This window comes from Streptomyces sp. NPDC037421 (assembly GCF_055602105.1).
Genome location: NZ_JBVJWV010000003.1, coordinates 262,269 through 319,939, shown reverse-complemented (window position 1 = coordinate 319,939; position 57,671 = coordinate 262,269). Strand labels below are relative to the sequence as shown.

The 57,671-nt window shown below is 74.1% G+C and carries 46 protein-coding genes (1 of these 46 only partly in view); 20 read left to right on the top strand and 26 right to left on the bottom strand.

Annotation, left to right across the window (positions count from 1 at the left end):
* Positions 1-122 carry the beginning of a monovalent cation/H+ antiporter complex subunit F gene (locus ACZ7IF_RS06890; RefSeq protein WP_470964231.1) on the bottom strand. The gene continues 163 nt to the left of window position 1, outside the view, so only the first 122 of its 285 coding nucleotides appear in the window; its start codon is at positions 120-122; the stop codon falls past the left edge of the window.
* Positions 119-598, bottom strand: a complete 480-nt coding sequence (locus tag ACZ7IF_RS06885) for a hypothetical protein (RefSeq protein ID WP_470964228.1) — start codon at positions 596-598, stop codon at positions 119-121. The genes ACZ7IF_RS06890 and ACZ7IF_RS06885 overlap by 4 nt, the downstream gene beginning before the upstream one ends.
* A gap of 170 nt (positions 599-768) precedes the next feature.
* Between ACZ7IF_RS06885 and ACZ7IF_RS06880 the strand changes: the two genes are divergently transcribed.
* Entirely contained in the window at positions 769-1,608 is an 840-nt protein-coding gene (locus ACZ7IF_RS06880; RefSeq protein WP_470964225.1) for a class II glutamine amidotransferase, read from the top strand.
* A gap of 40 nt (positions 1,609-1,648) precedes the next feature.
* On the opposite strand, the gene hypE is transcribed toward ACZ7IF_RS06880, so the two are convergent.
* From hypE to ACZ7IF_RS06795, 17 genes are all read right to left on the bottom strand, one after another.
* Positions 1,649-2,710 (bottom strand): hydrogenase expression/formation protein HypE, encoded by a 1,062-nt coding sequence (gene hypE / locus ACZ7IF_RS06875; RefSeq protein ID WP_470964222.1) that lies wholly within the window; start codon positions 2,708-2,710, stop codon positions 1,649-1,651.
* A complete protein-coding gene (gene hypD, locus ACZ7IF_RS06870; RefSeq protein WP_470964219.1) occupies positions 2,703-3,836 on the bottom strand; it encodes a hydrogenase formation protein HypD in 1,134 nt (377 codons plus the stop codon). Before hypD ends, hypE begins: the two co-directional genes overlap by 8 nt.
* The gene (locus tag ACZ7IF_RS06865; RefSeq protein WP_470964216.1) at positions 3,833-4,165 is read right to left on the bottom strand and encodes a HypC/HybG/HupF family hydrogenase formation chaperone; all 333 of its coding nucleotides are present in this window, start codon (positions 4,163-4,165) and stop codon (positions 3,833-3,835) included. Before ACZ7IF_RS06865 ends, hypD begins: the two co-directional genes overlap by 4 nt.
* Entirely contained in the window at positions 4,134-6,527 is a 2,394-nt protein-coding gene (gene hypF, locus ACZ7IF_RS06860; protein WP_470964213.1) for a carbamoyltransferase HypF, read from the bottom strand. The genes ACZ7IF_RS06865 and hypF overlap by 32 nt, the downstream gene beginning before the upstream one ends.
* Complete coding sequence (gene hypB / locus ACZ7IF_RS06855) at positions 6,527-7,468, bottom strand: hydrogenase nickel incorporation protein HypB (protein ID WP_470964209.1); 942 nt, start codon at positions 7,466-7,468, stop codon at positions 6,527-6,529. The genes hypF and hypB overlap by 1 nt, the downstream gene beginning before the upstream one ends.
* A 3-nt stretch (positions 7,469-7,471) precedes the next feature.
* The gene (locus tag ACZ7IF_RS06850; protein WP_470964206.1) at positions 7,472-7,849 is read right to left on the bottom strand and encodes a hydrogenase maturation nickel metallochaperone HypA/HybF; all 378 of its coding nucleotides are present in this window, start codon (positions 7,847-7,849) and stop codon (positions 7,472-7,474) included.
* A gap of 110 nt (positions 7,850-7,959) precedes the next feature.
* The gene (locus ACZ7IF_RS06845; protein WP_470964203.1) at positions 7,960-8,061 is read right to left on the bottom strand and encodes a DUF6893 family small protein; all 102 of its coding nucleotides are present in this window, start codon (positions 8,059-8,061) and stop codon (positions 7,960-7,962) included.
* Positions 8,058-8,546, bottom strand: coding sequence for a hydrogenase maturation protease (locus ACZ7IF_RS06840; protein WP_470964200.1), 489 nt, complete (start codon positions 8,544-8,546; stop codon positions 8,058-8,060). Before ACZ7IF_RS06840 ends, ACZ7IF_RS06845 begins: the two co-directional genes overlap by 4 nt.
* Positions 8,543-9,937, bottom strand: coding sequence for a hypothetical protein (locus tag ACZ7IF_RS06835; protein ID WP_470964197.1), 1,395 nt, complete (start codon positions 9,935-9,937; stop codon positions 8,543-8,545). Before ACZ7IF_RS06835 ends, ACZ7IF_RS06840 begins: the two co-directional genes overlap by 4 nt.
* Positions 9,934-10,644 carry a DUF6084 family protein gene (locus tag ACZ7IF_RS06830; protein WP_470964194.1) on the bottom strand — a complete coding sequence of 237 codons (711 nt, stop codon included), beginning with the start codon at positions 10,642-10,644 and terminating at the stop codon, positions 9,934-9,936. The genes ACZ7IF_RS06835 and ACZ7IF_RS06830 overlap by 4 nt, the downstream gene beginning before the upstream one ends.
* Complete coding sequence (locus tag ACZ7IF_RS06825) at positions 10,641-11,315, bottom strand: DUF5947 family protein (protein WP_470964191.1); 675 nt, start codon at positions 11,313-11,315, stop codon at positions 10,641-10,643. The genes ACZ7IF_RS06830 and ACZ7IF_RS06825 overlap by 4 nt, the downstream gene beginning before the upstream one ends.
* Positions 11,312-11,845 carry a hypothetical protein gene (locus ACZ7IF_RS06820; RefSeq protein ID WP_470964187.1) on the bottom strand — a complete coding sequence of 178 codons (534 nt, stop codon included), beginning with the start codon at positions 11,843-11,845 and terminating at the stop codon, positions 11,312-11,314. Before ACZ7IF_RS06820 ends, ACZ7IF_RS06825 begins: the two co-directional genes overlap by 4 nt.
* Positions 11,842-13,626, bottom strand: coding sequence for a nickel-dependent hydrogenase large subunit (locus ACZ7IF_RS06815; protein WP_470964184.1), 1,785 nt, complete (start codon positions 13,624-13,626; stop codon positions 11,842-11,844). Before ACZ7IF_RS06815 ends, ACZ7IF_RS06820 begins: the two co-directional genes overlap by 4 nt.
* 82 nt (positions 13,627-13,708) lie before the next feature.
* Entirely contained in the window at positions 13,709-14,764 is a 1,056-nt protein-coding gene (locus ACZ7IF_RS06810; RefSeq protein ID WP_470964181.1) for an NADH-quinone oxidoreductase subunit B family protein, read from the bottom strand.
* A gap of 70 nt (positions 14,765-14,834) precedes the next feature.
* Entirely contained in the window at positions 14,835-16,607 is a 1,773-nt protein-coding gene (locus ACZ7IF_RS06805) for an enoyl-CoA hydratase-related protein (RefSeq protein WP_470964178.1), read from the bottom strand.
* A gap of 160 nt (positions 16,608-16,767) precedes the next feature.
* Complete coding sequence (locus tag ACZ7IF_RS06800) at positions 16,768-16,992, bottom strand: hypothetical protein (RefSeq protein ID WP_470964175.1); 225 nt, start codon at positions 16,990-16,992, stop codon at positions 16,768-16,770.
* The gene (locus tag ACZ7IF_RS06795) at positions 16,989-17,507 is read right to left on the bottom strand and encodes a DUF6328 family protein (RefSeq protein ID WP_470964172.1); all 519 of its coding nucleotides are present in this window, start codon (positions 17,505-17,507) and stop codon (positions 16,989-16,991) included. Before ACZ7IF_RS06795 ends, ACZ7IF_RS06800 begins: the two co-directional genes overlap by 4 nt.
* Positions 17,508-17,926: 419 nt before the next feature.
* Between ACZ7IF_RS06795 and ACZ7IF_RS06790 the strand changes: the two genes are divergently transcribed.
* The 15 genes from ACZ7IF_RS06790 (at position 17,927) to ACZ7IF_RS06720 (ending at position 40,421) form a co-directional block, all read left to right on the top strand.
* On the top strand, positions 17,927-19,147 hold the full coding sequence (locus ACZ7IF_RS06790) for an MFS transporter (protein WP_470964169.1): 1,221 nt from the start codon (positions 17,927-17,929) through the stop codon (positions 19,145-19,147).
* A 244-nt stretch (positions 19,148-19,391) separates the two neighbouring features.
* Complete coding sequence (locus ACZ7IF_RS06785) at positions 19,392-23,183, top strand: amino acid adenylation domain-containing protein (RefSeq protein ID WP_470964166.1); 3,792 nt, start codon at positions 19,392-19,394, stop codon at positions 23,181-23,183.
* Positions 23,180-24,475, top strand: a complete 1,296-nt coding sequence (locus ACZ7IF_RS06780) for an ATP-grasp domain-containing protein (RefSeq protein ID WP_470964163.1) — start codon at positions 23,180-23,182, stop codon at positions 24,473-24,475. Before ACZ7IF_RS06785 ends, ACZ7IF_RS06780 begins: the two co-directional genes overlap by 4 nt.
* Positions 24,472-25,446 carry a peptidase gene (locus tag ACZ7IF_RS06775; protein WP_470964160.1) on the top strand — a complete coding sequence of 325 codons (975 nt, stop codon included), beginning with the start codon at positions 24,472-24,474 and terminating at the stop codon, positions 25,444-25,446. Before ACZ7IF_RS06780 ends, ACZ7IF_RS06775 begins: the two co-directional genes overlap by 4 nt.
* A gap of 3 nt (positions 25,447-25,449) precedes the next feature.
* Positions 25,450-27,264 carry an asparagine synthase (glutamine-hydrolyzing) gene (gene asnB / locus ACZ7IF_RS06770; RefSeq protein WP_470964157.1) on the top strand — a complete coding sequence of 605 codons (1,815 nt, stop codon included), beginning with the start codon at positions 25,450-25,452 and terminating at the stop codon, positions 27,262-27,264.
* Between the two features lie 30 nt (positions 27,265-27,294).
* Entirely contained in the window at positions 27,295-28,125 is an 831-nt protein-coding gene (locus ACZ7IF_RS06765) for a hypothetical protein (RefSeq protein ID WP_470964154.1), read from the top strand.
* Positions 28,126-28,138: 13 nt separating this feature from the next.
* Positions 28,139-29,053, top strand: a complete 915-nt coding sequence (locus ACZ7IF_RS06760) for an aminotransferase class IV (protein WP_470964150.1) — start codon at positions 28,139-28,141, stop codon at positions 29,051-29,053.
* A gap of 62 nt (positions 29,054-29,115) precedes the next feature.
* Positions 29,116-30,066, top strand: coding sequence for an AEC family transporter (locus ACZ7IF_RS06755; RefSeq protein WP_470964146.1), 951 nt, complete (start codon positions 29,116-29,118; stop codon positions 30,064-30,066).
* 111 nt (positions 30,067-30,177) lie between these two features.
* Complete coding sequence (locus ACZ7IF_RS06750) at positions 30,178-31,149, top strand: TauD/TfdA dioxygenase family protein (protein ID WP_470964143.1); 972 nt, start codon at positions 30,178-30,180, stop codon at positions 31,147-31,149.
* Positions 31,150-31,209: 60 nt separating this feature from the next.
* Positions 31,210-32,178 (top strand): cyclase family protein, encoded by a 969-nt coding sequence (locus tag ACZ7IF_RS06745; RefSeq protein ID WP_470964141.1) that lies wholly within the window; start codon positions 31,210-31,212, stop codon positions 32,176-32,178.
* A gap of 101 nt (positions 32,179-32,279) precedes the next feature.
* Positions 32,280-35,039 carry an ATP-binding SpoIIE family protein phosphatase gene (locus ACZ7IF_RS06740; RefSeq protein ID WP_470964138.1) on the top strand — a complete coding sequence of 920 codons (2,760 nt, stop codon included), beginning with the start codon at positions 32,280-32,282 and terminating at the stop codon, positions 35,037-35,039.
* 36 nt (positions 35,040-35,075) lie between these two features.
* The gene (locus tag ACZ7IF_RS06735) at positions 35,076-36,608 is read left to right on the top strand and encodes a sugar ABC transporter ATP-binding protein (protein ID WP_470964135.1); all 1,533 of its coding nucleotides are present in this window, start codon (positions 35,076-35,078) and stop codon (positions 36,606-36,608) included.
* The gene (locus tag ACZ7IF_RS06730; protein WP_470964131.1) at positions 36,605-37,666 is read left to right on the top strand and encodes an ABC transporter permease; all 1,062 of its coding nucleotides are present in this window, start codon (positions 36,605-36,607) and stop codon (positions 37,664-37,666) included. The genes ACZ7IF_RS06735 and ACZ7IF_RS06730 overlap by 4 nt, the downstream gene beginning before the upstream one ends.
* Positions 37,667-37,698: 32 nt before the next feature.
* On the top strand, positions 37,699-38,859 hold the full coding sequence (locus ACZ7IF_RS06725; RefSeq protein ID WP_470964128.1) for a substrate-binding domain-containing protein: 1,161 nt from the start codon (positions 37,699-37,701) through the stop codon (positions 38,857-38,859).
* 134 nt (positions 38,860-38,993) lie between these two features.
* On the top strand, positions 38,994-40,421 hold the full coding sequence (locus ACZ7IF_RS06720) for a hypothetical protein (protein WP_470964125.1): 1,428 nt from the start codon (positions 38,994-38,996) through the stop codon (positions 40,419-40,421).
* Positions 40,422-40,454: 33 nt separating this feature from the next.
* Here ACZ7IF_RS06720 and ACZ7IF_RS06715 read toward each other — a convergent pair whose 3' ends face one another.
* From ACZ7IF_RS06715 to ACZ7IF_RS06695, 5 genes are all read right to left on the bottom strand, one after another.
* Positions 40,455-41,798 (bottom strand): M1 family metallopeptidase, encoded by a 1,344-nt coding sequence (locus ACZ7IF_RS06715; RefSeq protein WP_470964122.1) that lies wholly within the window; start codon positions 41,796-41,798, stop codon positions 40,455-40,457.
* A gap of 18 nt (positions 41,799-41,816) precedes the next feature.
* Positions 41,817-45,761 (bottom strand): Pls/PosA family non-ribosomal peptide synthetase, encoded by a 3,945-nt coding sequence (locus tag ACZ7IF_RS06710; protein WP_470964119.1) that lies wholly within the window; start codon positions 45,759-45,761, stop codon positions 41,817-41,819.
* Between the two features lie 321 nt (positions 45,762-46,082).
* Positions 46,083-46,442 carry a PIN domain-containing protein gene (locus tag ACZ7IF_RS06705; RefSeq protein WP_470964116.1) on the bottom strand — a complete coding sequence of 120 codons (360 nt, stop codon included), beginning with the start codon at positions 46,440-46,442 and terminating at the stop codon, positions 46,083-46,085.
* A gap of 6 nt (positions 46,443-46,448) precedes the next feature.
* The gene (locus tag ACZ7IF_RS06700) at positions 46,449-47,876 is read right to left on the bottom strand and encodes an esterase/lipase family protein (RefSeq protein WP_470964113.1); all 1,428 of its coding nucleotides are present in this window, start codon (positions 47,874-47,876) and stop codon (positions 46,449-46,451) included.
* Between the two features lie 11 nt (positions 47,877-47,887).
* Complete coding sequence (locus ACZ7IF_RS06695; protein WP_470964110.1) at positions 47,888-50,077, bottom strand: CHAT domain-containing protein; 2,190 nt, start codon at positions 50,075-50,077, stop codon at positions 47,888-47,890.
* Between the two features lie 204 nt (positions 50,078-50,281).
* On the opposite strand from ACZ7IF_RS06695, the gene ACZ7IF_RS06690 reads away from it, so the two are divergent.
* Positions 50,282-52,069: a hypothetical protein gene (locus ACZ7IF_RS06690; RefSeq protein ID WP_470964107.1), complete on the top strand. Its 1,788-nt coding sequence runs from the start codon at positions 50,282-50,284 to the stop codon at positions 52,067-52,069.
* A gap of 5 nt (positions 52,070-52,074) precedes the next feature.
* Entirely contained in the window at positions 52,075-53,055 is a 981-nt protein-coding gene (locus ACZ7IF_RS06685; protein ID WP_470964104.1) for a hypothetical protein, read from the top strand.
* Positions 53,056-53,061: 6 nt separating this feature from the next.
* Here ACZ7IF_RS06685 and ACZ7IF_RS06680 read toward each other — a convergent pair whose 3' ends face one another.
* Both ACZ7IF_RS06680 and ACZ7IF_RS06675 read right to left on the bottom strand, forming a co-directional pair.
* Positions 53,062-53,691: a hypothetical protein gene (locus ACZ7IF_RS06680; RefSeq protein ID WP_470964101.1), complete on the bottom strand. Its 630-nt coding sequence runs from the start codon at positions 53,689-53,691 to the stop codon at positions 53,062-53,064.
* Between the two features lie 207 nt (positions 53,692-53,898).
* Positions 53,899-56,328, bottom strand: a complete 2,430-nt coding sequence (locus ACZ7IF_RS06675) for a SpoIIE family protein phosphatase (RefSeq protein ID WP_470964099.1) — start codon at positions 56,326-56,328, stop codon at positions 53,899-53,901.
* Between the two features lie 132 nt (positions 56,329-56,460).
* On the opposite strand from ACZ7IF_RS06675, the gene ACZ7IF_RS06670 reads away from it, so the two are divergent.
* Positions 56,461-57,003, top strand: coding sequence for a hypothetical protein (locus tag ACZ7IF_RS06670; RefSeq protein WP_470964096.1), 543 nt, complete (start codon positions 56,461-56,463; stop codon positions 57,001-57,003).
* 1 nt (position 57,004) lies between these two features.
* Entirely contained in the window at positions 57,005-57,529 is a 525-nt protein-coding gene (locus ACZ7IF_RS06665) for a hypothetical protein (RefSeq protein WP_470964093.1), read from the top strand.
* The last annotated feature ends 142 nt before the right edge of the window (positions 57,530-57,671 follow it).

The following is a 57,671-nucleotide window of genomic DNA, read 5'->3' as shown; positions in this document are numbered from 1 at the left end:
CACAGTCCGGCCAGGCGGCGTACCGCGCTGCCCCGGGCCGCCGCCCACAGGCAGACCGGCCAGACGGCGGCGAGCAGCACGAGGGCGGCCGCCGACCAGGTGGCGGCCGGTACGGGGCTCACCGCGCGTCCCCTCGGCGGCCGAGCGCGCGCTCCGGCCCGCCGGGGGCGGCCGCGAAGGTGTGCACGACGGCGCTCGGGCGCCCCTCGGGCGGGTCCCCCTCGGGCAGGCCGACGACGCAGGTGTCGGCGGACCAGCCCAGCAGCACCCCGGCCCATCCCGGGTCGGCGCCCTCGCGCAGCCGCACGGTGCGGATCCGGCCGCGGCGGGCCCCGGGGCCGGCGGCCGGGAGCCGGACGAGGGTGACCAGGCCCCTGAGGGCTCCGAGGGGCAGTGCCAGAACGGCGCGCGCGGCTCCGGCGGTGCCGCGCACCCGTACTCCGGCCGCTCGGCGCAGCAGGCCCGCCACCCAGGCGGCCCCGGCCGCGCCGGCCGCCGCCACGAGCACCTCCACGGGGTCCAGGGTGGTGATCGCGAGCAGTGTGACGCCCGTCAGCGCCGCCCACCACAGGAGGAACTCCAGCACCCTGTACCTCATCCGCCTCCCCCTTCCCTCGTTGGCAGGGACAGGTTCGCGGCATCCCGCGTCCGCGCGCGGCGGTGCGGCGGCCGACTCGGGGGATGCCACCCGCCCGGCGCAACGGCAGGCCGTGCGATCGCGTGGCGCGTTAGGCTCGGACGGAGTGGCGCACGAGAGGGATGGTGCACATGTGTCGATGGCTCGCCTACTCCGGCTCGCCCATGCTCCTCGACGCCGTCCTGTACCAGCCGGAACACTCGCTGATCGACCAGAGCCTGCACGCGCGGATGGGCGTCGAGTCCACCAACGGGGACGGCTTCGGCATCGGCTGGTACAGCGCCGACGGGGACGGCACCCCCGCGGTGTTCCGGGACATCGGTCCGGCCTGGAACAACCGGAACCTGCGGGAGCTGGCTTCGCACGTCCGCTCCCCGCTGTTCTTCGCGCACGTCCGCGCCTCCACGGGTTCGGCGATCCAGCAGACCAACTGCCATCCCTTCCGGCACGGCCGCTGGCTGTGGATGCACAACGGTTCGATCACCGACTTCCACCGGCTCCAGCGCGACCTGTGCATGGCCGTGGACCCGGCGCTGTTCCCCTGCATCGAGGGTTCGACGGACTCCGAGGTGATGTTCTACCTTGCCGTGACCTTCGGCCTCGACCAGGACCCGCCCGGCGCGGTCGCCCGGATGGCGGGCCTGGTGGAACGGCTCGGCAAGGAGCACGGGGTCGCGGACCCGCTCCAGATGACGGTGGCGGTCAGCGAGGGCGAGCGCGTGTGGGCCTTCCGCTACTCCAGCCAGGGCAGGTCCCGTTCGCTGTACTACAGCAGCCGGGCCGAGACGGTGCGCCAGCTGTACCCGGAGCTGCCGTACCTGCGCGCCGTGTCCGACGAGACGCGGCTGGTGGTCTCCGAGCCGCTCGGAGACCTCCCCGGCGTGTGGAACGAACTGCCCGAGGCGAGCTACGCGGTGGTGCCGTGGGACGGCCCGGAGGACTACCTGCCGTTCATCCCCGAGCTGCCCTGACCCCGCCGCACCCGCCCCGGGAGTCCCGGGCGGGCCGGCGTCAGCAGATCCTCGGCAGCTGCTCCCCGATCGGCAGGTCGACCACGCGCGTGCCGCCGAGGCCGGTGCGGGCCACTACGAGGCCGGGGTGGTCCTCGACCGCCTCGCCGATCACCGCCGCCCGCCGGCCCAGCGGGTGGGCCCGCATGGCGTCGAGGACGGCGTCGGCGTGCTCGCGGGGGACGAACGCCACGAGCTTGCCCTCGTTGGCCACGTAGAACGGGTCGAGGCCGAGGATCGCGCAGGCGTTGCCCACGGCCTCGGGGACCGGCACCCGGCCCTCCTGGACGACCACCCCGGTGCCGGAGGCGGCCGCGATCTCGTTGAGGGCGGCGGCCAGGCCGCCCCGGGTGGGGTCGCGCAGCACGTGCAGGTCGGGGGTGACGGCGAGCATCGACTGCACGAGGCCGCCCAGGGGCGCGCAGTCGCTGACGATGTCCGCCTCGAAGCCGAGGCCCTCGCGGACGCTCATGATGGCCACCCCGTGCAGCCCGATGTCCCCGCTGACGATGACCACGTCGCCCGGTACGACCCGCTGCGGGCGCAGGTCCACGCCGTCGGGGACGAGGCCGATGCCGGAGGTGTTGATGTACACGCCGTCGCCGTGGCCCACTTCGACGACCTTGGTGTCCCCGGTGGCCACCTCCACGCCCGCCGCGCGCGCGGCCGCGCCGAGGGCTTCGGCGATGCGGGCCACCGTGGCGGTCTCGACGCCCTCCTCCAGGATGAACCCGCAGGACAGGTAGGCGGCTTGGGCCCCGCTCATGGCGAGGTCGTTGACGGTGCCGTTGACGGCGAGGTCGCCGATGCTGCCGCCGGGGAAGAACAGCGGGCGCACCACGTACGAGTCGGTGGAGAAGGCCAGCCGGGCGCCGCCCAGGGTCAGGGTCGCGGAGTCGCCGAGCTGTGCGAGCACCTCGCCGCCGAAGGCGGGGGCGAAGACGTGCCGGACGAGTTCGGCGGAGAGCGCGCCGCCGCCGCCGTGGCCCATCACCACGCGGGGGTGGTCGCGCAGGGGGGCCGGACAGGTCCAGCCGGAGACGTCCAGTGCGGTGTCAGACAACGGGGGTCGCCTCCAGCGGTGCCGTCTTGGCGGTCGGGATCTCCAGGCGCCGGTAGAGGTAGTACGCGGCGCACGCGCCCTCGCTGGAGACCATGGTGGCGCCGAGCGGGGTGCGCGGGGTGCAGGCCGTGCCGAAGGCCTCGCACTCGTGCGGCTTGATCAGGCCCTGGAGGACCTCGCCGCTGCGGCAGGCGGCCGGCTCGCGGGTGTCGATTCCGGTCACCGAGAAGCGGTGTTCGGCGTCGAATTCCCGGTAGCGGGCCGAGAGCCGCCAGCCGCTGGCGGGGATGACGCCGATGCCCCGCCAGGCGCGGTCGGTGACCTCGAAGACGTCCTCCAGCATGGCGAGGGCGGCCGGGTTGCCCTCGGGGCGGACGGCGCGCGCGTAGGCGTTGTCGACGGTGTGCTCGCCGCGCTCCAGCTGCCGCACGGCCCGGCGTACGCCCTCCAGGATGTCGAGCGGCTCGAATCCGGTGACCACGATGGGGACGCGGTGGCGGGCGGCCAGTTCGGGGTACTCGGCGGTGCCCATGACGCTGCACACGTGCCCGGCGGCGAGGAAGGCCTGGACCCGGCAGCTCGACGAGTTCATGATCGCCTCGATGGCCGGGGGGACCCGGACGTGGGAGACGAGCAGGCTGAAGTTGGTGATGCCGTGCTTCTTGGCCTGGTACACCGTCATGGCGTTGGGCGGTGCGGTGGTCTCGAAGCCGATGCCGAAGAAGACCACCTGGCGGTCCGGGTTCTGCCGGGCGATGCGCAGGGCGTCGAGCGGGGAGTAGACGACGCGTACGTCGCCGCCCTCGCCGCGCACCTGGAAGAGGTCGCGGCCCGTCCCGGGCACGCGGAGCATGTCGCCGAAGGAGCAGAAGATCACGCCGGGGCGGGAGGCGATCTCCAAGGCCTTGTCGATGACTTCGAGCGGGGTCACGCACACGGGGCAGCCGGGCCCGTGGATCAGCTCCACCTGCTCGGGGAGGAGCTGGTCGATGCCGTGCCGGATGATGGTGTGGGTCTGGCCGCCGCAGACCTCCATCAGCGCCCAGGGGCGGGTGACGGTGGCGTGGATGTCGTCGAGCAGCCGGCGGGCGAGGCCGGGGTCCTGGAACTCCTCGATGTACTTCACTGCTGCGCCGCCTCCCGCGGGACGTCTTCGGGGTCGGGGGTGCCCGGCTCCAGGGCGCCGCCCGCTTGCGCGGCCTGCTCCCAGGGGTCGCCGAACTCCTCTTGGAGCATGCCGAGTTCGGCGAAGAGCTCCAGGGTCTTGAGCGCGGACTCCTCGTCCAGGCGCTGGAGGGCGAAGCCGACGTGGACGATGGCGTACTCGCCGACCCTCAGGTCCGGCAGGTATTCCAGGCACACGTCCTTGACCACGCCGCCGAAGTCGACGGTGGCCATGCGGGTGCCGTCCCGCTCCCCGATGTCAATCACTCTGCCGGGTACCGCCAGGCACATGGGCCCCTCCTTGCTGTGGTTGTTCCGTGGCGCCGGCGGCCGTGGCCGCCGCCACCATGAGCTGGCCGAGGGCCAGTCCCCCGTCGTTCGGGGGGACCCGGTGCTGGCGCAGTACGGTGAAGCCGTGCTCCCGCAGCAGCCGTGAACAGCTGCCGGAGAGCAGGGTGTTCGCCATGACCCCGCCGGTCAGGGCGACGGTGTCGAGGCCGTGCGTTTCGCGGGCGGCGAGGCAGGTGTCCGCGACGAGGGCGGCGACCGAGGCGTGGAAGCGGGCCGCGATCGGCCCCGGAGCGGTGCCCGCGCGTACGTCGGCGGCGACGGCGGCCAGGACGGGCGCCGGGTCGGCGGTGTACGGGCCCGGGGAGCCGGGCGGCGGGGGGCGCAGGGTGAACCGGTAGCCGGGATGCGGGTCTGCCGAGGGGGCGGCGAGGGCGGCCGCCTCCAGCTCGACGGCGGCCTGCGCCTCGTACCCGGCGAGGTGGCAGACGCCGGCCAGGGAGGAGACGGCGTCGAAGAGGCGCCCCATGCTGGAGGTGGGCACGCAGTTCAGGCCCCGCTCCAGCTGGCGTTCCAGTACGGGCAGTTCGCCGGGCGGGCAGGCCGCCACCGCGGGCAGGTCCGGGGTCCGGCCGAGGCCGGCGGCCCACAGGTGGGCCAGGGCCATCCGGTAGGGGCGCCGCACGGCGGCGTCGCCGCCGGGGAGGGGGACGTACGCGAGGTGCGCGAAGCGGGTGTGGCCGGTGTAGTCGGCGAGCAGCACCTCGCCGCCCCAGACCGCGCCGTCGTCGCCGTAGCCGGTGCCGTCGAAGGCGATCCCGATCACGCGCCGCCCGCCGTCCAGGCCGTGTTCGGCCATGGCGGAGGCGATGTGCGCGTGGTGGTGCTGGACCCGGACCAGGGGGCGGGCGCCCGCGTGCCGGACGGCCCAGGCCGTGGAGCGGTAGCCGGGGTGGCGGTCGGCTGCGAACAGGGCGGGCGCCACTCCCGTGATGGACTCCAGCTGCCGCTCGGCGCGTTCGAAGGCGGTCTGGGTGGCCAGGTCGTCCATGTCGCCGATGTGCGCGGACAGCCAGGCCTTGCGGCCCTCGCCGAGGCAGAAGGCGTTCTTCAGGTCGCCCCCGGCGGCGAGGGTCGCCGGCACGGGCAACGGCAGTGCGACCGGCAGCGGGGCGTGGCCCCGGGAGCGGCGTACGGTCAGCGGCTCGCCGTCGCAGACGCGCACCACGGAGTCGTCGCAGGGCACGTGGATGGGGCGGTCGTGGGTGAGCCAGGCGTCGGCGAGGTGGCCGAGGCGCTCCAGGGCCTCGGCGTCATCGGTGACGATGGGCTCCCCGGAGAGGTTGCCGCTGGTCATCACGAGCAGGCGCGGCCCGGGCGGGTCTCCGGGCAGGCCCAGCAGCAGGTGGTGCACGGGGGTGTACGGGAGCATCACGCCGAGGTCGGGGCTGCGCGGGGCGACTTCGGCGGCGAGGGCGGCCGCGGACGCGGGGCGGCGGCGCAGCAGCACGATGGGCCGCTCGGGTCCGGTGAGCAGGGCCCGCTCGGCCGGGCCGGCCTCCGCGAGGTCTTCGACGTCGGCGAGGGAGCGGGCCATCAGGGCGAAGGGCTTGTCCCCGCGGGCCTTGCGGCGGCGCAGTTCGCCGACGGCCGCGGGGCGGGTGGCGTCGCAGGCGAGGTGGTAGCCGCCGAGGCCCTTGACGGCGAGGACCATCCCTTCGGCGAGGAGCCGGCGGGCCTCGGCGACGGGGTCGGCGGCGGTGCTCTCGCGGGGCGGCGCCCCGGTGAGCAGACGCAGCCGGGGCCCGCAGGCCGGGCAGGCCACGGGCTGGGCGTGGAAGCGCCGGTCGGCGGGGTCGGCGTACTCGCGGGCGCAGTCGGGGCACATCGGGAAGCGGGCCATGGTGGTGTGGGCCCGGTCGTACGGGAGTCCGGTGACGATGGTGAAGCGGGGCCCGCAGTGGGTGCAGGTGATGAACGGGTGGCGGTGGCGGCGGTCGGCCGGGTCGGTGAGTTCGGCCAGGCAGTCGGCGCAGGTGGCGACGTCCGGGGACACGAGGGTGCGGGCGGGGCCGCCGGAGCGGGAGGGGATGATGGTGAATCCGGCGCCGCCGGCGGGGGGCAGGGTGTGGTGGTCGACGGTGTCGACGACGGCCAGTGGCGGGGCGTCGGCGGCGAGGCGTTCGCAGAACGCGGCGACCGCGGCGGGGGCGCCCTCGACCTCGGCGACGACGCCGTCGGCGGTGTTGGTGACGTGGCCGGCGAGGCCGAGTCCGGTGGCGCGGGTGTACACGTAGGGGCGGAAGCCGACGCCCTGCACCACGCCGCGGACGGTGACGCGGCGGCGTTCCGCGGCCGCGTCCATCAGCGGGGTTCCTCCGCCTCGGCGGCCCGGTCCGGGGTGTGGTCGTCGTGGACGTACCCGGCGCCGGGGCCGTGGACGTGCCCGGGGCCGTGGGTGTGCCCGGGGGCGTGGCCGGGGCCGGGGCGGGTGTGGCCCGGACCGTGCGTGTGCCCGGCGGCGGGGGCGTGGGAGTGCCCGGGGCCGTGGGTGCGGCCCGGACCGTGGTCGTGGTCGTGGTCGGAGCCCGGTCCGTGGGCATGGGCGTGGGGCGGGAGCTGGTGGGACATCACCGGGGTGTGGGGGCGGGTGCCTTCGGCGGTGCGGAGGGCGTGGGTCAGGAGGAGGCCCGTGCCTTCGCCCGAGCGGGCCGAGGTGCGGAGCACCTCCACGCCGGGGTTGACCCGTTGCACGTTCGCGCGGAAGGCGTCCTCGTCGAAGTCGACGGCCTCCGCGATGTCCGTCTTGGTGATCAGCACCAGCTGGGCCAGCCCGAACGCCGTCGGGTACTTCAGCGGCTTGTCCTCGCCCTCCGTCACCGAGGCGAGCACCACGCGGAGGGACTCCCCGAGGTCGTACGAGGCGGGGCAGACCAGGTTGCCGACGTTCTCGACGAAGAGCAGCCGGGTGTCCTCGGGGAGCCAGCCGTCGAGGTGGCGGCCCAGCATGTGGGCCTCCAGGTGGCAGAGGCCGTCGGTGAGGACCTGTTTGACCGGCGCGCCCGAACGGGCCAGCCGCAGCGCGTCGTTCTCGGTCGCCAGGTCGGCCGTCAGCGCGGCCACGGGGACGCCCCGCTCCCGGGCGAGGGTCAGTTCGCGTTCCAGCAGGGCCGTCTTCCCGCTGCCCGGGCTGGAGAGCAGGTTGACCACCGCCGTTCCGCGGGCGGTGAGTTCGTCACGCAGGGCCAGCGCGGCCCCGTCGTTCTTGGCGAGCACCGCCTGTCGCAGGTCGACCACTCGGCACACGGCTCAGGCCTCCTCGGGGATCGGTTCGAGGGCGTCTTCCCAGACCACGCGGAGGATCCGCAGTTCGCGCCCCGTCAGGAGCTCCACGGCGGTGGCCTTCCCGCAGCCGGGGCAGCGCAGGTCGGGGGGCATGCCGACGGCCCACTCCCCCGTGCAGGACGCACAGCGGGCACGGGCCGCCACGCGGTGCGTGACGAGCTCGGCGCCTTCCAGGGGCGTCGCGGTGCAGGCGAGTCCGAAGGAGAAGGCCAGTGCGTCGGGGACGACACCGGCCAGTTCCCCGATCTCAAGCTCCACGCGGCTCACGGAGCGTGCCGCTCCGGCCTGGGCCGCCTCCGCCACCTGGTCCACGACGGCCATGGCGATCGACATCTCGTGCATCGGACTCCGTCCTGCCGGGCCTCATTAGACCGGCGGGGCGGGTGCCCGGCGGACGGGCGCGCCGACGCACCGGGTACCCGTACGCCATTCGGGCGGCGGGGACCCGGCGGTCACATGCGGCTGATGCGCAGGTAGCGCTTGAGGTCGGGGAGCATGGTCACCAGCACGGCACCGAAGACGGCGGCCATGGTGAACGCGATGGCCTTCTTCATGGGGTTCTCCTCGGGAGCAGTTCCTGGACCATGCGTACGGCGTGGGGTACGGCCGCGGCCACGGGCGGGCTCAGGCCGATGCCCTCCTCGACGGTGGCGGGTTCGCAGCCGACGACGAGGGTGCGCCGGGGCGGGGTGGCGCCGGTGCCGGCGCAGAGGGTGTCGAGGAGGGCGAGGACCGTGTCGGGGGACATGTCGTGCCCGTCGAGCACCGCGCTCCCGGGGGCGATGGGTCCGGTTCCGTCGGCCTCGATGAGGTGGAGGGTGCCGGGTGCGGCGCCCCGGGCGGTCGCGTCGACGAGGACGAGGGTGTCGTAGCCGTCGAGGAGCTGGTAGGCGAGGTGGACGCCGCGCACGCCGAAGTCGACCGCCTCCACTCCGTCGGGCAGCGGCTGCGCGGCCAGGGCGCGGACCGTCTCGACGCCGAAGCCGTCGTCGCCGAGGAAGACGTTGCCGATGCCGGCGACCAGGGTCCGGCCGTTCACTCGTCCTCCAGCGGGGTGACCTCGTCGGGCTGGAAGTACAGGAAGCGGCCCTGTTCCCGGCGGATGTCGGCGCCGGGGTCGCCGTCGACGGTGACGGCGAGGTGCACTCCGCCGTCGACGTCGTGGAGGACCGCCTCGACGCGTGCGGCGCTGCCCCGCAGGAACAGGTCCTGGGCGTCGGTGCGGCGCAGGCCCGGTCGCAGCAGGACGCGGCTGCCGGGGCCGACGGAGCGTCCGTCGACGGTGATCCGCTCCGGGGCCGGTTCGGCGGCGGCCCCGTGGGCCGGGTCCCACCAGGGGGTGTCCGGGGTGAACACGTCCTCGGGTACCGCGGCCCGTCCCGGGCCGTTGATCTCGCGCAGGGCGCGGACGGCGCCGTGCAGGCGTTCCAGTACCTCGGGCGGCATGGACTCCGCGAGGTCGACGACGGCGGCGGCCCGGGGGTCGGTGCCGCGGGCCTCGCGTTTCTCCTGGTCGGTGAGGGCGGCGGTGCGCAGGGCGAGGATCTCGTCGATCTCCAGGGCGTCGTACATGGCGCCGGCGCTCTCGGGCGCGATCGCGGCGTGGTCCTCCAGGATGATCGGGGAGGACAGGACCACGTCGGCGCGGCCGTCCCCGCCGGCGAGGACGGGCCAGGTGTGCCGGTTGTCGCAGCCGCGGACGGCGGGCCGGGCCCATTCGGGCGGGTCGGTCATGGACAGGAAGGAGCCCTGGCTGAGGCCCAGCAGGAGGTGGGCGGCGACCAGGGAGCGGGGCAGGGCGCTGTCGCGGCCGGCGCCGGGCTCAGGGGTCCACGTACCGGTGTTCTCGACGACGGCGGTGAGTTTCAGCGCCCGGTAGGGCACGTCGAGTTCCTCGGCGCGCAGCCGGACCTCGGCGTCGATCCGCTCGGCGCGCCGGACCAGCCGGCCGCGTTCGCGGCCGTCGGTGCCGAGGACGGGTTCGGTGTCCTCGCGGGCGGGGCGGACCAGGGGCAGGGTCACCTCGCCCGCGGCCAGCTCGGCGACGGGCACGGTCAGCTCGGCCTGTTCCTCGGTCCCCTCGTCCCAGGGGACGAGGACCCGGTCGGGCAGGTGCAGTTCGGGCACGGCCGTGAACGAGCCGTCCCCGAGGGCCTCTTCGACGGTGCGCCGCCACGCCCGCAGGAAGCGCAGTTCGAGGTGGAGGACGGCCTCGCCCCTGGGCTCCATCACCAGCTCGGTCCGCTGGAAGGAGTGCTCGCCGTGCGCGGGGCCCCAGGCGGGCGGCACCAGGACGCCGAACTGCCAGCGCATCCGGTTCTTGGCGGCGGAGGCCCGGTAGGGGTACAGCACGTACCCCTCGAAGAGGACGGCGTCGGCCAGCTGCCGGGCGGCCGCGAAGCGGGTGTCCGGCGGGGAGGTGGTGGTCACGGGGCGGTCCTCCCGGCCAGCCGGTCGAGCAGTGCGGCGGCCCGGAGCGGCTCCGGGCCGGCGGCGGCGGGGGTCCTCGGGGTCGCCGCGGCGTCCAGCAGGGTGCGTACGGTCGACTCCCAGGAGGCGAGGGCGTGCCGCGAGCGGAAGGCGAGGAGCTCGTCCATGGTGTCGCGGGGCAGCCGCAGCCATCCGCAGCCGGGGAAGTGCTGTTCGATCATCTCCCGCCACACGGACACGGGCATCCGGTACGAGGCTTCGCGGTCCCAGGGGACGGGTTCCACGCGGAAGCCGCCGGAACCGGTGAAGGCCGTGCCGGAGAACAGCATCAGCAGCGGTACGTCGCCGTCCTCCAGGGCGTCGAAGTAGCGGGTGGCGGCGATGTCCATGTCGTAGGTGCAGGGCACGGGCACCTCGGTCTCGGTCTCCCCGGTGAAGCTCGGGACCATGACGGCGACCTGGGCGAACTGGACGGGCTGGAGGGTGGTGCCCCAGCGGGAGCGCTCGCCGAACAGGTCCTGGAGCGCGGCGGCCTCGCCGGGGCCGTAGCCGCGGCGGGCCGGTTCGATGCGCAGCTGGCAGCGCAGGGCGAGGGCGTGGACGCGGGTGGCGCAGGGGGCGGCGACGCGCAGCCGCAGCAGGAGGGTGGGGCCGGCCGCGTAGGGGTCGGTGCGGACCCCGGTGCAGGTGAAGGTGAGGTCGGTCATGGCCGCGGCTCCCCGGCCGGTGCCGCGGCGGGCTGCCGGGCGATGGGTACGGCGCGCCGTTCGACCTCGCCGAAGAAGGTGTCGAGGGCGGCGCGGGCTTCCGCGCCGCCGTCGAAGCCCTGCCACAGCAGTCTCATGCGGCCCACCAGTTCGTAGCAGATGTCGATGGGGACGAGGTAGCAGGCGGTGCTGCCGGGCGTGCGGCGCAGCAGCAGTGCCTCGACGTCGGGTTCGAGGAGGGCGGCGAGCGGGCCGGCGCCGAGGACGCGCTGCCAGGTGTCGGGGTCGAGTTCGCTCTCGGTGGCTCCGGCCGGGCTGGGGTACAGGGCGACGAGCCGGTCGAGGGCGGCGTTGCGGAAGAAGAAGGCGACGCCGACGGGGATCTGGAGGAGATCCCAGGCTTCGTCGTCCCAGCCGTGGCCGGGGTCGCTCAGGTAGCGGTCGGGGACGGTGCGGAAGCGGCCCGCGCCGGCGCCGGGCCGGTCGAAGAGCAGGGCGCAGGGGGTGCAGGCGCAGACCAGGGAGCGTTTGTCGGGCTCCACCAGGTGGCGGTGGCCGTCCCGGGCCACCGCCGTGCCGCACAGTTCGCAGGTCTCGGGGCGGGGGGCGCGGGGCCGGGTGAAGCGCCGCAGGCCGGGTGCGGCGGCGGTCCGCCGGGGGCCGGGGGTCACGGGACCCGCGCCGGGGCCGGGGGCCGGGTGGTGATCTGGAGCAGCGGGGGCGCCGGGGCGGCGGCTGCCAGTTCCACGGCGGTGACCTCGGGGGCGAAGGCGGCCACGACGTCCTCGATGCGCCGCAGGGTGTCCTCGGCGCCGCTGCCGCAGCCGCAGCCGGCGTCGGGGACGGAGCGCAGCCGCAGGGTGCCGTCGCTCTCGTCGTACCCGGCGAGTTCGGCTTCGGGCAGGGAGTCCAGGGCGCGCGCGATCCGGGTGTGGACGTCCTCGGGGTGGAGGTCGTGCAGGGTCAGCAGGCTCGCCGTGAGCTCGTCCTCCAGGAGCGCGGCCAGCGGGTCGGCGCCGGGTGCGAGCGCGGTGAGCCGCTCCACGATCCGGCCGAGGCCGGCTCCGTAGAAGTCCATGAGCACGCGGACCAGTTCCTCGGCGGCCTCGTGGGTCTGCCGGTCGCCGGTGGCGGCGAGCCGGTCCAGGACCTCTTCGATCCGGCGGCCGGCCTGGAGGCCGTCCGCGGTCACGGCGCTCATCCGCCCAGTCCGCTCAGGCCGGTGGGTACGTGCATGGACTTCACGGTCTTGCCGCCGCCGACGTACATGTGGACGCCGCAGGGCAGACAGGGGTCGAAGCTGCGGACGGCCCGCATGATGTCGATGCCCTTGAAGTTCTCCGGGGGGTTCTCCTCGAAGATCGGGGTGTTCTGGACCGCGTCCTCGTAGGGTCCGGGGGTTCCGTAGCTGTCGCGGACGCTGGCGTTCCAGGGGGTCGGCGGGTAGGGGTGGTAGTTGGCGATCTTCCCGTCGCGGATGACCATGTGGTGCGAGAGGACGCCGCGCACCGCCTCGGTGAAGCCGCAGCCGATGGACTCGTCCGGCACCTCGAACTTCTCCCAGGTCTGGCTGCGTCCGGCGCGGACCTCGGCGAGACCCTTCTCGGCGCAGTGCAGTGCGATGCCGGCCGCGTACGCCTGGAAGTAGGTGCGGGCGCGGTTGCGCTCCAGGGCGTTGCTCCACTTCGGGATCCGCCACTCGAAGGTGGTCTCCGGCTTGGTCATGGTGCGCGGCAGGTTGATGACCACGCTGTGTCCGGTGGCCTTGACGTAGCCGACGTCGACCAGTCCGGACAGGGCGGTGGACCAGAGCCTGGCGATGGGGCCGCCGCCGGTGTCGAGGGCGAGGTGGTCCTTGCCGTCGAACCAGCGGGGGGACATCACCCAGCTGTACTTGTCGTCGAAGGCGCGCTTCTGCGGGGCGGGGATGGTGTGCTGGTTCCAGGGGTGGCGGGGGTCGACGGGGTTGCCGAGGGGGTCGTGGGTGACGAACTGCTCCTGGCCCTCCCAGTCGTCGTAGTACGAGCTGCCGAGCAGGATCCGGATGCCGAGGTTGATCTCCGTGAGGTCGTTGGTGACCAGCTTGCCGTCCACGATCACGCCCGGGGTGACGAACATCTTCCGTCCCCAGTCGGTCATGTTGGCGTAGGTGAAGTCGCAGTACTCGGGGTCGTTGAGGGCGCCCCAGCAGCCGAGGAGGACACGGCGGCGGCCGACCTCCTCGTAGCCGGGCAGGGCCTCGTAGAAGAAGTCGAAGAGGTCGTCGTGGAGGGGGACGACCCGCTTCATGAACTCGACGTACCGCATGAGGCGGCTCATGTAGTCCGTGAAGAGCTGGACGGAGGCGACGGTGCCGACACCGCCCGGGTAGAGCGTGGAGGGGTGCACGTGGCGGCCCTCCATCAGGCAGAACATCTCCCGGGTGTAGCGGCTGACCTGGAGGGCCTCGCGGTAGAACTCGCCCTCGATGGGGTTGAGGGAGCGCATGATGTCGGCGATGGTGCGGTAGCCGTGCTCGGCGGCGTGCGGGGACTCGGTGCGCTCGGCGAGTTCGAGGACGCCCGGGTTGGTCTCGCGGACCATCTTCTCGCAGTAGTCGACCCCGACCAGGTTCTCCTGGAAGATGTTGTGGTCGAACATGTACTCGGCGGATTCGCCGAGGTTGATGATCCACTCGCCGAGGTGCGGCGGCTTCACGCCATAGGCCATGTTCTGCGCGTACACCGAGCAGGTGGCGTGGTTGTCGCCGCAGATCCCGCAGATGCGGCTGGTGATGAAGTGCGCGTCGCGGGGGTCCTTGCCGCGCATGAAGACGCTGTAGCCGCGGAAGACCGACGAGGTGCTGTAGCACTCCGCGACCCGCTTCTGCTTGAAGTCGATCTTCGTGTGGATGCCGAGGCTGCCCACGATCCGGGTGATCGGATCCCAGGCCATCTCGACCAGCCCGCTGCCGTCGCCGGCCGCCTTCGTCTTCGGTGTCATCGTGTCTGCCGTGGCCCTTCTTGTGAGGGGGAGCTGGGTGTTCGTCGCGGCGGAGCGGAGGGAAGCGGGCGCGGGGCCGCCGTCACCAGGGCGGGCGGTAGCCGGTGGTCAGCTGCCGGCCCTTCTGGCGCCACTTGGGCTCCTTGTCCACGGTGTGGGTGGTGACCGCCCTGAGCCTGCGGATCACGGCTCCGTAGGCGCCGCTGGCCTTGGTGGACAGGGTCGCGCCGGGCGGCTTGTCCATGAACGGCATGAACTTGTCGGGGAAGCCGGGCATGGTGCAGGCGATGCAGATGCCGCCGACGTTCGGGCAGCCGCCGATGCCGTTCATCCAGCCGCGCTTGGGGACGTTGCACTTGACGACGGGCCCCCAGCAGCCGAGTTTGACCAGGCACTTGGGCGAGTCGTAGGTGTGGGCGAAGTCGCCCTGCTCGTAGTAGCCGGCCCGGTCGCAGCCCTCGTGGACGGTGGCGCCGAACAGCCACGTCGGGCGCAGCTTGTCGTCCAGCGGGATCATCGGCGCGGATCCGGCCGCCTGGTAGAGCAGGTAGGTGAGGGTCTCGGAGAAGTTGTCCGGCTGGATGGGGCAGCCCGGGACGCACACGATCGGGATGCCGGCCTTGGACTTCCAGTCCCAGCCCAGGTAGTCGGGGACGCCCATGGCTCCGGTGGGGTTGCCCTCCATCGCGTGGATGCCGCCGTACGTGGCGCAGGTGCCGATGGCGACGACGGCGAGGGCCTTGGGGGCGAGCCGGTCGATCCACTCGCTGGTGGTGATGGGCTGGCCGGTCGCCGGGTCGTCGCCGAACCCGCACCAGTAGCCCTCGGGCTTGATCTTCTCGTTGGGGATCGAGCCCTCGACGACCAGGACGAAGGGGTCGATCTCCCCTCGCTCGCCCTTGAAGAACCATTCGATGAAGGTGTCGGCGCCGCCGACCGGTCCGCACTCGAAGTCGATCAGCGGCCAGTGCACGGCGATCTTCGGCAGGCCGGGGAGCACTCCCGTGACGATCTCCTCGATGCTGGGCTGCATCGCGGCGGTCAGGGACACCGAGTCGCCGTCGCAGCTGAGTCCGGCGTTGATCCAGAGGATGTGGATCGGGGGGTCCTCTACCGCGCTGGGCGTTGCTGCATCCATGGGGGGTGCTCCTTGGGGAGGGATGCGGGAGGGGTGGGCCGGGGCCTGGGTGTCTGCCCCACCCTTCTTGCTAGCAGGGCCGCGGCCCCGCCGTCCTGTCGGAGGGGGCCGGTCCAGTGACGGGGGGCCGCCGCGCGGGCAGGGGCGCGGTGTGCCGGCCGGGTACGGCGCGCGCCAGGTGCGGCGGGGTCCGGTCGGCCGGCTCCTTGCGCACGAAGGCGCGGCGCAGCGCGTGGTAGGGCGCCGCCGGGTCGCGGAAGGTCTCCCGCATCCGGGCCAGCTCCGCCTCCCGGTAGGCGGCGAGAGGGGTGGCGGCCTCGTCCCGGTCGCGCCGGGCCTTCTTGCGGGCGATGGCGGACTGGGTGGCGGGCGCGGCCGCGAGGCGGACCGCGAGGCGGGCGGTCTCGTCCGCGAACTCCTGCGGGCCGCAGTCGAGGGTCCGGTCGGTCAGGCCGAGCCGGCGGGCGGCGGCGGCGCTGAGCGGCAGGGCGTCGGTCATGAGCCGTTCGGCCACGCCGGTGCCGGTCCGGCGGGGGAGGGTGTAGGTCCAGTACTCGGATCCGTACAGCCCCATGAGCCGGTAGTGCGGGTTCAGGACGGCGCCGGACCTGCACCAGACCTCGTCGGCGGCGAGGGCGAGCATGGCCCCGCCGGCGGCGGCGTTGCCTCCGACGGCGGCGACGACGAGCCGGTCGGTGGTGGTCAGGACCGCCTCGACCAGGTCGTCCATGGCGGTGATGTTGGCCCGGGACTCGGCGGCGGGGTCGGCGGCCGCCTCGATGACGCCGAGGTGGATGCCGTTGGAGAAGAAGTCGCGGGTGCCGCCCAGGACGAGGACGGAGGTGGGGCGGGAGCAGGCCTCGCGGTAGGCGGCGAGCAGGCGGCGGCAGTGGCCGGTGCTCATGGCGCCGCCGGGGAAGGAGAAGGTCAGGAAGCCGGCCCCGCCCTGTTCCCGGTAGCCGATGTCGGTCCAGGTGCGGGTGCCGGGCGGGGGTCCGTCCGGCGGGGCGGGGATCTCGGGGAGGGCGGGCAGCCGGTCCCCGAGGGCGAGGACGGCGGGGAGTTTGACGGGGGCGGGCTCGCCGGCGGCGCGTTTGGCGCGCAGTTCGGGGATCCAGACGGCGCCGTCGCGGGTGGCCCGGCAGACGGCTCCGGCGCGGGTGGCGAGCAGCTGCCCGGGGGCGCCGCGGAGGGTGTCCTCGGGGTGGCCGCCGTGCAGGAACCACTGGCCGCCGAGGAGGTCGTCGAGGACGCCCGGCCGGGAGTCGGCGGCGCGCAGGGCGCGTACGACGGCGTCGGTGGTGTCGTGGTCCCAGTCGATCCGGCGGTGCGGCTGGCGCAGGTAGGGGCGGGCGGTGGCGGCGCCCTGCGGGGCCGGGACGTGGGTGCCGGAGGCGAAGCGCTCGACGGCGAGCAGGACGGCGGCGAGGGCCGCGTCGGCGACCTCGCCGCGGTAGGCGTCGCTCTTGCCCACGGGCGCGAGCGCGCATTCGGCGGCGGCCCAGACGTCGCCGGCGTCCATCTCCTCGTCGGCCTGCAGGACGGTGACGCCCCATCGGGTCCGGTCCTCGGTGAGGGCCCAGTCCAGGGAGGAGGGGCCGCGGTCGCCGACGGGGCCGGGGTGCACGATCAGGCAGGTGTACGCGGACCAGACCTCGCGCGGGACGGCCGTCTTCAGCATCGGCGCGACGACGAGGTCCGGGTGGTGGCGGCGGACGGTCTCGGCGAGGTCCGTGCCGGGCAGGGCCAGCTCGAACGCCACGCTGTGCCCGTGGTCCCGCAGTTCGGCGTGGACCCGTTGGGTGAGGCTGTTGAAGGCGCTCGCGACGAGCAGGACGTGCACGTGATCTCCCAGGCGTCCGGAGCCCCGCGATCGGCGGGCGGTGCGGGTACGGCCGCTGGCGATCGTGGGCCCGCACCCCGCGTCGCGGGCCGAAGCCCGGCAGGGGTGTCACCCGGAAGGGGGGTCCGGGGCCCGCCACCTGGTGGATCGGCGGGCCCGCTCAGCGGTCGTCGCTCTCCCGCTCGGGGCGGGGGCGGTGCTGCGGCGGGTGCGGGCGGACCTGTTCCTCCCGGCCGACGCCGGGCCGCTGCCGCTTCGCGAGGTGGCCGTCGGCGTCGTCGTCCGGGCCGGCGTCCCCGGCCAGGCGGGCTTCGCGGTCGCCGCTCTCGTCCGCCGCCCGTGAGGGCGGGGTCCGTGACCAGCGGTGCTGCCTGTGCTCGCTCATGTCGTACTCCTCGTCTCCCGGGACTCCCCGGGCTCCTCGGAGGTGTAGCGGATCCGGGCCCACAGGGGCAGCGCGTACCAGCACAGCAGGTACCAGGCGACCACGGCGGAAACCAGCCATGGCACGAGGGCGTGGGGTGCCGCGACCCGCAGCACGAGGAAGAGGGCGGAGGTGCAGGTGGCCAGCAGCAGGAGGATGCCGACGGAGATGAGGCGCGAGGCCCAGCGCACCGCCTCCGGCTTGATACGGCGCCCCGAGACGATCCGGTGGAAGGAGACGGGGCCGATGAGCGCGCCGGTGGCCAGGGCGCCGAGGACGACCGTGGCGGTGTAGATCGCCTTGTCGGTTTCGGCCAGTCCCTGGAAGTGCGGGGTGAAGGCGACCGTGAGCAGGAATCCGAAGAGGATCTGCACGCCGGTCTGGGCGACCCGGATCTCCTGGATCAGCTCCTGCCACTGCCGGTCCGCCCGCTCCTCCGCGCTCTCGTCGCGTCCCGGGGACCTCTCTCGCGGCATACGGCCTCCTCCGTCCACCCCGGTCGCCTGCCCGGTGGGCGGCCGGCCAACCCTCCCGGGGCCCGCACGACGCGCCGGCCCCGGAATTGACCCGTCCGCCCCTATGCCCTACCGGCCGGTAAGTGCAGGACGTCGACCGTTCCTGCACATTCTTTTTCTCCGCCCTTTACCCGACCTAGGGGTTCCGGTCATGTGATCGGCGTCACAGGGATATTTCCTGGACAGTCCGACGTAGATCAAGTTTCGATATGGCCTGCGCGGCTGATGATCTCGGTCCGCGACCACGGGGAATTTCCCGAATCCTGTCGTCGGCAACGGCGCTTGACGAGGAGTGGGGGCGTGTCAGTGATCCTGGCGTGCGCACGAGCAAGATTCACGACGTCCGTTCGCGTCCGCGCGGACCGCATTGCGGCAGGCCGATGCTGAGCCGGCTGCTCCCGCCCGCCGGCCCGGCACGCGTCCTCACCGGCATCACCCTGGTGCACACCCTGGGGCAGGGCCTCTGGATGGCACTGAACGCCATCTTCGCGACGGCCGTGCTCGGGCTCTCGCCCGGCCGGTTCGCCATCGGCGTCGGCGTCGCCGCCGGCATCGCCCTCCTGGTCAGCACCCCGACCGGACACCTGGCCGACCGCATCGGCCCGCGCTCCGTGCAGATCTGGTCCTTCATCGCGCTCGGGCCGCTCACGGCGGCCCTGCTCGCGGTGCAGGGCTTCACGTCGTACCTGCTGGTGGTGAGCGCGCAGGCGGTCGCCTACAGCGCCAGCCGCAGCGCCCGCATGGCCATGGTCGCCGGACTGGTGCCCCCGCAGGACCGGGTTTCGGTCCGCGCCTACCTGCGGGCCACGAGCAACGTCAGCGTCTCGGTGGGCGCCGCCCTGGCAGGCCTGCTGCTCGCCGCCGACTCGGTCTGGGCCTACAAGGCGGCCGTCGTCTTCAACGCCTCCACCTACCTGGCCACGGGGCTGCTCACCCTGCTGCTGCCCCCGGTGGCGGCACAGCCGGCCCGCCCCGGACCTGCCCTGACCGTACTGCGGGACCGCCCCTACCTGACGTTCGTGGTGCTGGACGGCCTGCTGTCCATGCACAACCTGCTGCTCGACGTCGTCCTGCCGCTGTGGGTACTGCACCGCACGGACGCACCGCGCTGGATGATCGCCGCGATCCTGCTGACCAACACGGTCGCCGTGGTCCTGCTCCAGGTCAGAGCCGCGCGCGGGACCGACGAGCCGAGCGCGGCGGCCCGGGCCTCACGGTCCGGGGCCCTGTGCCTCGCGGTCGCCTGCGTGGTCTTCTCCTTCAGCGGCGGGGCCTCCGCGACGCTCGCCGGAGTGCTGCTGCTCCTCGGAGCCCTGGCCCACGTGCTGGGCGAGGTACGGCAGTCGGCGGGCAGCTGGGGGATGTCGTTCGGGCTGGCGCCCGAGCACGCCCAGGGCCAGTACCAGGGCACGTACGCCATGGGCTCGGACATGGGCAAGATGATCGCTCCGGCGCTGCTGACCTGGCTCGCCATCGACCACGGCGGCATCGGCTGGCTGGCCATGGCCCTCGGGTTCGCGCTGGCCGGAGCCGCCATGCCGCGCATCGCCGACTGGGCGCGGCGGGGCCGGGAAGCCGCCCCGGACGCCGTCGCGGCCTGACGGGGCCGCGTCCCGGCCCTCCTTTCCGCCCGAATTTTCCGCCATTCATTTCCCTGCTCCAGTTCCGGTGTTTTCCGCGCCGTCGCCCCCATTCCGCGTTGCGGGCCGGCGATGTCGCGCGAAGTGTGAATGACCCGCCGCGACGCAATTCGATTGCGCGGGGTTTGTACATGTGCGCCGCGCGTGTATTCGGCATGTCCGCCGCACGGCAGCCGAACGAAATGCAAACGAGGGGACCATCACTGTGGGCGACATTTCCGCCGACTCACCGCACGCCCTGCAACTGCCCGTGCGGGAGGCCGGGCACGGCGCCCGTGGCAGCGCGGGCAGCGGTACGCACTCCTGGTCCGGCGCCGTGCCGCCGCCGGACGGGGCGGCCGCCGGGGCCGCGGCCGCCGACCTGTGGCACGCCGCGTTCACCGTGCTCGTGCACCGCTACAGCGGTCAGGACGACATCGTGCTGGCCCGGGCGGGCGGCGCGCACGGTGCGCCGGTCGCCGTCCGCTCCCTGCTCGCGCCGGAGCTGACCCTCCCCGCCCTCGCGCTGGGACTCGCCGCCGCTCACCGGGAGGCCGTACGGGAGGCCGTGCCCGGCGCCGCGGCCGACCTCGGCGGCGGCCTGCGGGCGGGCTTCCTGGAGTCGGACGGCACCACTCCCGTGCCGGAGGGCTTCGCGCTCCTGCTGGAGGCCCGGCCCGCACCGGACGGCCCGCTGTTCACCCTGCACTACGACCGGGTCCTGTTCCCCGGAACGCTGATCGCACGGATGGCCGCGAACCTGGACACCCTGCTGGCGGACGCGGCCGCCCGCCCCGGGGCACCCGCGGGCGAGCTGGCACTGCTTTCCCCGCAGGAGTACCGCCGGCTGCTGCACGGGTTCAACGACACGGCCCGCCCCTACGACCGCGACACCCCGCTGCACGCCCTCGTGGAGGCCCAGGCCGCCCGCACCCCCGACGCCCCCGCCGTCGAATGGCGGGGCAGCGTGCTCACGTACCGCGGGCTCGACCGGCAGGCCAACCGGCTGGCCCGGGCCCTGGCCTCGCACGGGATCGCCCCGGGCTCGCGGATCGGCCTCTCCCTGGGCCGCACCCACCACGGCGTCGCCCTGCTGCTCGCCGTCCACAAGGCGGGCTGCGCGTACGTACCGCTCGACCCCGCCTACCCCGCGGACCGGCTGGCCGCCATCGCCGCCACCGCCGACCTGGCCGCCGTCGTCCACGACGGCGACGAGGCCCCGCAGTGGCTCGGCGACGGGCCCGCACGGGCGCTGCCGTGGCGGGAGCTGCGGGAGAAGGCGGAGACCGAGGACGAGCGGCCCCCGGGCGTCACCGTCGACCCGGGGTCCACCACCCACCTCATCTACACCTCCGGCTCCACCGGACTCCCCAAGGGCGTGGTGATCAGCCACCGCAACGTGGCCGCCCTCCTCGCCTGGGCGCAGGAGACGTACGGGGCCGAGGACCTGCGCCGGGTGCTCTTCTCCACCTCGCTCAACTTCGACCTGTCGGTGTACGAGCTGTGGGCGCCGCTCACCCGGGGCGGCTGCGTCGTCGTCGTGGACAACGTCCTCGCGCTCACCGAGGACGACGGGCTGCGCCCGACCCTCGTCAACACCGTGCCCAGCGCCCTGAACGTGCTGCTCCAGCGCGGGGCGGTGCCCGCCTCCACCCGCGTCCTGAACGTGGCCGGGGAACCGCTGTCCCGGGAGCTGGTGAACGAGGCCTTCGCGTCCACCGGCGTCGAGCGGCTCTACAACCTGTACGGGCCCTCGGAGGACACCACCTACTCCACCTGGAAGTGCTTCACCGGGCCCGTCGACGGCGCACCCACCATCGGCGTGCCCGTCCACAACACCACCGCCCTCCTCCTGGACCCGCTCGGCCGGCCCGTGCCGCTCGGCGCCACGGGTGAACTCCACCTGGGCGGCGACGGCCTGGCCGCCGGCTACATCAACGACCCCGAGCGCACCGCGGCCTCGTTCATCGCCGCTCCGGCGCACCTCGGCGAGGTGCCGGGCGGGCGGTTGTACCGGACCGGCGACCTGGCCCGGTGGACGGAGGAGGGCGAGCTCCGCTTCCTGGGCCGCCGGGACAACCAGGTGAAGGTGCGCGGCTTCCGGATCGAACTCGGCGAGCTGGAGGCGGCGCTGCGCGGGGTCGTCGGGCTGCGCGACGTCGCGGCCCTGGCCGTGCGCACCGACGGTGACACCCGGCTGGTCTGCTACGTGGGCCTGGAGGGCGACGGCGTCACCGTCGAGGCCATGGCCGCCCATCTGCGGGCCAAGCTGCCGCACTACATGCAGCCCGCGAGGATCATCGCCGAGGAGCGGCTGCCGCGGCTGCCCAACGGCAAGGTCGACCGCAAGACCCTGGCCGCCCGGGACGTCGACTGGGGGCAGCGGGCCGTCGACGGCGACGCCTTCGACGACCCCGACGAGGCCGAGGTGGCGGGGGTCTGGTCCGATCTGCTCGGCCTGTCCCGGGTCTCCCCCGGTCTGGACTTCTTCTCCGTGGGCGGCCACTCGCTGCTCGCCACCCTGCTGGCGGCGCGCCTGTCCGACGCGGCCGGCCGGCCCGTCCGGGTGGCGGAGATCTACCGCCACCGCACCCTCGCCGAGCAGGCCGGGCTGCTGCGCCGCACCCGCGGGGAAGCGGCGGAGGCGGCCGCCGCCGGGGCGGTGACGGGGCCGGCGGAGCGGCTGCGCGCCGTCGCCGACACCCTGCGCGAGTCCGCCCGCGGCCACGGCGTACCGGGAGCCGGCGCCGCCGTGTTCCTGGACGGCGTGCTGGAACTGACCTACCACGGCGTCACCGACACCGTCTCCGGCGCCGCGTACGGGCCGGACACCCGTCAGCGCGTCACCTGCGTCACCAAGCCGATGCTGGCCTTCGTCGCGCTGCGCCTGGTGGACCGGGGCCTGCTGGGGCTGGACCAGCCGCTGGACGAGCTGCTGCCGCAGGCGTTCCGGCGCCGCGACGGGGGCACCGTGAAGGTGACCCTGCGGCACCTCCTGTCGCACACCAGCGGGGTCGACGACTCGTACGAGGTGTGGCACGACACCGGCCTGCCGGACCTCGGCTCCTACATCGCCACCCTGCCCGCCTACGGTCAGCTGTTCGAGCCGGGCGAGGTGTTCGCGTACTCGGCGGTGGGGACCTCGATCGTCGCCGCGCTGATCGAGAAGCTGCTCGGGGTCCCCTGGCGCCGCGCGGTGAACGAGCTGATGCTCGCCCCGCTCGGCATCCGGGAGGTTCCCGAGACCCTCACCGAGGGCGGCCACTACGGGGGTACGGTCTCGGCCGGCTACGTGTGGACCGAGCGGGTCAAGGGCTACGTGCGCCACGACCCGCCGCCGCAGACCATCGCCGACGACGCGGCCGGCTCGTTCTCCGTGTGCCTCACCCTGGACGAACTGGCGAGGATCGCGATGCTGGCCGTCGACGACGGGGTCGCCCCCGGCGGCGAGCGCCTGCTCTCGGCCGGCCTGGCACGTGAGATGCGCACGCCCCAGATCCCCGTCCCCGGCCACCACTTCATGCACGCCTGGGGCCTGGGCTGGCTGATGTTCGGGCCGTCCGCCTTCGGCTTCAACTCCAACGGCAGCGGCCACCACAACTTCATCCAGATCTTCCCCGGGCAGCGCTCGTTCCTGCTGCTGCTCGCCAACGCCTACCCGGCCTTCGGCCTCTACGAGGACCTGCTGCGGTCCCTCACCGGCGAGGGGCTCATCCGCACCGGCCGCCCGTTCGAGATGGAACTCGACGACTGCGCCGGCCTGTACGCCTCCGACGGCTACCGGCTGGAGGTGCTGCGCGGCGCGGAGCACCTGCGCTACGCGTACTCCGAGCGGCAGCCGGACGGCGCGTGGCTGTGCCTGGACGAGGGCGACCTGGTGCTGTCCGGCGCCGGCGGCTTCAGCTCGATGTCCGAGAAGAACATCCTCGCCGGTTCGATCTCCTTCATCCCCACCCCCGGTACCGCCGTCCCGGGATTCGTCCGCATCGGCCAGCGCTTCGCGAGGAAGACACGATGACCGAACCGCTCCACCCCCCGCACCCTTCCGAACCCGCCGCCCGGCACGTGGTCTTCGTGACCTGGAAGGCGGGCAACGCCCCCGCGTTCGAGGCCGCCAAGCGGCTCGGACACCACGTGACGCTCATCCGCTCGCTGCTCATGGAGCAGGCGCAGAACATCGACTTCGACGCCTCCCCCTACGCGCGCTTCGTCGACCGGGTCCACGTCCTGAAGGACGCCACCGACCCCGCGGCGCTGCGCTCGTGCGTACGGGAGGTCCACCGGGAGCGGCCGGTCGACGGCTTCGTCGCCACCGTCGACGCGCTGGTGGTCCCCGTCGCGCGGATCGCCGAGGAGATCGGGGTGCCCTTCACCGACGCCGGCGGGGCCGAGACGGCCAAGCAGAAGGACCGCTGCCGGGAGGTCCTGGCGGCGGCCGGGGTGGACACCACCCGGTACGCGGTCGTCGGCGGCTTCGAGGAGGCCGCGGCCTTCGCGGCCGCCGGCGGGTATCCCGTCGTCGTCAAGCCGGCCCGGGGCTCCGGGAGCGAGGGCGCCCATGTCGTCGCGGACGAGGAGCAGCTGGCCGGCGTCCTCGCCGGGGCCCCGGAGGACGCGTACGCGGCGGGCATCCTCGTCGAGGAGTACCTGAGCGGGCGGTTCGTCTCCGCCGAGATCGGCCTGGTGCACGGGCGCTTCCTGCGGCTGGCCGTCAGCGAGCGCTCCACCTGGCACCGGCACGAGGCCCTGGAGACCGGTACGACGATCCCCGCCGGGATCTCGCCCGAGGAGCACGACCGGGTGATGCGGTTCGCCGAGGACGTGGTCGGCGCCGTCGGCCTGCGGCTCGGCGTCTTCCACGTGGAGGTGATGCTGGGCGCGGACGGCACGCCCCGGCTGATCGAGCTCAACCCCCGCATCATGGGCTCCTGCCTGCCGAACCTGTTCCGTCTCGCGGGCGGCGGGGACATCTTCGAGCTGCTCGTCCGGATCCACCTGAACGAGCCGATCGAGCGCGGTCCGACGGTCTTCGACGGGTACGCCACGGTCCGCTGGTTCGGTGCCGCCGACCGGGTGCCCACCCCGGAGCGGGTACCGGACCCGGGCTGGGCCGCCGAGCGGTACGGCGACAGCCTGCACTCGTTCACGGTCCGCTTCCCCGAGGGCGACACCCTGCTGCCCTGCCGGGGCAACCTCGGGAACTTCGGCGAGGTCCAGGTCGTGCACCCCGACCGGGCGACGTCGATACGCATCGCCGAGGACATCGTCGCCGGCACGGCCGAGCGGCTCGGTATCGAGGTGACGAGGTGAGGACGACGACCACGACCGCCTTCTTCGACCAGACCCGCCGGCAGCTCGCCCGGCTGGGCCTGCCGGACGGGGACCCGCAGCTCACCCCCGACTCGGACGCCGTCTTCGCCGACGGCGGGCACTTCCGCATCGAGGTGCCGACGGTGAACTCGGTGGAGGCCGCCGAGCGGCTGCTGCGCGAGAGCCGGCGCCGGGGCTTCACCATCAACCGCATCACCGAGACCCGCGGCATGTACCGGCACACGGCCCGCGAGATCGGCGAGTACGTGGCGCTCGGCGAGGAGTTCGGCGCCGAGGTCCTGATGTCGGTCGGCCCCCGCGCCACCAACGACATCGGGGCCGGGGCGCAGACTCCCGAGGGGGCCCGGATCGGCTACCGGCTGCGCGGGCAGGAGCAGGTCGTGCGCGCCGTCGAGGACGTCAAGCGCGGGATCGGCCTGGGCGTGCGCGGGTTCGTCGTCTACGACGAGGGCCTGCTGTGGGTGCTGGGGCGGCTGCGCACCGCCGGCGAGCTGCCGGCCGGGATCCATCTGAAGGTGTCCGCGCACTGCGGGCAGGGCAACCCGGCGTCGGCGCAGATGCTGGAGATGCTCGGCGCGAACAGCTTCAATCCGGTGCGCGACCTGACGCTGCCGATGATCGCGGCGCTGCGGCAGGCGGTGACGGTCCCGCTGGACCTGCACGTGGACAACCCCCGGACCTCGGGCGGGTTCATCCGCACCTACGAGGCCCCCGACATCGTCCGGGTGGCGGCGCCGGTCTACCTCAAGACGGGCAACAGCGCCCTGGAGGGCCACGGCGTCAGCCCGTCCCCCGCGCAGCTGGACGACATCCTGCGGCAGGTCGAGCTGGTCACCGAGTTCGTCGGCCGGCACCACCCCGGGGCCCGGCAGAGCCGCGCCGGATCCGCCGTCCTCCCCCTCGAAGCCGCCGGGAGCGTCCCCGCCCCCGGCCGCCGGACGGAGGTGTGAGCCATGTGCCGCATCCACGGCTGCTTCGGCGGGGAGAACGCCGGGCGGGAGGTGCTCGACGCCGTCGCGGCGGCGATGTTCGAGGGCGGGCCCGACGCGCAGACCGTCCGGCGCGGTGACGGCTGGGCGCTCGGCAACAACCGGCTCGCCATCCAGGGCATCGCCTCCGGCGACCAGCCCTTCGTACGCGGCGCGCTGTGCTGCGTGTTCAACGGGGAGATCTACAACCACCGGCAGCTGCGCGCCGAGCTGGCCGCGCACGGGTACTCCTTCGAGGGCGACTGCGACGGCGACGTCCTGCTGCCGCTGTACGAGCTGTACGGCGACGCCTTCACCAGCCGGCTGGAGGGCATGTTCGCGATCGCGGTGGTCGACGAGCGGGAGGAGCCGTGCCTGAAGCTCTTCACCGACCACGCGGGCATGAAGTCGCTGTACTACTACGTGTCCGCCGATGGCCGCCGGCTGTGCTTCGCCTCCGAACTGCGGGCGCTGGCCCGTTTCCCGGACTTCCCCGACGAGCTGGATCCGCTCGCGGTCGACCGCTACCTCGGCGGGAAGGCGGTCTGGGGCCCGGGCACCGTGTACACCCGGGTCCGTACCCTGGAGCCCGGCTCGGTGCTGCGCTTCGCGGACGGGCGCGAGACGCTCACCCGGACGGCCCTGGAGCCCGCCGAGGTCGACTGGCCCGGCGGCACGCCGACCGTGGAGGCGGCGGCGGAGCTGCTGGACGGGCTGCTGCGCACCGAGATGGGCCGCATGCTCGACGCGGACGTGCCGGTCTGCGTGATCACCAGCGGCGGGCTCGACTCCAGCTACACCACCGCCCTCGCCGCCCACCTGGTGTCCGACGTGGCCTCGTTCAACATCGCCTACCGGGGCGACTGGCCGGCCGACGAGCGCCACTACGCGGCGGAGGTGGCGCGCCACTGCGGTACCGAGCACCATCAGGTGCTCCTCGACCCGGCGGGGTTCCCGGAGCTCGTCGAGCGGTTCACCCGCCACCTCGACCAGCCGAACAACGCCCCGCACAGCCTGAGCACCTTCGCGCTGTTCGAGGCCGTGCACGACGCCGGGTTCAAGGTGGCCCTGACGGGTGACGGGGCCGACGAGCTGTTCGCCGGGTACGCGCGATTCACCAAGGCGGACCGGGACGGCGACTCCGCCTGGCACCGGGCCTACCAGGACACGATGGCCGTCGCCGGCCCGGCGGCGCTCGGCCGGCTGTACACGCCCGGCCACCTGGAGCGCGTACGGGCGGCCGGCGGGCACTTCGGGGACCTCAGCGGCGACGAGCTGGCGCGCCGGGTGCGCTCCGGCCCGCACGGGAAGCTGGAGACGCTGCTGCGCTACGACCAGGCGGAGCGGTTCCCGTACTACATCCTGCGCCGCGTGGACCACCTGAGCATGGCCCACTCGGTGGAGGCCCGGATCCCGTTCCTCCAGCCGTCGGTGATGCGCCTGGCGCACGCGCTGCCCGCCGCCGTGAAGGTGGCCGGCGACACGGTGAAGGCGCCGGTGGCGCGGGCGGCCCGGCCCTGGGTGCCGCGGAGCGTCATCGACCGGCCCAAGCAGCCGTTCACCCTGCCGGTGGCGGCGATGATCAGGCCGGGCGAGGCGCTGTACGACATGGTCGGCGACCTCCTCCTCGGCCCCGGCGCCCGCTGCGGCGAGTACGTCCGCCGGGACGCCGTCCGGGAGCTCTTCCGCTCGCAGACCGAGAGCCCGGGGGCGCACGCCGCCGAGCTGCTCTGGTCCCTCCTGGTCCTGGAGACCTGGCTCTCCGCGCGCGGTCTGACCCCCGCGCCCCTCCGTCCCTAGCCCCTCCGTCCCCATGGAAAGAGACAGGACATGACCGAAACGCCCGAGGCCCGCCCCGCGATCACCTCGCTCCTGGCCGGCGTCACCAAGGCCGACATCCGCCGCGACCCGTTCCCGCACGTCGTGATCAGCGACGCCCTGCCCCAGGAGCTGTACGACGCGCTGGCGAAGTCGATGCCGACCGCGGAGTACATCGGCGAGCGGATCGGCAAGCCGATCACCTCGAACGAGCGCTACAACTACATGTCCGAGATGGTCCTGGCCGACGACACGATGGCGCAGGTGTGGAAGGACTTCGTGACCTACCACTCCTCCCCGGCCTTCTACGAGGAGTTCCTCGACCTCTTCCAGGAGGACCTGCTCGCCAACCTGCCGGACGCCGAGGAGCTGGTGGGTCCGCTGCGCGAGCTGCGGGTCGGCCGCCGCAACCGGGACGGCTTCGAGACGCACGACATCCTGATGGACTGCACGGCCGTCATCAACTCGGCGGTCACCGGCCGCCCCTCGGCCTACCGCGGGCCGCACGTGGACAAGCCGCACAAGCTCTTCGGCGGGCTCTTCTACATGCGCCTGCCCGAGGACGACGCGACCGGCGGCGACCTGGTGCTCTACAAGTACCGGCCGGGCGCGCACAAGTTCCACACCAGCGCCTCCGAGTACGGTGACAACCGCTTCGACATCGACCCGCAGTACGTCGAGGAGGTCACGACGGTGCCGTACCGGAGCAACACCCTGGTGCTGTACCCGATCAACCCGCTCGCCCTGCACGGGGTGTCGGTGCGCAGCCTGACCCAGCACCAGCGGCGCTTCATCGCCCTCGTCGGGGACCTGCCGCGGCAGCTCTTCGACCTCGCGCTCTGAGGAGGAGGCAGCTGTGATCCCCTTCGACCAGCGCACCGGGAAGATCTGGTACGACGGCGCCCTCGTGGACTGGGGCGACGCCCGGCTCCACGTGCTCAGCCACGGACTGCACTACGCCTCCAGCATCTTCGAGGGCGTCCGCGTCTACGGCGGCGAGGCGTTCATGCTCAGGGAGCACATAGCGCGGCTCGGCGCCTCGGCGCGCATCCTGGACTTCGACCTGGAGTACGGCGAGGAGGTGCTGTACGAGGCCACCCGCGCGGTCGTCGCCGAAGCCGGCATCACCGAGGGCTACGTCCGCATGAACGCGTGGCGGGGCTCGGAGATCATCCAGACCGCGGCGCTGAAGACGTCCGTGCACACCTCGGTGGCCGCGTGGGAGCTCCCCGCGGGCTACTACGCGGCGGAGGACGCCGTGGACCAGGGGATCTCCCTGGTCACGGGCCGCTACCGCAGGCCTTCGCCGGAGTACGCCCCGGTCAAGAGCAAGGCCGCCGGCAACTACATGATCGGCACGGTCAGCAAGAACGAGGCGCTGCGGGCGGGCTTCGACGACGCCCTGCTCCTCGACGACCGCGGGAACTTCGTCGAGGCGACCGGGGCGCACCTGTTCTTCACCAAGGACGGGGCGCTGTACACCCCGACGACCCGCTGCACCATCGACGGGATCACCCGGGCGTGCGTACTGGCGATCGCCGAGCGGGAGGGGATCGAGTGCGTGGTCGCCGACCTGGCCCCGGCGTTCGCGGGCGAGGCCGACGGCGCGTTCCTGTGCGGGACCGCGTGTGAGATCCTCCCCGTCGGCCGCCTCGATGATCATCACTACGACGTCGCCGGCAACGCGGTGACACGCACGATCGTCACGGCCTACCGGGAGCTGGTCCAGGGGCGCGCCGAGCTGCGCGTTCCCGGCGGCCGGGCCCGGTAGGAAGCCGTCGCGACAGGGAAACAGGCCCCTCCCGAGGGGGCCGCAAGAGCAAGGGCACGTGCATGGGAGCGGTAGATGCTCTGGAAAAACTCGCACCGGTGGTGCTGGCCTTCGGCTGCGGGGTCGTCCTGGCACGGCGGAAGGTGGTGCCGGCCGAGAGTTCCAAGGTGTTCGCGGACTACGCGTTCCTCTTCGCCGTGCCCTGCTTCCTCTTCGCGAACATCTACCGCAGCGACCTGGGGGCCCTGTTCAACTGGCGGGCCATCAGCGGTTACGCGGCCGCCGCGTGCGCCGCGGCCGCGCTGATCGGCGTACTGGCCTGGTTCCTGGGCGTACGCGACCCGCGCGGCGTGGCGCTGCGGATCATGGCCGCCGTCCAGGTGAACACGGCCTACTTCGCCGTGCCGGTGTTCATCATGCTGTTCGGGAACGCGGCGCCGATCTTCCCGGTGCTGCTGTTCCAGGTCTGCGTGCTGTCCCTGATCATCATCTCGATCATGGAGCTGGGGCGGCCGGACCGGGTCGGGAGTCCGGCCCGGCGGCTCGGGTCCGCCGTGGCCGCCTCGCTGATGACCCCCGTCGTGATCGCCTGCAACGCGGGCATCGTGCTCAACCTGCTGCCCGTCACGGTGCCCGGGGTCGTGCTCGACAGCTTCACCTTCGTCGGCGACAGCGCCTCGCCCGTCGCGCTGTTCGCCCTCGGCCTGCACCTGGGCGGAAGCGGGATCAAGATCCGCGGCACCACCATGGAGGAGGTCTGGATCACCGGCTTCAAGTGCGTGGCGCTGCCGCTGATCACCTACACGGTGTGCCGCTTCGTCTTCGGGGTGGAGGGCGAGTGGCTGAGCTACCTCGTCCTGATCGCGGCGATGCCCGCGCCCCAGAACCTGTTCATCTTCGCCCAGCGCTACGACGTCGGGGTCGACATGTCGGCCTCCCTCGTCATCAAGAGCTCGGTCGTCGCGCTGCTGCTGCTCCCGCTGTGGACCCAGCTGGTGGCCCATCCGTCCTAGGGGTGGGGGGGGGGGGGGGGGGGGGGGGGGGGGGGGGGGGGGGGGCCCCGCCCCCCCCCCCCCCCCCCCCCCACCCCCCAAGCCATACCGATCGTCTAGAAAGGCACAACCGTGACGCAGACCGCGCAGACCGCGCAGCCCACCGGGATCTCCGTCGAGCAGGTGGCCGGCCGCATCGGGGCCGAGATCTCCGGGGTCGACCTGGGCCAGGAGCTCGACGAGGCCGTGGTGGCCGAGATCCGCCGGGCCGTCCTCGCCCACCGGGTCGTCTTCTTCCGCGGCCAGGACATCACCCACGCCCAGCACATAGCCTTCGGCCGCCGCTTCGGCGCGCTGACCCGCCGCCCGGGCAAGAAGCACGGGGTGCACCCCGAGGGGCACCCGGAGATCCTCACCGTCGACCCGAAGGCGGACACCGAGCGCTACGGGGCAGACTTCGAGGAGCACTACCGCCGCAAGTGGTCCTCCCCGCTGGCCGGCTGGCACAGCGACCTCACCCAGGCCGTCAACCCGCCCAGCCTCTCCATCCTGCGGGCCGAGCGGACCCCCGCCTTCGGCGGTGACACCCAGTGGACCAACACGGTCGCCGCGTACGAGGGCCTGTCGGCGCCGCTGCGCGAGTTCGTGGACGGGCTGACCGCCGAGCACGCCTTCTTCACGGCCGTGCACCTGCGCCACTCCGACGAGCGCGACCGCGAGATCCTGCGGATCTACTGCGAGGACCCGCAGGTGGCCGTCCACCCGGTGGTGCGGGTGCACCCCGAGACCGGCGAGAAGGCCCTGTTCGTCAGCCCCGGCTCGACCACCCGGATCACCGGGTTCACCGAGCTGGAGAGCCGCCACCTGCTGGAGCTGCTGTTCCAGCACCTGACCAGCGCCGAGTACACGGTCCGCTTCCGCTGGGAGCCGGGCAGCATCGCCCTCTGGGACAACCGCAGCACCTGCCACTTCGCCCCCACCGACTTCGCCCACCTCGACGTCGACCGGGTCATGCACCGCGTGACGGTCCTGGGGGAGCCCGCGCGGGGGCCGCACGGCTTCGTCTCGCAGCTCGTGGAGGGGGAGCCGATGCGGGCCTGGTAGACGGCGCGCCCCGGCGGGCATAGAGGTCGGGCCACGGACGTACGGACCCCGGAGTGCCCCATGAGCCCCAGCGCCGCCGATGCCCCCGCTCCCCCGCCGGAGGGTCCCCCCGGGGGAGCGGCCGTCTCCCGCCGGGAGTTCGACGCCCTGTTCGAGGCGGTCCGTACCTGGGGCCGCTGGGAGGCGGCCGGGCGCGGCGCCTGGAACAGGGTGACGGCGGACCACGTTCGCGGGGCCGCCGCGCTGGTCCGCTCGGGCACGGTCGTGCCCCTGGGGCGCCCCTGGGACACCGTCCCCGGGCCGGACAACACGCGGCCGGCCCTGCACCACATGACCGACCTCGGGGACGTGGAGGGCCCGGAGCCGTCCGCGTACAAGGACTTCCTCGGCGCGGACTACCACGGCAAGTCGGTCAGCCACCTCGACGCGCTGTCGCACATCGGCTACCGGGGGCGACTGTACGACGGACGGGTCGCGCGCGAGGAGGCCGGCGCCGGGGGCGTCCGGTTCGGGTCGGTGGCGGCCCTCGGCCCGCTGGTCACCCGGGGCGTGCTCCTGGACCTGCCCGCCGTCCTGGGGGTGCCCTGGCTGGAACCGGGGCACGCGGTGCGGGCGCAGGACGTCCTGGCCGCGGAGGAGGCCCTCGGTGTGCGGATCGGGGAGGGCGACGCGGTCCTGCTGCGCTCCGGACGGTTCCGCCGCCGCCGGGAGCTCGGCCCCTGGGATCCGGGAACGGGCAGCGCCGGCTGGCACGTGGACGCCGTACCGCTGCTGGCGGAGCGGGCCGTGGTCCTGCTCGGCGCCGACGGCGACAGCGACGTACGGCCTTCGCCGGTGGAGGGCCTGCACTCGCCCGTCCACACCCTCGCCATCACGGCGATGGGGGTCCCCCTGCTGGACAACCTCGACCTGGAGGCGCTCTCCGCCGCCTGTGCCGGGGCGGGCCGCCATGCGTTCCTGCTCGTGGTGACCCCGCTGAACGTGCCGGGCGGGACGGGCTCACCCGTCAATCCGGTCGCGGTGCTGTGACCGGCCCTCGCGCGGTCATGCAACCCCCACGCCCCGACAAAACGTGAGGAATATACTCAAAATCGGGCCATCGAGCTGCTCCGACGAGGGAAGTGGTGCACATGGGGGTCGTGGACGGCCTCACCGGCCCCGTGCAGTCCCGTGACCGGTTCCTGCACGGCGGGTCGGCCGAGTCGGTCGTGCGGAGCGTGCGCAGTCCGATCCTGAGTTCGTGGCAGCGCAGCATGCTGCTGGGACTGTCGCCGGACCAGACCGAGCTCCCGTTCACCGAGGACTTCGACGCGGAGGGTCCCGTCGTCCGTGCCGCCGCACCCGTGCTCGACCGGCTGGCGTCGCTCTTCGCCGGCAGCCGGATGAACATCTGTCTCGCCGACGGCCACGGCACCGTGCTCGCACGCCGCTTCGGCGACAGGTCCCTGCCCGGCCGGCTGCCGGCCATCCAGACCCAGCCCGGCTTCGTGTTCGCCGAGCGGGTCGCGGGGACGAACGGGATCGGCCTGACCCTCGCGGAGCGCCAGCTCGTCCAGGTCAACGGCGCCGAGCACTTCGCCGAACGCTCCCAGTCCAGCGCCTGCACGGCGGCTCCCATCCGCGACCAGCTCAGCGGGCACATCGAGGGCGTCCTGTGCCTCGGCTACCCCTACACCGACGCCGACCCGGCACTGGCCGCGGTCGTCCGCCGGGCCGCCGAGGCCATCGAACGGCGGCTGATGGAGCAGAGTTCGGCGCGCGAGCGCGGGCTGCTCCAGGCCTATCTGGAGGCCGGCAGCCGGGTCCGGGCCCACGGGGACACCCTCGACGGGCATCCGGTGACCCTGGCCGAGCTGCTGCTGAGCGAGCTGGAGCAGAGCGACCACACGACCCTCAAGGAGAAGGCCACCGAGCTGCTGTCCGGCGCGCGCCGGGCCGCCGCGGAGGTGTTCCTGTCCCACGGCCGGCGGGTCACCCTCGTCAGCCGGCCCGTGACGAGCCCGGCCGGGGTGGAGGGGATCGTCGTCGAGGCGCTGCTGCCCGACGAGGAGGAGCACCACGCCCCCGCCCCCGCGCCCCTCCACGCCCACGCCGCCCCGCCCCCGTCCGGGAGCATGCGCGCAGCTCCCGCCCCGGCCTCGGGCCCCATGGGTACCGGAGCGGTCCGGGGGCTGGTGCTGGTCGGCGAGCCGGAGGTGGGGAAGTACGCCGTCGCGGCACGCCGGCGCCTGGAGCTGCTGGCCGAGGCCAGCACCCGTATCGGCACCACGCTCGACGTGGGCCGCACCGCCCGGGAGCTGGCCGAGACCGCGGTCCCGAGGCTGGCGGACTTCGTCACCGTCGACGTGCCCGAGTCGGTGCTGCGCGGGGAGGAGTCCGGCGACCCGACGGGAGAACTGCACCGCACGGTGGTGCACGGCATCCGCGACGACTGCCCCTTCTACCCGGTCGGCGAGCGGCTGGTGCTCCGCCCGACCACGCCCCACATGCGCTGTCTGGCGACGGGGCAGCCGGTGCTGGAGCCCGAACTGAAGGCGGCCTTCGGCTGGATCGCCCAGGACCCGGAGCACGCCGAGCTGCTCCTCGCCCACAACGTCCACTCGCTGATCACCGTGCCGCTGCTCGCGCGGGGCGTCGTCCTCGGCGTCGCGTGCTTCTACCGCTCCCGCAACCCCGCCCCGTACGGGGACGACGACCGCTCCCTCGCCCAGGAACTCGCCGCCCGCGCCGCCCTGTGCATCGACAACGCCCGCCGCTACACCCGCGAGCACACCCTGGCCCTGAGCCTCCAGCGCAGCCTGCTCCCCCACGGTCTGCCCGAGCAGAGCGCCGTGGAGGTCGCCCACCGCTACCTGCCCGCCGAGTCCGGGGTGGGCGGCGACTGGTTCGACGTCATCCCGCTGTCCGGGACCCGCGTCGCGCTCCTCGTCGGCGACGTCGTCGGCCACGGACTGCACGCCGCGGCGACCATGGGCCGGCTGCGCACCGCCGCCCGCAACTTCGCCGAGCTGGAACTGGCCCCCGACGAACTGCTCACCCACCTGGACAACCTCATGGTGCGCCTGGACCGCGAGGAGGTCGGGGACGACCCGGCCCTCGGCAGCAGCGCGATCGTCGGCGCCACCTGCCTGTACGCGGTCTACGACCCGACCACCCAGCGGTGCACGATGGCCCGCGCCGGCCACCCGCCGCCCGCCCTGCTGCTGCCCGACGGCACCGTGACCTTCCCCGACCTGCCCGCCGGGCCCCCGCTGGGCCTGGGCGGTCTGCCGTTCGAGTCCGCCGAGATCCACCTCCCCGAGGACAGCCGGCTGGTCCTCTACACGGACGGCCTCATCGAGGACCGCCACCGCGACATCGACCTCGCCCTCGAAGAGCTGCACCGCACCCTGGCCAGCGACCCCGGCCGCTCCCCCGAGGACACCTGCCAGGCGGTCATGGACGCCTTGGCCCCCGAGCACCCCGCCGACGACATCGCGCTCCTGGTCGCCCGCACCCACGCCACTCCCCCGGACCGGATCGCCGCCTGGGAGCTGCCGGCCGACCCGGCCCGCGTCTGCGACGTCCGCGCCGCGGCCGTGGAGCAGCTCGGCCGGTGGGGCCTGGAGGAGTCCGCCTTCGCCACGGAGCTGCTGCTCAGCGAGCTGGTCACCAACGGGATCCGGTACGGCGGCGGCGATCCCGTCCGGGTGCGCCTGATCCACGACCGCACCCTGATCTGCGAGGTGTACGACTCCAGCAACACCGCCCCGCGCATGCGCCAGGCGGCCAACACGGACGAGGGCGGCCGGGGCCTGTTCCTCGTGGCCCAGCTCGCCCAGGCCTGGGGGACCCGCTACACGCCCGACGGAAAGGTCATATGGGCGGAATGCGCCCTGGACGCGGCGTGACCCGGTAGCGGCGGCAAGGTCATCTAGAGTCGAGGAATGAGCCCACCTCCGCGTTCCGGTGGAGAACCCCTCGTCCGCGTGCGAGGTCTGCGCAAGCGCTTCGGCGGCACCCTCGCGCTGGACTCGGTCGACCTCGACCTGTACCGCGGCAGCGTCCTGGCCCTGCTCGGCCCCAACGGCGCCGGGAAGTCCACCCTCATCAAGGTGCTCGCCGGGGTCCACCACGCCGACGCGGGTGAGGTGACCGTGACCGGCCGGCCGCTCGGTTCCCACGGGGCCGCCCGGCACATGTCCTTCATCCACCAGGACCCGGGCCTGGTCGAGTGGATGACGGTGGCCGAGAACATCGCCCTGGGCACGGGCTACCCGCGCCGCGCCGGCCTGATCTCCTGGCGGCGGACCCGGGAGCGGTGCGAGGAGGCCCTGGGCATCGTCGCCGGGCACCTCGACGCCGACGCCCGGATCGCCGACCTCGCCCCCGCGGAGCGTTCGCTGGTCGCCATCGCCCGCGCCCTGGCCGCGCGGGCCGAGGCCATCGTCCTCGACGAGCCGACCGCCACCCTGCCCGCCGCCGACTGCGCCCGGCTGTTCGGCGTACTGCACTCCCTGCGCGACCGGGGGCACGGCATCCTCTACGTCAGCCACCGGCTCGACGAGGTGTACCGGGTCGCCGACGCGTTCGCCGTCCTGCGCGACGGCCGCGTGGTGGAGCACGGCCCGCTCGCCGGGTACGGCCCCGGCCGGCTGGTACGCGCCGTCGTCGGGCACGAGCCGGCCGCGCGCCGCCCCGCCGCACCCGCGGCTCCCGCGGCCGGCCCGCCCCTGCTGCGCCTGGACGGGGTACGGACCGAGCACGCCGGACCGGTCGGCCTGGAGCTGCGCGCCGGCGAGATCCTCGGCATGGTCGGCCTGACCGGCGCCGGGCACCGGGAGCTCGGCCGTGCGCTGGCCGGCGTCCGCCCGCCGCGCGGCGGGCGGGTGCTGCTCGACGGCCGCCCGTACCGGCCGCGTACGGTCCGGGACGCCGTCGGCGCCGGTGTCGGCTTCGTGGCCGGGGACCGCCAGGCGGAGGGCTGCGCCCCGGAGCTGACGGTACGGGAGAACTTCCTGGCGAACCCGCGCGCCGCCGGTGTGCCCGCGTGGCGCTGGACCTCCCCCCGGCGCGAGCGCGCCGAGGCCGCCGCGCTGATCGACCGGTTCTCCGTACTCCCCCGGGACGGCGAGGTGCCCATCGCCACGCTGTCCGGCGGCAACCAGCAGAAGGTGATGGTCGGCCGCTGGCTGCGCGGCGGGCTGCGGCTGCTGGTCCTGGAGGAGCCGACGGCCAGTGTGGACGTGGGGGCCAAGGCGGTGGTCCACCGGCTGCTCGACGAGGCCGCCGCGTCCGGGCTGGGGGTGCTGCTCGTCTCCACCGACTTCGAGGAGGTCGCGGACCTCTGCCACCGCGCGCTGGTCTTCGTCCGGGGGGCGGTGGGCGCCGAACTCGCCGGCCGGGACCTGACCGTGGCCGAGCTGACCCGGACGGCCTCGGCCATGCCGGCCGTGACCGGAACCGCGACGGGCCCATGACCCCTTCCCCGGAACCCCGGTCCCCGCTGGAGCGGCTGCGCGGGCACCACATCGGCAGCTACGGCCTGCCGGTGCTGGCCGCCCTGCTCTTCCTGGTCTTCTCGCTCCTCCTGCCGCAGACCTTCCCCACCCGGGACAACGTCTCCGCGATCCTGTCGAACCAGGCGGTCCCGGCCGTCCTCGCGCTGGGGGCGACGATCCCCATCGCCACCGGCAGGTTCGACCTGTCCATCGGCTACGGGCTGGGCCTGGCGCACGTGATGGTGATGCGGCTCGTCGTGACGGAGGGCTGGCCCTGGCTCCCCGCCTGCCTGGTGGTGGTGTGCGGGGGCGCGGTGGCGGGTGTGCTGACCGGTGCGATCGTCGAGTTCGGGCAGATCGACTCCTTCATCGCCACCCTGGGCACCGGCAGCATGATGTACGCGGTCACCGGCTGGATCACCGGCGGCGCCCGGATCGTCCCCGGCCCGGAGGGCCTGCCGGCCGCCTTCACCGCCCTGTACGACTCCCGGTTCCTCGGGCTGCCGCTGCCGGCCTTCTACGTGCTGGCCGTCGCGGCCGTCGTGTGGGTGGTGCTGGAGCGGCTGCCGGCCGGCCGGTACCTGTACGTCATCGGCTCGAACCCGCGGGCCGCCGCCGTGCTCGGCATCCCCACCCGCGCCTACTGCGTGGCCGCCTTCGCCGGCTCGGGCCTGGTCACCGGTTTCGCCGGGGTGCTGCTCGCCGCCCAGCAGCAGACCGGCAACCCGAGCACCGGGCTGGACTACCTGCTCCCGGCCTTCGTCGGCGCCCTGCTCGGGTCCACCACGATCAGGCCGGGCCGCGCCAACGCCCTCGGCACCGTCGTGGCCGTCGCCGTGCTCGCCGTCGGGCTCGCCGGGATCGGCCAGCTCGGGGCCCAGTTCTGGGCCACCGCGCTGTTCAACGGCGGGACCCTGCTCATCGCCGTCGGCCTGGCCGGCTACGCCGCCCGCCGCCGGCTGCGGGCCGGTGCCGCCGCCTCCCGTCGGCCGCCCGGCCGAGAGCCGCCCGCACCGGCCCAGGCCGGCCCGTCGTAGCAGTTCGTACGCGCACCCACGCCAGGAGCACCGTGTTCCCGAAGCACCCGAACCCGAGAACGCCCCTCACCACCGCGGCCCTGCTCGCGGCGGCCGCCGCCCTCCTGGCCGGCTGCGGCGGCGGCCCGCCGTCCGGCAACGGGCCGTCGAAGGCCGGCTGTCCCGGGACCCTCCCCCGGGCCGAGGCCGCCGTCCGGCGGGCCGAGACCGCCGACGCCTCCTGGAACGGGCCGGCCGCCGGGCCGGCGGCCGTTCCCGGCAAGAGCATCGTGTACGTCGCCCAGACGATGACCAACCCGGGCGTCGCGGGAGTCGCCAAGGGCGTCGAGGAGGCGGCGAAGGCCATCGGCTGGCAGGTCCGGGTGATCGACGGGGACGGCACCCCGGCCGGCATCCAGGCGGCGCTCAGCCAGGCGGTCACCCTGAAGCCCTCGGGCATCGTCATCGGCGGGTTCGACCCCCGCCAGGCCTCGCGGCAGATGGCGGCGGCCGGCGCCTCGGGCATCCCGGTGGTCGGCTGGCACGCGGTGGACTCCCCCGGGCCCAGCCGGGACCCCGCGCTCTTCACCAACGTGACCACCAGGGTGGAGGACGTGGCGAGGATCAGCGCGGACTGGATCATCGCCCGGTCCGGGGGTGACGCCGGGGTCGTCCTGTTCACCGACGACTCGATCCCCTTCGCCCGGAACAAGGCCGACCTGATCGAGCGGGAGCTGGCCACCTGTTCCGGCGTACGGCTCCTGACGTACGAGAACATCCCGATCCCGGACGCGAGCAGCCGCACCCCGCAGGCGGTCTCCTCCCTGCTCGCCCGCTTCGGGAAGGACTGGACCCACTCGGTCGCCATCAACGACCTGTACTTCGCCGACGCGGCCCCGGCCCTGCGGGCGGCCGGACGCCCGGGCTCGGGGCCGCCGCTGAACATCGGCGCGGGCGACGGCGACCCCTCCGCCTTCCAGCGCGTCAACAGCGGGCAGTTCCAGGCGGCCACCGTCCCCGAGCCGCTGTCCCAGCAGGGCTGGCAGATCGTGGACGAGTTCAACCGCGCCTTCGCCGGGCAGCCCGCCAGCGGCTACGTCGCCCCCGTCCACATCGCCACGGCCGGCAACAGCCGGGGCGCCACCTCCTGGGACCCGCCGGGTTACCGCGAGGCGTACCGGAGGATCTGGCAGGCCGGAGAGGCCCATGAGTGAAGCTTCAACCACCTTGCTCCACAGGAGAGTTGACCGTCACCCGATATGACCGGCGCCGTGCGCGCGTGGCATGATCAACCTTCACGTTACCTACCAGTAACGGCACTTCCCCCCAATTCGAAGGTCACACCCACGTGCGTACGCTCGCCAGACGCCTCCTGCTGCCCGGCCTGACCGCCCTCGCGCTCACCACCGCCGGCTGCTCCTCCCCGGCCCCCGTGAACACGGCCGGACCGGGCAGCCCCGCGGCCCTCCCCTCCGCCTCCGACGGCACGCAGCGGCTCGACGTGGACGCCGCTCCCCAAGGGGCGGGCGCCCCCTCGGCCATCGCCCGCACGCGCGGCGGCCAGGGCCCCGAGAAGGCCCCGCTGAAGGTCGCCTCCTACGACAAGGCCAGCGGACGCGCCGTCATATCCGCGGCCCCGCAGGGCGGCGGCGCCTCACCGAAGCGCTCCGCCGCACCCTCCGCCGGCCCGTCCTCCGGCTCCTCCTCCGCGGCCGCCAAGCCCGTCGCGGTGGGCGACGTCATCGCCAGCGCCCCGGCGCCCGGCGCCCCGGACGGCCTCCTCGCGAAGGTCACCGAGGTCGTCGGCAAGACCGACCGCGGCACCGAGGTGAAGACCGCTCCGGCGACGCTGGCCGCCGCGCTCGGCGACGACAAGGCCGACGGCAAGGTCCCCGTCGACCCGGCCTCGGTGGTCGTCGAGCCCCTGATGAAGGGCGTCACCTTCTCCTGGGCCAAGGGCCAGGGCGTCAAGTCCGGGCCCCAGGGCGCCAAGCTGCCCCTGGGCAACCTGCGGCTCGACGTGGACGCCGCCGTGGACACCGCCAAGGACGCCCCCGCGTCGGCCGGCGCCTCGGTGTCCGGCTTCGTACAGCTCGCCCCCCAGGTCGAGTTCTCCTACGACGGCAGCAAGGGCGGCGGCCACGGCCCCGACGCGGCCTTCCTCGGCATGAGCGGCGACTGGTCCTCCCAGTGGGCGCTGAAGGGCCGCGCCGCCGCGAGCACGGGCGCGCCCCAGCGGATCCCGTTCGCCAAGCTGCGCAGCAACCCCGTCCTCCAGGTCGGCCCGGTCCCCGTCGTCGTCAACCTCGAACTGACCTGCTACGTACAGGTGGAGGCCGACGGCAAGGTCACCCTCGACGTCCAGCAGGACGTCAAGGGCGACTTCCGCGTCGGCGGCAGCTACGCGACGGGCAAGGGCTGGACCCCGGTCAGCACCTCGGCCGTGCACAGCACCCCGGTGAAGGCGGCCGTCAGCGCCGCCGGCCGGGTCAAGGGCGCCCTCGGCGCCGAGGCCTCCGTGGGCCTGTACGGGGCCGTCGGCGTCACCGCCGACTTCGCCCCCTACCTGCGCGGCGAGGCCGACGCCTCGGCGAGCGCGTCCACCGACGGGAAGACCTCGGCCAACGGCTCCTGGGCGCTGTACGGCGGCTTCGACCTGAGCGGGCAGCTCCAGCTCCAGCTGTCCGTGTTCGGCACGCCGGTCGTCGAGCGGCGCGTCCCGCTGGGCGCCCTGCACCGCGAGTGGCCCCTGGTGAGCGGCCGCGCCGGGCAGTGACGCACCCGCCCGGCCGGGCTCCGCGCAGTCCGGTCAGGCTGCGGGGCCCGCGCCGGGCGCCGGGGGCAGCGGGGGCAGGGCCGGCCCGTGCAGCCAGGCCGCGAACAGGCCGTCCAGCGGCCCGGCGGCATATCCCGCCGCGTGGGCGGTGAAGGCGGCCGTGGTCACCACCCCGTGCCGGTGCAGGGCCGCCCAGTCGCGGACCATGCGGAAGAACGCCCCGTCGCCCAGGGCGCAGCGGACGGCGTGGACGGCGAGGCCGCCCCGCTGGTAGAGGCGGTCGTCGAACATCAGCCTGCGGCCCGGGTCGGCCAGCCGCAGGTCCTGCGGCAGCGAGGCCAGCAGCCGGTGCGCGGCGGCCGCGTGGTCGTGCGCGGTACGGCCTCCGGAGCGCTCCGACCAGAGCCATTCGGCGTACTTGGCGAAGCCCTCGTTGAGCCAGATGTGGCGCCAGTCGGCGATGCCCACGCTGTTGCCGAACCACTGGTGGGCCAGCTCGTGGGCGACGAGCCGCTCGGAGCCGCGCGCGCCGTCCACGTGGTTCGTGCCGAACAGGGACAGCCCCTGGGCCTCCACGGGGACGTCCAGCTCCTCGTCGGCCACGACCACCGCGTACTCGCCGAAGGGATAGGGGCCGAAGAGCTCCTCGAAGAGCCGCATCATGGCGGGCTGCCGGGCGAAGTCCCGGGAGAAGCGCGGCAGCACGTGGGCGGGCACGTGGGCGGTCTGCGGCACCCCGACGGGGCCCGGGTCGCCGAGCAGCACCGTCTGGTACTGGCCGATGGCCAGGCCGACCAGGTAGCTGGGGGTGGGCGCGGACTGCTCGTACACCCAGGTGGTGGTGCTGGCCCTGGTGGTCCGGGTGAGCAGGCGGCCGACGGCGGCCACGGTGTAGGCGGACGGGGTGTTCAGGGAGATGTGGTAGGCGGCCTTGTCCGCGGGCCGGTCGTTGCACGGGTACCAGGAGGGCGCGCCGACGGGCTGGCTGGCCACCAGCGCCCCGTCGGTCAGCTCCTCCCAGCCGAGGCCGCCCCAGGGGCTGCGCACCGGTCTGGGGTTGCCCGCCCAGTGCACCTCGACGGTGAAGGCGGCACCGGGGTGCAGGGCCTTGGCCGGCCGGATGCGGAGCCGGCCGGCCCGGTGGGTGTAGTGCGGGGCGCGGCCGTCCACCAGGACCCGGCCGATCCGGAAGGCCGCCAGGTTGAGGTGGAACTCGGCCAGCGGGGCCGGCCCGGCGATGGCGCTGAGCCGGGCGGTGCCGGCCAGCCGGTTGGGGCCGGGCCGGTATTCCAGCGCGAGTTCGTAGCGGTGCACCCGGTACCGGGGGTCGCCGTTGTCCGGGAAGTACGGGTCCGCCGCCGCGCTCTGGCCACTCATCGCCGGTTCCGCTCCCCGCTACCGCCACGCCTCGATCGGATTGCCCAGCCAGCGGGTGTCGGCGGGGACGGACTCCCCGGCCATCACGAGGGAGGCGGGACCCAGGGTGCTGCGTGCCCCGACCGTGCTCCCGGGCAGGACGATTCCGCCCGGGCCCAGGGTGGCGCCCTCGCGGAGGACCACAGTATCCGTCCGCAAGATCCGGTCGTGGAAGAGGTGCGTCTGCAACACGCAGCCCCGGTTGACGCTGACCGCGTCGCCGAGGGTCACCAGGTCCGTCTCGGGCAGCCAGTAGCTCTCGCACCACACGCCCCGGCCGATGCGGGCCCCGAGCCCGCGCAGCCACAGGACCAGCAGCGGGGTTCCGGGGACGGATCCGGCGAGCCAGGGCACGGCCAGGACCTCCACGAAGGTGTCGGCCAGTTCGTTGCGCCAGACGAAGCCGCTCCACAGCGGGTGTTCCGCCCGCCGGTGCCGGCCGACCAGCAGCCACTTGGCCGCCACGGTGACGGCGCAGGCGGCCGCGCCCGCGGTGAGCAGGACCGCTCCGGACAGCAGGGCGGCGCCCGGGACCCCCAGCGCGTCCCTCGCGCCCAGTGCGCACAGCGCGGCCAGGGTGAGGACGGCCAGGGCGGCGGAGCAGAAGACGGGCAGGAGCCGGCACGCCTCGACCAGGCCGCGCGCCCACAGCAGCCGGGCGGGCGGGTCGTACGTGCGGCTGCCGTCGGCGGCCGCGGCGGACCGGGGCAGCCGCACCGGCGGCAGGCCCAGGTACGAGCTGCCCTTCTTGGCCTTCTTCGGGGTGGCGGACAGTACGCCGACCAGCCCGCCGTCCGGCACGCTGCGGCCGGGCGCGGTCATCCCGGAGTTGCCGAGGAAGGCCCGGCGGCCGATCTCGGAGCGGCCGATCCGCATCCAGCCGCCGCCTCGTTCGCAGGGGGCGGTCAGGGTGTCGTCGGCGAGGAACGCCCCGTCGCCCACGGTGGTCAGGCTCGGGAGGGCGAGCACGGTGGACACCTCGGCGCCCCGTCCGACGCGCATGCCGAGCAGCCTCAGCCACACCGGGGTGACCAGGCCGGCGTACAGCGGGAAGAGGGTGCCCCGGGCCAGGTCCATCAGCTGGACGACGGCCCAGGCCTGCCAGCCGACGCGGCTGTGGGTGGGATGGTTGCCGGTGCGCAGCCCGAGGCTGAGCAGGCGTACGGCGGCCAGTACGAGCAGCGCGTACGCCAGGGCGAAGGCGAGCGCGCCGGGCACGACGGCGAGCAGCGCCCCGCGCAGGGCCTCGGCGGGTCCGGCTCCGGCGGGCACGAACCGGCCGGCGACGAGCAGGGCGGGGAGGGCGGCGAGCAGCGGCAGGGCCGTGAGGCAGAAGCCGGTGGCCCCGTACATGGCCCGCCAGTGGAGGGCTCGCGGCGGGCGTTCCCCGGGCCAGTTGTGCTTGGCCCGGCCGAGCCTGACGGCGGGGGCGCCGCCCCAGCGCTGGCCGGTCGGGACCTGTCCGGCCACGGCGGAGCCCGGTGCCACCTCGGCCCGCTTGCCGACGCGCGCGCCGGGGAAGAGCATGCTGCGGGTGCCGACGACGGCGCCCGCGCCGATCCGGACCGGGCCGATCTCCAGGCGGTCGCCGTCCAGCCAGTGGCCGCTGAGGTCCACCTCCGATTCCACGGCGCAGCCGCGGCCGAGCCTGAGCATGCCGGTGACCGGGGGCAGGGAGTGCAGGTCCACGTCGGGGCCCACGCGGGCGCCGAGGGCGCGGGCGTAGCGCTGGAGCCAGGGGCCGGTGAGGGAGGTGGCACCGGAGCACTCGGCGAGCCGTTCGGCCGTCCACAGCCGCAGGTGCACGCTGCCGCCGCGCGGGTGGCGGCCGGCCGGTACCCCGCGCAGCAGCAGGCGGGCGCCTCCGGCGGCGATGGCGAGGCGGCCGGGCGGGCTGAACAGCACGGCCGCGCCGACGGCGACGTACCACCAGGACGCGGTGGGCGCCCACGGGTACGGTCCGAGGCGGTGCAGCAGGTTGCCGAGGGCCAGCAGGGCGACCGTCCAGCGCAGGCCGACGAGGGTGAACAGCGGCAGCAGCAGGAGGCACTGGGCGGCCTTGGCGCGCGCCGGGACCGGCGCGACGGTGCGGGCGGCCCCCTCTTCGCGTACGGACCGCTCCAGCCGCCGGGCCAGTTTCCGCAGCGTCGGGTTCTGGTAGACGTCGAGGACGGCCACCCCGGGGTAGCGGGTGCGCAGCCGGGTGGTGAGCTGCGCGGCGGCGAGGCTGTTGCCGCCGGTGGCGAAGAAGTCGTCGCCGGCGCCGCTCACGGGCACGCCCAGGGTCTCGCTCCACTGTTCGGCGAGCCAGGCCTCGGTGCCGTGGAGCGGCTCGGCGGGTCCGGCGGTCTCCAGGCCGGGCAGGGGCCAGGGCAGTGCGTCGCGGTCGACCTTGCCGGAGGTGCGGGTGGGCAGGGCGTCGACCTGCGCGAGCAGCGGCACGAGGGCGGCGGGCAGCGCGGCGCGCAGCCGTTCGACGGCGGCGCTGCGGTCCCAGCCGTCCTGGGTGACGAGGTAGCCGACGAGCAGCTGGTTGCCGCCGCGGGCGGTGCGTACGGCGGCGGCCGCGCCGGCGACGCCGGGCAGGGCCTGGAGCGCGGCGTCGACCTCGCCGAGTTCGATCCGCCGGCCGCCGAGTTTGACCTGCTCGTCGGCGCGGCCGAGGAAGACCAGGCCCTCCGGTTCGGCGCGGACCAGGTCGCCGCTGCGGTAGGCGCGCGGCCAGCCGAGGGATTCCAGCGGGGCGTACTTCTCGGCGTCCTTGGCGGGGTCGAGGTAGCGGGCGAGGCCGACGCCGCCGATGACGAGCTCGCCGCTGCCGCCCATGGGGACGGGCTCGCCGCACGCGTCGACCACGGCCAGTTCCCACCCGGCGAGCGGGAGGCCGATCCTGATGGGCTCCCGGCCGGTCAGCGGGCAGGCGCAGGCGACGACGGTGGCCTCGGTGGGGCCGTACGTGTTCCAGACCTCGCGGCCCTCGGTGACCAGGCGCGCGGCCAGTTCGGGCGGGCAGGCCTCGCCGCCGAAGATCAGCAGCCGGACCTCGTCGAGGGCGGCGGGCTCCCAGAGCGCGGCCAGGGTGGGCACGGTGGAGACCACGGTGATCTCCTGCTCCACCAGCCAGGGGCCGAGGTCCGCGCCGCTGCGGACCCGGTGGCGGGGTACGGGGACGAGGCAGGCGCCGTGGCGCCATGCGAGCCACATCTCCTCGCAGGAGGCGTCGAAGGCGACGGAGAGTCCGGCCATGACCCGGTCCCCGGGGCCGATCGGCTCGTCGGCGAGGAACAGGGCGGCCTCGGCGTCGACGAAGGCGGCGGCGCTGCGGTGGCTCACGGCGACGCCCTTGGGCCGGCCGGTGGAGCCGGAGGTGAAGATGATCCACGCGTCGTCCCCGGGGCCCGGCCGGGCGGCGGGCGCGGGGGCGCCCGCGGGGGCGGGGCGGGCGGTGGGTTCGATGCGCCGGCCGGGGCCCAGGACCGCCCGTACGCCGGCTTCGCCGAAGACCAGCCGGGCCCGCTCGTCGGGGTCCTCGGCGTCGACCGGTACGTAGGCGGCGCCCGCGGCGAGGACTGCGAGGACGGCCACGTACAGCTCGTTGGTGCCGGAGGGGACGCGTACGCCGACCCGGTCGCCGTGTCCCACTCCGGCGGCAGCGAGGGCGCGCCGGCGGCGTTCGACCCGGGCGGCCAGGGCCCGGTAGGTGAGCCGGGAGGTGCCGTCGTCGAGGGCGGGTTCGTCGGGGTGGGCCCGTACGGTGGCCTCGAAGACGTCGAGGAGGGTACGGGCCGGGGCGGCGGGCCCGGCGGAGAACCGGGCGGACTTGCCGGGCTCCCCGGATGGCTCCCCTTCGTCGGGCACCGGCTCGTCGGGCAGGGCCCCGTCGGCCGTCAGGGTGAGTTCACCGCGTTCGGGTGTGGCTGCCATAGGCCCTCGCGTCTCGCTCCCGGACACGTCCGGGGTGCCGGTGGAGCCCGGGTCTGCCCGGGTTGTTCCGGTCCGGCGGAGAACAACCCACCAGCCTAGTTCGCCGTCGGGGATTTTCCCGTCGAAGCCCCGGGGCGTGGCCGGAAGGTGTACCTCTCCAAGGGCTGTCCCGTAATCCCCGGTGGATCAGCGCACGGCGTCGGATGCGGTGCATCGCAAGGCGGAGGGGCGCCCCCGTACTGGGCGTATTCGGGCGTTCCGACAACGCGGCGAGGTGCCGTAGCCGGCGTCGTGCGCCCGCCGGGGATTACGGGACAGCCCTTAGGACGGTCGCACCGTGCGGGGGCCGGCGCACTGGGCTCCGTGGGCCTTCACCCGTTCGCGCAGCGCGCGGTCGGCGGTGACCACCACGCAGGGACGGCCGGTGTGGGCGGCGGCGAGTTCCACGATGCGGTCGTCGCCGCTGCCGGGCGCGGAGTCGACCCGGACGCCGGGTACGGACGCGATGCCGCGGGCCGCTCCCTCGACGACGAGGATGACCTCCTCGCCGGTGTCCCGTTCCGCGAGCCGGTCGCGCAGCCGCTCGGCGGCGCCCTTGCGGTCGCGCCACCATCCGTCGGGCACGGAGCCCACGACGTTCGCCGCGTCGACGATGAGGACGGAGGTGAGGGGTTCGGTCACGTTCCGTCATTCTGCCACGGTCGTCTCCGGGGGCGCGACGACGAAGACGTCGGACAGCGGTGAGGTGTCCGCGCTGGCGCTGATCAGCAGGTCGTAGGTGTCGGGGGGCAGGACGCCGAGGTCGAACCGCTGCCGTTCGCGCGGGACCGTGACGTCACGGTCGACGACCGGCAGGCCGGTGGTCCGGCTGGTCACCGTGAGCAGGGCCGGGATCTCGGGCAGTGCGCTCTCGCTCAGTGAGCTGTCGGCCCCGATCTCGCAGACCACCGGTTCTCCGTCGAGGTAGAGGTCGTCGCCGAGGTAGCTGAACCAGCAGGTCACCATGGAGCGCAGGTCTCCGATGTGGATGTCGTGCAGGGACTGGAGGATGCCCTTCATGTGGTTGAGCATGGCCTCGTGGTTCTGCAGGCTGCCGTGCTTCTGCGGGACGAAGGTGCGGGCCTCCTCGCAGCCGGAAAGGGCGGCGGAGAGCTGGGGCACCGTGCCGTCGCCGCCTTCGTCCACGTCCCCGCGGACCATCAGCGTCTCGACCTTGTCCCCGATGATCCTGGCCGACTGCCGGGTGGGCTGGTCCGTGCCGACGATCGGGTAGTAGACGACCTGGCTGGACTCCCACGCGGGGTTCTTCCGGTTGGCGTCGGCCGCGTCCTCCATCTCCTTGTGGAAGTCGGTGAGGTGGCTGCTCCACTGCGGCTGCCAGCCGGGGAGCCCGGCCTTGGCGGGGATGGCCGCCTGGCCGTCCGGCCCGTACACGCACCGGTAGACGGGGACGAGCTGGTGCAGGCCCGTGAAGGAGCGCAGGAGCCGGGTGAGGTCGTGTTCGAAGGGGCCGATGCGCTTGTGGAAGCCGTTGCAGAGGAACTCGACGGCGTTGAGGGAGCCGTAGTACGGGGTTCCGAAGGTCACGACGGCCCGGGTGTCCTTCCAGCCTCCGAGCACCTCGACGAAGTAGCGGGACACGAGGCCGCCCATCGAATGCCCGACCAGCACGAGCTGGGCCGCGGAGTTGCCGCTCTTCTCGCGCCAGGCGGACAGCCATCTCCCGCTCCGCTCGGCCAGCTGCCGGGCGGCGGCCCGGTTGTCGCGCCGCCAGTCGTACGGGAAGGGGAAGTAGTTCTCGCCCGGTGTCAGTTCGAACCTGTCCAGCAGGAACTTCTCGGTCGCCGTGTAGCCGTCGATCTTCCACAGGCCGGGCAGGGTGTGGAGGTCGGGCACCAGCCGCGTGGCGACGATTCCGTCATCGAGGTCGTCCTCGTTCCAGTCGTCCTGGCCGTCGCGCAGCTCCAGCTCCTCCAGGGAGCGGCCCAGGCTCATCAGGGCGCCCATGACCGCCGAGGCCGAGGGGGCCCACACGTCCTTCCCGTTCCGCGCCAGCACGCTGCCGGTGATGCCGGGGAGCAGTACGACGACGTCGGGCATCGGGATCTTGCCCATGAGCTGGCCTCCTAGCCCTTTTGCGGTTCGGACGGGATCTCGGGTGGGACGAAGGGGTCGGATGCGTTCCCGTAGTGCTGGTAGGCGGCCCAGGAGCTCCACCGCTGCCGGTCCTGCCCGCCGTCCTGCCACTCGTTCTCGCCGCGCCCCTCGTAGAGCTTCTTGCGCGCGGAGCGGACGGCGGCCCCCACCGTCTGGGGGTCCTCGGCGGGGCCGATCGTGAACAGGTGCCGGTAGAACTCCTTGGCGAAGGAGACGCCCTGCTCGTCGGGGATCCGCCAGGCCGCCCCGATGTAGTGGCCGACGCCGATGCGCAGGAACTCGTCGGCGAGGCTGGGTACGAGCGCGGCCTGCGGGTTCCCCCAGGGACTCTGGTCGGCCGTACCGGGCGCTTCGGCGGCGCCGAGCCGGGCCGTGTAGCAGGCGTTGGCCACGACGATCAGCGGAGGCCGCTCCAGGAGGGCCAGTTCCTGCGCGGTCAGCAGGCCGTCGGCGAAGACCCAGCCCGAGCGCCGCCCCGTGCCGGAGAGGTCGTAGGCGCTGTGGCCGCAGTAGTGGACGATGTCGTTGCGCCCGCACAGCAGGGACCGCCAGACGTCCAGCCGCCTCGCGGGCTCCACGCCCGGCTGCCGGGTGGAGTTCGGTGCGCCGACGAAGAGGCTGACGACGACCCCCAGGGCCCTGAGCTGGGTGGCCACGGCGAGGGCCTCCTCGCGGGCGCCCGGCAGCTGGAAGCCCTTCTCCGGGTCGCCGGGGTCGCCGATCACCAGGGCGTGCAGCGGTCCGACGGCCGCTCCCTCGGTCATCACGCGCGAGTAGGGGGTCCTCAGTTGCCGGGACAGCTGGGTGCGGATCGCCAGGGGATCGCTCCGGCCGTCGCCGGTCGACGGGCCCTCGGTGAGGAACTCCCAGGGTACGGAGGCCGTGTCCCGGTCCAGTTCGAGCAGCACGGTGGCGTCGTCGGAGATCAGCCGCTGGAACTCTCCCGGCACGAAGCGGGAAAGGAGGCCGGACAGCCCGTGTGCGTCGTCCACGGTCGGTTCCATCAGCCGGTTCACGAGCTCGCGCAGCAGGTCCGTGTCCACCGGGACGACCCGTTCCGGTACGGTCGCCCGCCCCGTGAGCGCTGCCCAGCTGAGGCCGCCGACGCGCGACTGGACGGACATCCGCAAGGGCAGGGAGCCGTCCTGGGGCTCCGCCGGGCCGCTGAACTTCAGGGTCAGGTCGGTGCGTTCCACGTCGGCGAGACGGGTCAGCTGCTCGTGGACCTGCTCGCGGATGCCGGGATCGAAGCCGGCCAGCACGGTGCGCAGGGCCTCTTCCCGGGCGGCCGCCTCCGGGCCGCCCTGCGGGCCGTCGCCGCCGTCGGGGGCCGGGTCCGCCGGGCGGGCGAGTCCGGACAGGGCCTTCAGGGCGTAGACGGCGGCCGAGGGCGCGAACAGCCGGCCGCCTCTCTCTTCTCGCAGGTCCGCACCGATCCGCAACTGCGACTGCGACTGCGACTGCGACTGCGACTGCGACTGCGTCAGGTTCGCGGCGGCGTTGGTCAGCGCGAGCAGGAGCTGTTCGGCGCGCAGCCGGTCGACCTCCACGACGAGTACCTCGGTGAGCCGGGGCACGGGCGCCGTCGTTGGCACTACGGCCGCGAGGGCGGCGGCGAAGCCCCGGACGAGGGCCCGGGCCGCTCCGTTGACGGTGAGGTTGCCCACGCCCGCGCCGATGAGGACGGTCGCCATGGTCTCCACGTGGCCGATGCCGATGGCTTCGCCCAGCAGGGAGGTGTACATCTGCATGGCCCGGTGTTCGTTGAGCGTGCCCATCGGGCCCATGCCGACGACGGCGGCCACCCGGATCGGGCCCTCCTTGCACGGGAAGTAGGTGACCTCGCCGAGCTGGGCATCGATCCAGCCGAGCCGGGTGTGCTCCGTGATCAGCGGGCGGGGTCCGTCGGATATGGCACGGTCCAGGGTGAGTTCCGCCGCGGAGGGCACCACGGACTGGTAGTGCCCGGTGACGTGCAGATCGGCGGCGACCTCCACGAGGTCGCCCCAGACCACGGTGATGTTGACGATTGGACCATCGGCGCGGGGCTGTGGAGCGGGAGCCGGGGCCTGGGCGGGATTGCGGGCGGGCCGCCGGTTGGCGGGCGTCGTCACGCCTTCCAGCAGGTCCTCGATGCGAGCGGCGGGGGTGCTCACCACGACGCTCCTCCTTCGAGTCGCCCGAGCTTCGCGTACCGGGTGCGCCGCACCTGTCCCCCCAGAGGATTATCCCACCGATTCCGCGCGGGGCCCTGCGCGGGCGGATGCGCCGGCCCGCTCGCCCGAACGTGGGGAGTGCGCGGCCCGGCGGGGCGCGCCGACCGGGGACGCGTACGCGGTGCCCCGATGGTGGGGTGCGGGCCCGTGCGCGCACCGCGCACCGCGACCGTGTGGCGAAGGGAGGCCGTTCTGGACGGCCCTGGGCCGGACGCCCCGGACAAGAACCCCGCCGACCGTGCGCCCCGGTCCCCCGGGCCCGCGGACGGCGGCTCCGGCAATCCGCCGTGGGGGCTGGCCCTGCTCGCCCTCGCCACCACGCTGCTCTCGGCGCTGCTGGGTCCGCTGCTCCAGCTGCTCGGGGTCAAGTCCAGCCCCGTGGCGGCCGTTCTCGTCCTGTTCGCGGTGCTGGTCGGCGGGGTCGTCGCCGTCAGGAAGGCGTTCAAGGACCGGCCCGGGATGTCGCGCCGCGCGCGCCGGCTGTCCGTCGCGGGCCTGGCCGTCTTCCTGCTCGCCTGCACCGCGCTGGTGGTCGTCTTCCGGCCCGGCCCGGCGCGGCCGGTGCTGGCCCGGCTGCCGGGGACCCAGGACGTGGCCGTGGTCGGCTTCCAGGGAGTCGGCCCGGGCCAGGACCAGCGGGTGCTGGACGACGTGTCGGAGGCCTTCACCGCCGCCCTGTCGCAGGACCGGCTGCCCGAGGGCAGCACGGCGCGCGACTACGCCCGGATCACCGCGCCTCCGCTGGGGGTGCTCGCGGGCACCGGGCGGGACCGCCGGAAGCTGGACGACTGGACGGCCCGCTTCGTCGACGAGACCAACGCCGGGATCGTCGTCGCAGGCCTGGTCAGCACCGACTCCGGCGGGCAGATCGGGCTGCGGCCCGCCGTGTACGTACGGGCCGCGCAGGTGCTGGACGCGCCCGAACTCGCCGGGTGGTACCTGAGCGGCCCGATCCGGCTCGACCAGGACTGGGGCTCCGACGCGGGCCGCAGGCACGTGATCGCCGAACTGGCGCGCCGTACGCACGGACTGGCCGGCTTCACGCATGCCCTCGACCTCTGGCGGGCCGGCCGGGTCGCCGACGCCAAGCGCGAGCTGGACCGGCTGCTGCCGCCGGCCGCGGGCGGCGAACGCGACGACGGCTCGGAGTTCGTGACGGCCGACCTGGTGCGCCTCTTCCGCGGACACTCCCTGGAGCAGATCGCCTCCGGGCTCCCGGCGGCCGGGCGCGCACCGTACTTCGAGGCGGCCCGCGCCGACTACCGGGCCATCGCCCCGGACGGCCCGATCGGCCTGCGCGCCCGGCTCAGCCTCGCGGGTACGCGGTACCAGCTGGCACTAGGGCCGAAGCCGAGCTGCCGCCCGGGCACGGTGGACGCCGGGGCGCTGGCCGCCGCCTCCGCCGAGCTGCGCGCGCTGGCGGACGACGGGGCCTTCTCCGAGACCGGCCGGCTGCGGGCGTCGGTGAACCTGGCCCAGGTGGAGCAGTGCCGGCTGACGGCGGGGCTCGTCGGGGACGACGGGACGATCGGGCGGGCCCTGGAACGCGTCCGCTCCGCCGAGGGGGGCGGTGACGCGGTCGGGGAGCTGCGGCTGCTGGCCACCTCCATCGCGGCGACGTACTCCTACGGGCGCGGGGACCTGGCGGGTGCCGTGGCCACCATGAAGGAGGCGGTCGCCAAGGAGCGCGGCTTCGCCCGGCGCGGACTGTGGCAGGCGATCGCGGCCGGCTGGGAGTTCCAGCTCGGCGAGCTGACGGCGGGCTGCGCGGACCTGCGGGACGCGCTCGGCCAGCTCGGCGACGCCCGGGCCAAGGGGGAGATCACCGCTCAGCGGTACGAGGAAGCAGTCAACGCCCTCCGGCAAGGGGCCGCGGCCGCCGGGGCGCCGTGCTCCGGGGCCGCGCCCAGCGGCCGGCCGTCGAAAGGAACGTGAACCACGTGAGGCCACGCATGCTGCTCCCGGGCGTCGTCGTGCTGGGCTGGCTGCTCGCCGGCTGCGGCTCGACCTCGCCCTCCGGCACCTCGGACGGTGCCACCGACGTGCCCGCTCCCCGGGTCACCACCAGCCGGGCCTCCGACCCGACCACCGCCGGCCCGACCACCGCCGGCCCGACCACCGCCGCGCCGGTCCCCTCGACGGCCGGGCCCAGGCCCACCGACCCGGCCACGGACGTGCTGCTGGCGCAGCAGATCACGGTCCTCGCGGCCGGTGACGGAGCCGTCCCGGACTGCGCCGCCGATCTGGGACGGATCCCGGGGGCCGGCCAGGCGCCCGCGGTGTGGATCGGGAACATCGCCGGCCGGGACCGGGTGCTCACGCCGGACGAGGTGGCGCTGTGCCTGAGCGGTTTCGCGCCCGGCGAGCCGGTCGAGGTGACCGTCACGGCCGGCGGCAAGCAGTACTCGACCACGGCGCGGCCCGGCTCCCCCGGACTCACCTCCACCGCGCTCGAACCGTCCGGCTCGCTGTTCGACGACCGCGAGCTCACGGTGCACGACCTGGGCAACGGTGTGCTGCAGAGCGAGAAGTGGTGGTTCGTGCCGCCCGAGACGGCCCGCGAGGACCTCGCCGCTTCGGGCGAGCTCACGGTCCAGGCGACCCAGGGCGCGCTGTCCGCCCGGCACGTCCACCCGGTCGAACTTCCGGACCGGCCCGATCGCCTGACGGTGGACCAGGGAAGCCACCGCATCCTCGTCCACGGCTTCCAGCCCGGCATGCGGCTGCCCGTGGGCCTGTACACCGTCGACCCTTCCTCGCAGAACGCCTCCCTGGTCCGCCAGATCGGCACCGTGGTGATGCCCCGGTCGAGGACGGCCGTGTTCACCGTCCCCGACGCGGTCGTCCAGGAGACCGGCGGCCAGGGCGTGTACTGCGTCACCGTACCGCTGGACAAGCAGTACAACTGCCCTGCGCCGTAGGCTGGTTCAGCGGTAGCGGGCGGAGGCGGCGGCGAAGGGGGTGGCGTGCGCCGGCGCCGTGGCGAGGAGGGCCACCCAGGAGCCGTCGGTGAACTCGATGTCCATCCGCCCCTTCTGCAGGACGCCCGTCGGGTTGGCCCGTACGGCGGCCACCGCCGAGCGGGGCACCTCCCAGTAGTGCTTCATCAGCGGCGCCGACTGCCACAGCGGCGAGACGTCGCTGAGCCCGAACCAGCGCCGGTCGGTGAGGACCAGTACGCAGGCGTTGGAACGGCGTACGTTGGCGCGGCTGATGACGAAGTGTCCGGCCGCGCTCTGCCAGCCGCCTTCCATGTTCTTGCCGTGCATCAGGCGCGTGCCGAGCTCGTCCAGCGCGTCGGGCATGCGGTCGATCGCGTCCGCCACGGCGGCCGGCCGAGACCGCCGCGGGTCGAGCACGCGGGACTTGGCGATCTGGCGCAGCTGGCGGGGCAGCCGGGCCTCGATCCTCCGCTGGAGGTCGGAGGGGTCCGGGGGCGCGAGCATCGACTCGGGAGGGGTGGGCACCCCCGGCCCGAGTCCGTGGGAACAGGCGGCTATGAGGTGCTCCCCCGGCTGGAGGAACTGCCGGGCCTGTTGGCGCCTCTCCTCGTTCAACGGGCGTGCTCCTGTCCTTCTTCGGTGGTCATGTGCGGTGCAGGGAATTCTCCCCCATCACCCGGCTTTCATGATCATCGGGGGTGCGCCCCCGGCGGCGGCTCGGGCCGGGCAGCGGCGCGTACCCGGAGGAGCGTCCTTGGGGACAGCCCTCGGGGGCGCCCGGCCGCCCCGCAGCCCGATAGGCCGGCGGCCCCGCGGGGCGGGTCAGGACGGGTCCGGGACACTGATGTCGAGGACGCAGATGTCGTCGCGGTTCCCCGGCCGCAGTGCCGCGAGGGAGCGGGCGAGGGTCTCGCCGCGGCCCTCCCGGAGCAGCCGCAGGACCGTCCCGGCCAGTCGGTCGAGGCCCTCTTCGATGTCCTCGCCGGGCTCCTCGACCAGGCCGTCCGTGTAGAGCAGGAGGTGGTCCCCCGGCAGCAGGTCGATCACGTCCTGGCCGTACGCGGCCTCGAACCCGGCCCCCAGCAGGCTGCCCTCGGGCTGCGGCAGGAAGCCGGCCTCGCCGCCCCGGACCAGCAGGGGCGGCAGGTGTCCGGCCCGCACCCAGGTCAGCCGGTGGTCCCAGGGCTGGTATCGGCCCATCACCATGGTGGCCGTCGGCCCGTACGGGTCCCCCGCCGTGTGCATGAGGAGGGTGTTCAGCAGGCGCAGGACGTCCGGGAGGGGAGAGCCGGTGACGGCCATGCCCTTGGTGGTGAACCGCAGCTGGGCCATGGTGCCCACGGCGCCGAGGCCGTGTCCGGCGACGTCACCGACGACGAACAGGGCGCTCTTGTCCGGGAGTTCGATCGCCGAGTACCAGTCGCCGCCGACGTTGATCCCGCTGTCGGCCGCGACGTAGGCGACGTCCACGCACAGGCCGGCCAGCTCCAGCGACTGCTGGGCGATGGGCAGCAGGGTGTCCTGGAGGCGGGCGGCGAGGGCCCGTTCGGCCGTCAGCATGCCGCGCTGGACCAGGTTGGCGCGTTCGCTGTCGAGCAGGGCCTGTTCCGTGGCCCGCTGCGCCGTCAGGTCCTGGAAGAAGCCGTGCACCTCGATCGGGCTGCCGTCCGCGTCCGTCTGCCCCTCCGCCACGATCCGCAGGTGCCGTACGCCGTGGCCGGTGTTGATCCGGAACGCCTGGTCGATCGCCCGGCCGTCGGCCAGCAGCCGCCGCACCGCCGCGGCCAGCCGCGGCAGGTCTTCCGCCAAGAGGTGCGCGGGCAGCTCCTCCAGCCGCACCGGGCCCAGCTCCGGATCCCGGTCGAAGATCGCGTAGACCTGGTCGGACCAGGTGATGGTGTCCGTCACCAGGTTCCAGCTCGCCCAGCCCAGGTTCCCCAGCCGTTGCATGTCGGCCAGCCGGCGGGCCTCCCGCTCGCTCGTGTCGTGCCGGACCCACGACACCACCAGCCGCCGGCCCAGCCTGGTCGCGCGCACGGAGTACACGGACTGCTGCTGCACCCCGGAGGTGACCTCCTCGTAGACGAACGGCTCGCCCTCGTACACCGCCCCCGTGGTCAGCGTGTCCAGGTAGCCGTCCCACAACGCGGTGCCCGCCACCGTCGGATAGGTCTCCAGGATCCGCCGCCCGACGAGCTCCTTGCCGCGCCGCCCCGCCACGTCCAGCGACTCGGGCGCCGCCGCCTCGATCCGGTAGTCCTCGACCTCTCCCGAGGGGGAGTGCAGCGGCGTCAGCAGGACCGCCGGTCCGGAGATCGCGTCCAGGACCGACTGGATGGCGGCCACGTCCTCGTCCAGCGGGTCGAGCCCGTGCGGGCCCCGGTCCTCGCGCAGGAGCCCGCCGCAGAGCCGGACGGCCCTCCTCAACAGGGTCCGGGTACGGGCGTCGAAGGGGCCCGGCAGGGTGCGGAAGATCCCGACGACGGCCGTCACGGGTCCGGTGCCGGGCACGGGGAGCCAGGCCCGCGAGGGCCACCGCCCGGGAGGATCCCCGATCAGCAGGTACCGCTCGGTGTCCCGGTCGGGGTCCTCCAGCCACACGGCCTCCCCGGATGCGACGGCCTCCAGCGCGGCGACCCCGCTGAGCGGCGGGATGTGGCTCCACTGCTCGGCCGTCGCCTCTCCGGCACCGGCGTGGCCCACCAGCTCCAGGCTGCCGGCGGGGGCCACGGTGTAGATCATCACCGCGTCCACCTCCTCCGGCTCGCCGAGCTCCGAGCGCAGCAGCTCCGCGATCTCTTCGGGGGTCCGGACGCCGGCCAGCTCCCGGGCCAGGCGGGCGAGGAGCTGCCGGTTCGCGGCGGGGCGTCCCGCATCGATGACGAACCGGCCCGTACGGCAGGCCGAGACGTCCGCCCCCGGCGCCACCGGGGGCGGATCCGCCCGGCCCGGCCCGGCCGGCGGCGGCGCGGCGGGGCCGCGGCCCGTGCGGCCCAGGGTGATCCAGCATTCCTCCAGGACGCTGCGCCGGTGCTGGGCGGCGCGGTCGACCAGCAGCTGGTAGGCGGCGTCCGCCGGGACGCCGGCCTGGGCCATCACCATGCCCTTGGCCCGTTCGAGGACGGCCGTCATCGAGGCCGTGCCCTCCAGGTCCACGACCTCGGCACGCAGTCTGGCCACGACCTTCGCCAGCGCGAGCACCTCGGGGGCCGCGCCGTCACCGGCTTCGGGTAGCACGGACTCGCCCTCCATACGTCGAGCATCCCATGCGAGAGCGGCGCCGGCCGTGCGCTGCGGCCGGTGCCGTTCCATGCCGGGTTTGTCCGGCACGAGGGTGGGCAGCCGCGACCATACAGGCGAAAGGCCCCGGGACGGAGGCCCAGGATGTCCACAAGCACACTCATAGCCGTCATCGCCGTCGGGGTGGTCGTGGTGATCGCCCTCGCCGCCATCATGTGGCTGCTGGCGCGGCGGCGCCACCTGCGCGACCGCTTCGGGCCGGAATACGAGCGCACGGTCCAGGACGAGGGCGGCACGCTGGCCGCCGAGCGCGAGCTGCGCGCCCGTGAGGCGCGCCACGACGAGCTCGACATCAAGGAACTGCCCGCCGACCGGCGGCGCCAGTACACCGAGGAGTGGACCGGCGTGCAGGAGCACTTCGTGGACCGCCCGGCGGGCGCCGTCGACGAGGCCGACGACCTCGTCTCCCGGCTGATGCGGGAACGCGGCTACCCCACCGAGGGGTACCGGGGGACGGTGCGCGACCTGTCGGTCGAACACGGCCGCACGCTGGAGCACTACCGCGCGGCGCACGACGTCAGGGCACGGAGCGTGAACGGCCGGGCCACGACGGAGGAGCTGCGCGGCGCGATGGTGCACTACCGCGCTCTGTTCGAGGAACTGCTCACGGACCAGAGGAGCCGGTGACATGCAGACGCACGATGAGAACACCAACGCCGGACGCACCCCCCTGACCACGGAGGACCTGGCGCGTCCGGAAGGCGCCGACGGGCGCGGCGCGCCGGTCTACCCGGGCGAGGCGTCCGGGGACCAGGCCGGGGAAACCCTCTCCGGCCCGGACGACGAGGCCCGCGCGCAGGAGTCCCCGGAGGAATTCTCCGAGCCCTCCGAGCCCTCCGAGCCCGCGGAGCCTTCCGAGTCCGCGGAGCCGGAGACCGGCGACGGGCAGCCGCTGCTCGCCGCCGGGGACGCCGAGCGGTACCGCACGCAATGGTCCGAGATCCAGGGCCGCTTCGTCGACGACCCCAAGGACGCCGTCACCTCGGCGGACGCCCTCGTGGCCGAGGTGATGCAGGACCTCGCCGGGACCTTCGCCGCGCACAAGCAGGACCTGGAGGGCCAGTGGCAGCGCGGGGACCGCGTACCCACGGAGGAGCTGCGGATGGCGCTCCAGCACTACCGGTCGTTCTTCAACCGGCTGCTCAGGACCTGAGTCCCGCCCGGGCAGCCGTACGGAGGGGGGGGGGGGGGGGGGGGGGCGCTCCCCCTCCCCCCCCCCCGGCTGCTCCCGAGCGCAAACGACGGCCCCCGACTTCATCCTGCTTGGGGGGGTAGGTGAGCCGGCTGGCAAGCTC

Coding starts and splice junctions, on each gene's coding strand:
- ACZ7IF_RS06885 (WP_470964228.1), bottom strand. CDS start 598: ATGAGGTACAGGGTGCTGGAGTTCCTCCTGTGGTGGGCGGCGCTGACG.
- ACZ7IF_RS06880 (WP_470964225.1), top strand. CDS start 769: ATGTGTCGATGGCTCGCCTACTCCGGCTCGCCCATGCTCCTCGACGCC.
- ACZ7IF_RS06865 (WP_470964216.1), bottom strand. CDS start 4,165: ATGTGCCTGGCGGTACCCGGCAGAGTGATTGACATCGGGGAGCGGGAC.
- hypF (WP_470964213.1), bottom strand. CDS start 6,527: ATGGACGCGGCCGCGGAACGCCGCCGCGTCACCGTCCGCGGCGTGGTG.
- ACZ7IF_RS06850 (WP_470964206.1), bottom strand. CDS start 7,849: ATGCACGAGATGTCGATCGCCATGGCCGTCGTGGACCAGGTGGCGGAG.
- ACZ7IF_RS06845 (WP_470964203.1), bottom strand. CDS start 8,061: ATGAAGAAGGCCATCGCGTTCACCATGGCCGCCGTCTTCGGTGCCGTG.
- ACZ7IF_RS06830 (WP_470964194.1), bottom strand. CDS start 10,644: ATGACCGACCTCACCTTCACCTGCACCGGGGTCCGCACCGACCCCTAC.
- ACZ7IF_RS06820 (WP_470964187.1), bottom strand. CDS start 11,845: ATGAGCGCCGTGACCGCGGACGGCCTCCAGGCCGGCCGCCGGATCGAA.
- ACZ7IF_RS06815 (WP_470964184.1), bottom strand. CDS start 13,626: ATGACACCGAAGACGAAGGCGGCCGGCGACGGCAGCGGGCTGGTCGAG.
- ACZ7IF_RS06810 (WP_470964181.1), bottom strand. CDS start 14,764: ATGGATGCAGCAACGCCCAGCGCGGTAGAGGACCCCCCGATCCACATC.
- ACZ7IF_RS06800 (WP_470964175.1), bottom strand. CDS start 16,992: ATGAGCGAGCACAGGCAGCACCGCTGGTCACGGACCCCGCCCTCACGG.
- ACZ7IF_RS06795 (WP_470964172.1), bottom strand. CDS start 17,507: ATGCCGCGAGAGAGGTCCCCGGGACGCGACGAGAGCGCGGAGGAGCGG.
- ACZ7IF_RS06790 (WP_470964169.1), top strand. CDS start 17,927: ATGCTGAGCCGGCTGCTCCCGCCCGCCGGCCCGGCACGCGTCCTCACC.
- ACZ7IF_RS06780 (WP_470964163.1), top strand. CDS start 23,180: ATGACCGAACCGCTCCACCCCCCGCACCCTTCCGAACCCGCCGCCCGG.
- asnB (WP_470964157.1), top strand. CDS start 25,450: ATGTGCCGCATCCACGGCTGCTTCGGCGGGGAGAACGCCGGGCGGGAG.
- ACZ7IF_RS06765 (WP_470964154.1), top strand. CDS start 27,295: ATGACCGAAACGCCCGAGGCCCGCCCCGCGATCACCTCGCTCCTGGCC.
- ACZ7IF_RS06755 (WP_470964146.1), top strand. CDS start 29,116: ATGGGAGCGGTAGATGCTCTGGAAAAACTCGCACCGGTGGTGCTGGCC.
- ACZ7IF_RS06745 (WP_470964141.1), top strand. CDS start 31,210: ATGAGCCCCAGCGCCGCCGATGCCCCCGCTCCCCCGCCGGAGGGTCCC.
- ACZ7IF_RS06740 (WP_470964138.1), top strand. CDS start 32,280: ATGGGGGTCGTGGACGGCCTCACCGGCCCCGTGCAGTCCCGTGACCGG.
- ACZ7IF_RS06735 (WP_470964135.1), top strand. CDS start 35,076: ATGAGCCCACCTCCGCGTTCCGGTGGAGAACCCCTCGTCCGCGTGCGA.
- ACZ7IF_RS06730 (WP_470964131.1), top strand. CDS start 36,605: ATGACCCCTTCCCCGGAACCCCGGTCCCCGCTGGAGCGGCTGCGCGGG.
- ACZ7IF_RS06715 (WP_470964122.1), bottom strand. CDS start 41,798: ATGAGTGGCCAGAGCGCGGCGGCGGACCCGTACTTCCCGGACAACGGC.
- ACZ7IF_RS06710 (WP_470964119.1), bottom strand. CDS start 45,761: ATGGCAGCCACACCCGAACGCGGTGAACTCACCCTGACGGCCGACGGG.
- ACZ7IF_RS06700 (WP_470964113.1), bottom strand. CDS start 47,876: ATGGGCAAGATCCCGATGCCCGACGTCGTCGTACTGCTCCCCGGCATC.
- ACZ7IF_RS06675 (WP_470964099.1), bottom strand. CDS start 56,328: ATGGAGGGCGAGTCCGTGCTACCCGAAGCCGGTGACGGCGCGGCCCCC.
- ACZ7IF_RS06670 (WP_470964096.1), top strand. CDS start 56,461: ATGTCCACAAGCACACTCATAGCCGTCATCGCCGTCGGGGTGGTCGTG.
- ACZ7IF_RS06665 (WP_470964093.1), top strand. CDS start 57,005: ATGCAGACGCACGATGAGAACACCAACGCCGGACGCACCCCCCTGACC.